General features: G+C 65.1%; 56 protein-coding genes and 1 tRNA gene (2 of these 57 only partly in view). 29 read left to right on the top strand and 28 right to left on the bottom strand.

Going from position 1 to position 55,220, the window contains the following annotated elements:
- On the top strand, positions 1–575 hold the 3' portion of the coding sequence (locus IVA79_RS21240; RefSeq protein ID WP_247556268.1) for a glutathione S-transferase. Its footprint begins 91 nt before the window's first position; 575 of the gene's 666 nt are visible here — the last part of the coding sequence; the start codon falls outside the window, past its left edge; its stop codon occupies positions 573–575.
- Between the two features lie 61 nt (positions 576–636).
- On the opposite strand, the gene ggt is transcribed toward IVA79_RS21240, so the two are convergent.
- Entirely contained in the window at positions 637–2,388 is a 1,752-nt protein-coding gene (gene ggt, locus IVA79_RS21235; RefSeq protein WP_247556266.1) for a gamma-glutamyltransferase, read from the bottom strand.
- Positions 2,389–2,488: 100 nt separating this feature from the next.
- On the opposite strand from ggt, the gene IVA79_RS21230 reads away from it, so the two are divergent.
- On the top strand, positions 2,489–3,874 hold the full coding sequence (locus IVA79_RS21230; RefSeq protein ID WP_247556263.1) for an MFS transporter: 1,386 nt from the start codon (positions 2,489–2,491) through the stop codon (positions 3,872–3,874).
- Positions 3,875–4,132: 258 nt separating this feature from the next.
- Here the strand turns inward: IVA79_RS21230 and gshB are convergent, their stop codons facing one another.
- Genes gshB through rsmI form a run of 3 tightly spaced genes read right to left on the bottom strand, consistent with a single transcriptional unit; the run spans position 4,133 to position 6,426 of the window.
- Positions 4,133–5,077, bottom strand: coding sequence for a glutathione synthase (gene gshB, locus IVA79_RS21225; protein WP_247556261.1), 945 nt, complete (start codon positions 5,075–5,077; stop codon positions 4,133–4,135).
- Between the two features lie 10 nt (positions 5,078–5,087).
- Positions 5,088–5,489 carry a YraN family protein gene (locus tag IVA79_RS21220; RefSeq protein WP_247556259.1) on the bottom strand — a complete coding sequence of 134 codons (402 nt, stop codon included), beginning with the start codon at positions 5,487–5,489 and terminating at the stop codon, positions 5,088–5,090.
- Complete coding sequence (gene rsmI / locus IVA79_RS21215) at positions 5,476–6,426, bottom strand: 16S rRNA (cytidine(1402)-2'-O)-methyltransferase (protein WP_247556257.1); 951 nt, start codon at positions 6,424–6,426, stop codon at positions 5,476–5,478. Before rsmI ends, IVA79_RS21220 begins: the two co-directional genes overlap by 14 nt.
- 339 nt (positions 6,427–6,765) lie before the next feature.
- Here rsmI and IVA79_RS21210 point away from each other — a divergent pair, with 339 nt between their 5' ends.
- Positions 6,766–7,998 carry a penicillin-binding protein activator gene (locus tag IVA79_RS21210; protein ID WP_247556255.1) on the top strand — a complete coding sequence of 411 codons (1,233 nt, stop codon included), beginning with the start codon at positions 6,766–6,768 and terminating at the stop codon, positions 7,996–7,998.
- A 152-nt stretch (positions 7,999–8,150) separates the two neighbouring features.
- On the opposite strand, the gene hemW is transcribed toward IVA79_RS21210, so the two are convergent.
- Genes hemW through rph form a run of 3 tightly spaced genes read right to left on the bottom strand, consistent with a single transcriptional unit; the run spans position 8,151 to position 10,712 of the window.
- The gene (hemW, locus tag IVA79_RS21205; RefSeq protein ID WP_247556548.1) at positions 8,151–9,335 is read right to left on the bottom strand and encodes a radical SAM family heme chaperone HemW; all 1,185 of its coding nucleotides are present in this window, start codon (positions 9,333–9,335) and stop codon (positions 8,151–8,153) included.
- A gap of 16 nt (positions 9,336–9,351) precedes the next feature.
- Positions 9,352–9,987: an RdgB/HAM1 family non-canonical purine NTP pyrophosphatase gene (gene rdgB, locus IVA79_RS21200; protein ID WP_247556253.1), complete on the bottom strand. Its 636-nt coding sequence runs from the start codon at positions 9,985–9,987 to the stop codon at positions 9,352–9,354.
- An 11-nt stretch (positions 9,988–9,998) separates the two neighbouring features.
- On the bottom strand, positions 9,999–10,712 hold the full coding sequence (rph, locus tag IVA79_RS21195; protein ID WP_247556250.1) for a ribonuclease PH: 714 nt from the start codon (positions 10,710–10,712) through the stop codon (positions 9,999–10,001).
- A gap of 170 nt (positions 10,713–10,882) precedes the next feature.
- Between rph and hrcA the strand changes: the two genes are divergently transcribed.
- Together hrcA and grpE are read left to right on the top strand one after the other, a co-directional pair.
- Positions 10,883–11,971: a heat-inducible transcriptional repressor HrcA gene (gene hrcA / locus IVA79_RS21190; RefSeq protein WP_247556247.1), complete on the top strand. Its 1,089-nt coding sequence runs from the start codon at positions 10,883–10,885 to the stop codon at positions 11,969–11,971.
- Between the two features lie 95 nt (positions 11,972–12,066).
- Positions 12,067–12,681 carry a nucleotide exchange factor GrpE gene (gene grpE, locus IVA79_RS21185; protein ID WP_247556245.1) on the top strand — a complete coding sequence of 205 codons (615 nt, stop codon included), beginning with the start codon at positions 12,067–12,069 and terminating at the stop codon, positions 12,679–12,681.
- Between the two features lie 7 nt (positions 12,682–12,688).
- On the opposite strand, the gene pncA is transcribed toward grpE, so the two are convergent.
- Positions 12,689–13,411 carry a bifunctional nicotinamidase/pyrazinamidase gene (gene pncA / locus IVA79_RS21180; RefSeq protein WP_247556243.1) on the bottom strand — a complete coding sequence of 241 codons (723 nt, stop codon included), beginning with the start codon at positions 13,409–13,411 and terminating at the stop codon, positions 12,689–12,691.
- A gap of 267 nt (positions 13,412–13,678) precedes the next feature.
- Positions 13,679–14,620, bottom strand: coding sequence for a hypothetical protein (locus IVA79_RS21175; protein WP_247556241.1), 942 nt, complete (start codon positions 14,618–14,620; stop codon positions 13,679–13,681).
- Between the two features lie 393 nt (positions 14,621–15,013).
- Between IVA79_RS21175 and dnaK the strand changes: the two genes are divergently transcribed.
- From dnaK to IVA79_RS21135, 8 genes are all read left to right on the top strand, one after another.
- Positions 15,014–16,915, top strand: a complete 1,902-nt coding sequence (gene dnaK / locus IVA79_RS21170; RefSeq protein WP_008539807.1) for a molecular chaperone DnaK — start codon at positions 15,014–15,016, stop codon at positions 16,913–16,915.
- Between the two features lie 245 nt (positions 16,916–17,160).
- The gene (gene dnaJ, locus IVA79_RS21165; RefSeq protein ID WP_247556239.1) at positions 17,161–18,291 is read left to right on the top strand and encodes a molecular chaperone DnaJ; all 1,131 of its coding nucleotides are present in this window, start codon (positions 17,161–17,163) and stop codon (positions 18,289–18,291) included.
- Positions 18,292–18,379: 88 nt separating this feature from the next.
- Positions 18,380–18,979, top strand: coding sequence for an rRNA adenine N-6-methyltransferase family protein (locus tag IVA79_RS21160; protein WP_247556237.1), 600 nt, complete (start codon positions 18,380–18,382; stop codon positions 18,977–18,979).
- A 57-nt stretch (positions 18,980–19,036) separates the two neighbouring features.
- Entirely contained in the window at positions 19,037–19,615 is a 579-nt protein-coding gene (locus IVA79_RS21155) for an NAD(P)H-dependent oxidoreductase (protein ID WP_247556235.1), read from the top strand.
- A 6-nt stretch (positions 19,616–19,621) separates the two neighbouring features.
- On the top strand, positions 19,622–20,332 hold the full coding sequence (pyrF, locus tag IVA79_RS21150; RefSeq protein ID WP_247556233.1) for an orotidine-5'-phosphate decarboxylase: 711 nt from the start codon (positions 19,622–19,624) through the stop codon (positions 20,330–20,332).
- A gap of 23 nt (positions 20,333–20,355) precedes the next feature.
- A complete protein-coding gene (locus IVA79_RS21145; protein WP_247556232.1) occupies positions 20,356–20,667 on the top strand; it encodes a DUF1330 domain-containing protein in 312 nt (103 codons plus the stop codon).
- Between the two features lie 210 nt (positions 20,668–20,877).
- The gene (dapB, locus tag IVA79_RS21140; protein WP_247556230.1) at positions 20,878–21,693 is read left to right on the top strand and encodes a 4-hydroxy-tetrahydrodipicolinate reductase; all 816 of its coding nucleotides are present in this window, start codon (positions 20,878–20,880) and stop codon (positions 21,691–21,693) included.
- A 19-nt stretch (positions 21,694–21,712) separates the two neighbouring features.
- A complete protein-coding gene (locus IVA79_RS21135; protein ID WP_247556229.1) occupies positions 21,713–22,336 on the top strand; it encodes a 2,3-bisphosphoglycerate-dependent phosphoglycerate mutase in 624 nt (207 codons plus the stop codon).
- Positions 22,337–22,589: 253 nt separating this feature from the next.
- Here IVA79_RS21135 and IVA79_RS21130 read toward each other — a convergent pair whose 3' ends face one another.
- Both IVA79_RS21130 and IVA79_RS21125 read right to left on the bottom strand, forming a co-directional pair.
- Positions 22,590–23,486, bottom strand: coding sequence for a bifunctional helix-turn-helix domain-containing protein/methylated-DNA--[protein]-cysteine S-methyltransferase (locus IVA79_RS21130; RefSeq protein WP_247556226.1), 897 nt, complete (start codon positions 23,484–23,486; stop codon positions 22,590–22,592).
- Between the two features lie 55 nt (positions 23,487–23,541).
- Entirely contained in the window at positions 23,542–24,075 is a 534-nt protein-coding gene (locus IVA79_RS21125) for a DUF2244 domain-containing protein (RefSeq protein WP_247556223.1), read from the bottom strand.
- 22 nt (positions 24,076–24,097) lie between these two features.
- On the opposite strand from IVA79_RS21125, the gene nth reads away from it, so the two are divergent.
- From nth to IVA79_RS21110, 3 genes are all read left to right on the top strand, one after another.
- Positions 24,098–24,850, top strand: a complete 753-nt coding sequence (gene nth / locus IVA79_RS21120) for an endonuclease III (RefSeq protein WP_247556221.1) — start codon at positions 24,098–24,100, stop codon at positions 24,848–24,850.
- A 64-nt stretch (positions 24,851–24,914) separates the two neighbouring features.
- The gene (locus IVA79_RS21115) at positions 24,915–26,054 is read left to right on the top strand and encodes an HlyD family secretion protein (protein WP_247556219.1); all 1,140 of its coding nucleotides are present in this window, start codon (positions 24,915–24,917) and stop codon (positions 26,052–26,054) included.
- Positions 26,041–27,669 (top strand): MFS transporter, encoded by a 1,629-nt coding sequence (locus tag IVA79_RS21110; protein WP_247556217.1) that lies wholly within the window; start codon positions 26,041–26,043, stop codon positions 27,667–27,669. The genes IVA79_RS21115 and IVA79_RS21110 overlap by 14 nt, the downstream gene beginning before the upstream one ends.
- 6 nt (positions 27,670–27,675) lie before the next feature.
- On the opposite strand, the gene IVA79_RS21105 is transcribed toward IVA79_RS21110, so the two are convergent.
- The 3 genes from IVA79_RS21105 to IVA79_RS21095 all read right to left on the bottom strand — a co-directional run bounded on the left by IVA79_RS21105 (position 27,676) and on the right by IVA79_RS21095 (position 31,555).
- A complete protein-coding gene (locus tag IVA79_RS21105) occupies positions 27,676–28,416 on the bottom strand; it encodes a sulfate transporter family protein (protein WP_247556214.1) in 741 nt (246 codons plus the stop codon).
- An 86-nt stretch (positions 28,417–28,502) separates the two neighbouring features.
- Positions 28,503–28,949, bottom strand: a complete 447-nt coding sequence (nikR, locus tag IVA79_RS21100; protein ID WP_247556212.1) for a nickel-responsive transcriptional regulator NikR — start codon at positions 28,947–28,949, stop codon at positions 28,503–28,505.
- A gap of 131 nt (positions 28,950–29,080) precedes the next feature.
- Positions 29,081–31,555, bottom strand: coding sequence for a heavy metal translocating P-type ATPase (locus IVA79_RS21095; protein WP_247556210.1), 2,475 nt, complete (start codon positions 31,553–31,555; stop codon positions 29,081–29,083).
- Between the two features lie 62 nt (positions 31,556–31,617).
- On the opposite strand from IVA79_RS21095, the gene IVA79_RS21090 reads away from it, so the two are divergent.
- Positions 31,618–31,893, top strand: a complete 276-nt coding sequence (locus IVA79_RS21090) for a metal-sensitive transcriptional regulator (protein WP_007598521.1) — start codon at positions 31,618–31,620, stop codon at positions 31,891–31,893.
- A 4-nt stretch (positions 31,894–31,897) separates the two neighbouring features.
- Here the strand turns inward: IVA79_RS21090 and IVA79_RS21085 are convergent, their stop codons facing one another.
- A complete protein-coding gene (locus tag IVA79_RS21085; protein ID WP_247556209.1) occupies positions 31,898–32,947 on the bottom strand; it encodes a YiiX/YebB-like N1pC/P60 family cysteine hydrolase in 1,050 nt (349 codons plus the stop codon).
- A gap of 192 nt (positions 32,948–33,139) precedes the next feature.
- Between IVA79_RS21085 and IVA79_RS21080 the strand changes: the two genes are divergently transcribed.
- Complete coding sequence (locus tag IVA79_RS21080) at positions 33,140–34,528, top strand: NAD(P)/FAD-dependent oxidoreductase (protein ID WP_247556207.1); 1,389 nt, start codon at positions 33,140–33,142, stop codon at positions 34,526–34,528.
- Positions 34,529–34,533: 5 nt separating this feature from the next.
- On the opposite strand, the gene IVA79_RS21075 is transcribed toward IVA79_RS21080, so the two are convergent.
- From IVA79_RS21075 to rpmI, 6 genes are all read right to left on the bottom strand, one after another.
- Entirely contained in the window at positions 34,534–35,304 is a 771-nt protein-coding gene (locus IVA79_RS21075) for a sulfite exporter TauE/SafE family protein (RefSeq protein WP_247556206.1), read from the bottom strand.
- A complete protein-coding gene (gene pheT / locus IVA79_RS21070) occupies positions 35,301–37,709 on the bottom strand; it encodes a phenylalanine--tRNA ligase subunit beta (protein ID WP_247556204.1) in 2,409 nt (802 codons plus the stop codon). Before pheT ends, IVA79_RS21075 begins: the two co-directional genes overlap by 4 nt.
- Entirely contained in the window at positions 37,706–38,152 is a 447-nt protein-coding gene (locus IVA79_RS21065; RefSeq protein WP_247556202.1) for an endonuclease domain-containing protein, read from the bottom strand. Before IVA79_RS21065 ends, pheT begins: the two co-directional genes overlap by 4 nt.
- A gap of 215 nt (positions 38,153–38,367) precedes the next feature.
- Positions 38,368–39,450: a phenylalanine--tRNA ligase subunit alpha gene (gene pheS / locus IVA79_RS21060; RefSeq protein ID WP_247556200.1), complete on the bottom strand. Its 1,083-nt coding sequence runs from the start codon at positions 39,448–39,450 to the stop codon at positions 38,368–38,370.
- A gap of 216 nt (positions 39,451–39,666) precedes the next feature.
- Entirely contained in the window at positions 39,667–40,026 is a 360-nt protein-coding gene (rplT, locus tag IVA79_RS21055) for a 50S ribosomal protein L20 (RefSeq protein WP_247556199.1), read from the bottom strand.
- 81 nt (positions 40,027–40,107) lie between these two features.
- Positions 40,108–40,308 carry a 50S ribosomal protein L35 gene (gene rpmI / locus IVA79_RS21050; RefSeq protein ID WP_008539890.1) on the bottom strand — a complete coding sequence of 67 codons (201 nt, stop codon included), beginning with the start codon at positions 40,306–40,308 and terminating at the stop codon, positions 40,108–40,110.
- A 272-nt stretch (positions 40,309–40,580) separates the two neighbouring features.
- Between rpmI and IVA79_RS21045 the strand changes: the two genes are divergently transcribed.
- A complete protein-coding gene (locus IVA79_RS21045) occupies positions 40,581–40,985 on the top strand; it encodes a hypothetical protein (protein WP_247556198.1) in 405 nt (134 codons plus the stop codon).
- Between the two features lie 65 nt (positions 40,986–41,050).
- Here IVA79_RS21045 and infC read toward each other — a convergent pair whose 3' ends face one another.
- On the bottom strand, positions 41,051–41,590 hold the full coding sequence (gene infC, locus IVA79_RS21040) for a translation initiation factor IF-3 (RefSeq protein ID WP_145630623.1): 540 nt from the start codon (positions 41,588–41,590) through the stop codon (positions 41,051–41,053).
- A gap of 249 nt (positions 41,591–41,839) precedes the next feature.
- Here infC and IVA79_RS21035 point away from each other — a divergent pair, with 249 nt between their 5' ends.
- Positions 41,840–42,652: an alpha/beta hydrolase gene (locus tag IVA79_RS21035; RefSeq protein ID WP_247556197.1), complete on the top strand. Its 813-nt coding sequence runs from the start codon at positions 41,840–41,842 to the stop codon at positions 42,650–42,652.
- A 69-nt stretch (positions 42,653–42,721) separates the two neighbouring features.
- On the top strand, positions 42,722–43,189 hold the full coding sequence (locus tag IVA79_RS21030) for a nuclear transport factor 2 family protein (protein WP_247556196.1): 468 nt from the start codon (positions 42,722–42,724) through the stop codon (positions 43,187–43,189).
- Between the two features lie 8 nt (positions 43,190–43,197).
- Here the strand turns inward: IVA79_RS21030 and IVA79_RS21025 are convergent, their stop codons facing one another.
- From IVA79_RS21025 to IVA79_RS21015, 3 genes are read right to left on the bottom strand one after another with little or no spacing between them, the layout of a single operon-like run.
- Entirely contained in the window at positions 43,198–43,995 is a 798-nt protein-coding gene (locus IVA79_RS21025; protein WP_247556195.1) for an acyl-CoA thioesterase domain-containing protein, read from the bottom strand.
- 47 nt (positions 43,996–44,042) lie between these two features.
- The gene (queG, locus tag IVA79_RS21020; protein ID WP_247556194.1) at positions 44,043–45,218 is read right to left on the bottom strand and encodes a tRNA epoxyqueuosine(34) reductase QueG; all 1,176 of its coding nucleotides are present in this window, start codon (positions 45,216–45,218) and stop codon (positions 44,043–44,045) included.
- Entirely contained in the window at positions 45,167–45,859 is a 693-nt protein-coding gene (locus IVA79_RS21015; protein WP_247556193.1) for a glutathione S-transferase family protein, read from the bottom strand. The genes queG and IVA79_RS21015 overlap by 52 nt, the downstream gene beginning before the upstream one ends.
- Before the next feature lie 169 nt (positions 45,860–46,028).
- On the opposite strand from IVA79_RS21015, the gene IVA79_RS21010 reads away from it, so the two are divergent.
- The 3 genes from IVA79_RS21010 to IVA79_RS21000 all read left to right on the top strand — a co-directional run bounded on the left by IVA79_RS21010 (position 46,029) and on the right by IVA79_RS21000 (position 49,053).
- Positions 46,029–46,835 (top strand): undecaprenyl-diphosphate phosphatase, encoded by an 807-nt coding sequence (locus tag IVA79_RS21010; protein WP_247556192.1) that lies wholly within the window; start codon positions 46,029–46,031, stop codon positions 46,833–46,835.
- A 148-nt stretch (positions 46,836–46,983) separates the two neighbouring features.
- Entirely contained in the window at positions 46,984–48,309 is a 1,326-nt protein-coding gene (locus IVA79_RS21005) for an FAD-binding oxidoreductase (RefSeq protein WP_247556191.1), read from the top strand.
- 3 nt (positions 48,310–48,312) lie between these two features.
- On the top strand, positions 48,313–49,053 hold the full coding sequence (locus IVA79_RS21000; protein ID WP_247556190.1) for an SDR family oxidoreductase: 741 nt from the start codon (positions 48,313–48,315) through the stop codon (positions 49,051–49,053).
- A 156-nt stretch (positions 49,054–49,209) separates the two neighbouring features.
- Here the strand turns inward: IVA79_RS21000 and IVA79_RS20995 are convergent, their stop codons facing one another.
- The gene (locus IVA79_RS20995) at positions 49,210–50,175 is read right to left on the bottom strand and encodes a complex I NDUFA9 subunit family protein (RefSeq protein ID WP_247556189.1); all 966 of its coding nucleotides are present in this window, start codon (positions 50,173–50,175) and stop codon (positions 49,210–49,212) included.
- 151 nt (positions 50,176–50,326) lie between these two features.
- Between IVA79_RS20995 and IVA79_RS20990 the strand changes: the two genes are divergently transcribed.
- Positions 50,327–50,413, top strand: a tRNA-Leu gene (locus IVA79_RS20990).
- A gap of 38 nt (positions 50,414–50,451) precedes the next feature.
- On the opposite strand, the gene IVA79_RS20985 is transcribed toward IVA79_RS20990, so the two are convergent.
- Both IVA79_RS20985 and IVA79_RS20980 read right to left on the bottom strand, forming a co-directional pair.
- On the bottom strand, positions 50,452–50,658 hold the full coding sequence (locus IVA79_RS20985; RefSeq protein WP_247556574.1) for a hypothetical protein: 207 nt from the start codon (positions 50,656–50,658) through the stop codon (positions 50,452–50,454).
- Between the two features lie 25 nt (positions 50,659–50,683).
- Complete coding sequence (locus tag IVA79_RS20980) at positions 50,684–51,955, bottom strand: MFS transporter (RefSeq protein WP_247556187.1); 1,272 nt, start codon at positions 51,953–51,955, stop codon at positions 50,684–50,686.
- A gap of 284 nt (positions 51,956–52,239) precedes the next feature.
- Here IVA79_RS20980 and IVA79_RS20975 point away from each other — a divergent pair, with 284 nt between their 5' ends.
- The 4 genes from IVA79_RS20975 to IVA79_RS20960 all read left to right on the top strand — a co-directional run.
- Positions 52,240–53,562 carry a UbiA family prenyltransferase gene (locus IVA79_RS20975; protein WP_247556185.1) on the top strand — a complete coding sequence of 441 codons (1,323 nt, stop codon included), beginning with the start codon at positions 52,240–52,242 and terminating at the stop codon, positions 53,560–53,562.
- Between the two features lie 105 nt (positions 53,563–53,667).
- Complete coding sequence (locus IVA79_RS20970; protein WP_247556184.1) at positions 53,668–54,282, top strand: ribonuclease D; 615 nt, start codon at positions 53,668–53,670, stop codon at positions 54,280–54,282.
- 144 nt (positions 54,283–54,426) lie between these two features.
- The gene (gene lptC / locus IVA79_RS20965) at positions 54,427–55,158 is read left to right on the top strand and encodes an LPS export ABC transporter periplasmic protein LptC (RefSeq protein ID WP_247556183.1); all 732 of its coding nucleotides are present in this window, start codon (positions 54,427–54,429) and stop codon (positions 55,156–55,158) included.
- Between the two features lie 5 nt (positions 55,159–55,163).
- Positions 55,164–55,220 carry the 5' end (the start) of an LptA/OstA family protein gene (locus IVA79_RS20960; RefSeq protein ID WP_247556182.1) on the top strand. The gene runs 654 nt beyond the window's last position, so only the first 57 of its 711 coding nucleotides appear in the window; it begins with the start codon at positions 55,164–55,166; its stop codon lies beyond the right edge, outside the window.

Below are 55,220 nucleotides of genomic sequence, written 5' to 3'. Positions count from 1 at the left end.
ATCAGCGCCAGCCGGACATGCGCGCGCCGAAGGAGCTGCGCGCCATTCATCCGCTCGGCAAGTCGCCCGTCATCACCGATAACGGCAATACCATCGCCGAGTCAGGCGCGATCATCGAATACATCATCGCAACCTACGGCAACGGCCGCCTGATCCCACCGCCGAACACGCCGGAGCGGCTGCGCTTCACCTATTGGCTGCATTACGCCGAAGGATCCGCGATGCAGCCCTTGCTGCTGAAGCTCCTGTTCACGCTGATGCCGAAGCGCGCGCCCGCATTGCTTCGTCCGCTGGTGCGCAAGGTCTCGAACACGGCGCTGACCACGCTGGTCAACCCGCAGCTCAAGCAGCACATGGATTACTGGGAGGGCGAGCTCGGCAAGAGCGAGTGGTTCGCCGGCACCGAGTTTACCGCGGCGGACATCCAGATGAGTTTTCCAGTGGAAGCGGCGCAAGCGCGCGGCGGGCTCGAGCAGGGCCATCCCAAGGCGATGGCATTCCTCGAGCGCATCCATGCGCGGCCGGCCTATGCGCGTGCGCTGGAAAAGGGCGGGCCGTATCAGGTGGGGCGGTAAGCCACTCTCCCGTCATTCCGGGGGCACGCGAAGCGTGAACCCGGAATCTCGTGCCATAATTTTACTGCCCCGCGGCCTCCGCGCCGCGCGTGCGCAGATCGGGCGCGCCAAGCGGCCCGTTCGGAGTCACGAGGATCGAATTGGCCGATGTCTGCCCCATCGGCTCCACGACGAGATGGCCCATTGCCTTCAGGCCGACCAGCACGTCGTCGGGAAGGCCGCGCTCGATGCGCACCTCGTCCGGCAGCCATTGATGATGCAGCCGCGGCGTCGCAACGGCGGCGGCGACGTCCATCTTGTAGTCGAGGACGTTCACGATCACCTGGAGCACCGTCGAGATGATGCGGCTGCCGCCGGGCGAGCCCGTCACCAGCACCGGCTTGCCGTCCCTCAGGACGATGGTCGGTGACATCGAGGACAACGGCCGCTTGCCGGGTCCGGGCAGATTGGCCTCGAAGCCGACGAGGCCGTAGGCATTGGAAGCGCCGACCGCTGCGGTGAAGTCGTCGAGTTCGTTGTTGAGCAGCACGCCGGTGCCGTCGGCGACAAGGCCGACGCCATAGCTGAAGTTCAACGTATAGGTGTTGCTGACGGCGTTGCCGCGGCCGTCGACGACGGAGAAATGCGTGGTGTTGCTGCCCTCGCGCGGCGAGGGGCCCGCGGAAGCCAGGTCCTTCGACGGCGTGGCGCGATCGGCGGAGATGCTCGCGCGCAGCTTGGCGGCGTAGTCCTTGGCGGTCAGCTTCTCGATCGGTGCGTTGACGAAGGCGGGATCGCCGAGATGGCGCGCGCGGTCCGCATAGGCGCGCTTCATGGCTTCGATCAGCAGATGTAGCGACGCCGGCGAGCCCTGCTTCAAATCGGCGAGCTGAAAGCCTTCGAGGATGTTGAGGGTCTCCACCAGCACGACGCCGCCGGACGAGGGCAGCGGCATCGATACGATGTCGTAGCCGCGATAGGTGCCGTGCACCGGGGCGCGGATCACCGCCTGATAGGATTTCAGGTCGGCCGGCGTCATGATGCCGCCGGCGTCAGTCACGGCCTTGGCGAGCTTTTCCGCAACCGGCCCCTCATAGAAGCCGCGCGGCCCCTGTGCAGCGACGGCTGACAGCGTTTCAGCGAGATCGCCCTGCACCAGCTTGTCGCCTTCACTGATCGGCGTGCCATCCGGCCGCGAGAAGATTTTTGCCGAAGATGGCCAGCGTACCAGCCGCCGGTGCCAGCCCGGCAGCGTGTCGGCCATGTCGTCGCTGACGACGAAGCCATCGCGGGCGAGCGCAATCGCAGGCTCGATCAATTGCGCCAGCGTGAACTGGCCCGAGCCGTATTTCTCCAAAGCCAGTGCGAGACCTGCGACAGTGCCGGGCACGCCGATGCCAAGCGCGGAATCCCGTGATTTCGCTACGTCCGGCTTGCCGTCGGGTCCGAGGAAAATTTGTGGCGTGGTCGCAGCTGGCGCGGTCTCGCGATAATCGATCGTGATGTCTTCATTGCGGTCAGCGGAATGGATCACCATAAAACCGCCGCCGCCGATATTGCCGGCGCGCGGATAGGTCACGGCCATCGCAAAGCCGGTCGCGACCGCTGCATCGACGGCATTGCCGCCGTGCCGCAGGATCTCGGCTCCGATTTGCGCCGATATCTTCTCCTGCGCGACCACCATGCCGTGTTCGGCGGCGATGGCGCGCACCGCGTCGCGCGCGGGCGGGACATAGCCCGGCCGCGCATCCTGTGCCGCCGCGGGCGCAAGGCCGAGCGCCAGCGTGGCGATGACGGCCAAGAAGGCCCGCCGTGTCGAATATGACGACATCATCAAATTTCCGTCGCACGCTCGGGCCAGTTCACACCCGTCGCGGCAATGCTATACGGTTTGCCTCAAGACAGGCAAAACTGTTCGTGATGAGGACTGCGTGATGACGACGATCGCCCCAGACGCGCGCATGGCCGGCGTGCTGCGAACCTACCCGCCGCGCGCCGCTGTCGTCAGCTGGATCTTCTTCGATTGGGCCGCGCAGCCATATTTCACGCTGATCACGACCTTCGTGTTCGCGCCCTATTTCGCCACCAGCGTCGCGCCAAATCCCGCCGCCGGCCAATCGCTGTGGGGCTTTGCGATGGCAGCCGCGGGTCTCGCCATCGCGCTGCTGTCGCCGGTGCTCGGGGCCATCGCGGATGCTTCGGGCCGCAGGAAGCCATGGATTGCGGGATTCGGCGCGGTGCTCGTGCTGGCATCCTGCACGCTGTGGATCGGCAAGCCTGGCGATCACGCCATCATTCCGCCGCTGCTCACCGCGGTCGCGCTCGCCAGCGTCGGGGCGGAATTCGCCACGCTGTTCAACAATGCCATGATGCCGACGTTGGTGCCGCCGGAACGTATTGGACGGCTTTCCGGCACCGGCTGGGCGACCGGCTATGTCGGTGGCATCGTCAGTCTGATCATCGTGCTCGGTCTCCTCGCCGCCAATCCCGAGACCGGCCGGACATTGCTGGGCCTTTCGCCATTGTTCGGGCTCGATCCGGTCAGCCGTCAGGGCGATCGCATTGTCGGGCCGCTGACCGGGCTGTGGTTCGTGATCTTCGTGACGCCGCTATTCCTATTCACGCCCGACTATCCGGCGAAGCGCCCGCTGCGCGAGGCCTTGCGCGAAGGACTGTCGGAGCTGAAGCAATCGATCAGAAGCCTGCCGCAGCAGCAGTCGCTCGCGGCCTTCCTGCTCGCCAACATGATCTACACCGACGGTCTGGTGTCGCTGTTCGCCTTTGGCGGCATCTATGCCGCGGGCACCTTCGGCTGGCACACGATCCAGATCGGCACCTTCGGCATCATGCTCGCGATCGCCGGCGCGTTTGGTGCATGGTTCGGCGGCAAACTCGATGATCGTCTCGGGCCGAAGCGTGTCATTGCCGGCAGCATGCTGGTGCTGCTGCTGTCGGTGGCCGCAATCCTTCTGGTCGACAAGGACAGTGTGTTGTTCGTCAAGGTCGCGCCGCCGCTGTCGGGCGCGGGCTTGTTCTCGAGCGCTGCGGAGCGCGCCTATCTCCTGCTGGGCTGCCTCATCGGCGCGGCCGGTGGCCCACTCCAGGCGGCGTCACGGACGCTGCTGATCCGCCTCGCACCGAAGGACCGCATCGCCCAGTATTTCGGCCTGTTCGCGCTGACCGGAAAGGTGACGTCCTTCATCGGACCGCTGCTGATCGGCATAATCACGGCCGTGACCGCAAGCCAGAAGGCCGGCATGGCCGTGCTGGTCGTGTTCTTCGTCACGGGATTGGCGCTGTTGATGCGGGTGCGGGAGTAACAAAACTCCGGTGGCGTTCCTGCGAACCGCAGGGATCCAAACCGCGTGATCTCTCGGTTGGGAAAGGTGTAAGTATCAACGAGGAGTCTTCGCCAAACCACGCCCTGTCGCTATCGCGACGAGCGCAAGCGCTCGTACGTGCGGAGGTCCCGGATCGGCGCTCCGCCGGGGACAACGCTACGCGTTGCCAAGAGCTGCGCTTGTGCGGGACGAGGGCGGGGAGAGATTGCGGGCTCCGGACGCAATCATTACCGGCGTCTACTTCTCCCGCTTCTGCTCGATCACGTCCCAGATCTTCGCCGCAACATCAGGACCGCCTAGCTTTGCAATGGCGCGGATGCCGGTCGGTGAGGTCACGTTGATCTCGGTGAGGCTTCCGTTGATAACGTCGATGCCCACGAACAACAGGCCGCGCTCGCGCAGGGCCGGGCCGACGGTGGCGCAGATCTCGCGCTCGCGCGGGGTGAGCTCGGTCTCCTGCGCCGCGCCGCCGCGCACCATGTTGGAGCGGAGGTCGTCGGTGGCCGGTACGCGGTTCACCGCGCCGGCGAACTCGCCGTTGACCAGAATGATGCGCTTGTCGCCGTGCTTCACCTCGGGGATGAACTGCTGGATCACCCAGGGCTCCCTGAAGGTGACCGAGAACATGTCGAACAGCGAGCCGAAATTCATGTCCTGCGGCATCACGCGGAACACCGCCGCGCCGCCATGGCCGTGCAGCGGCTTCATCACCACGGCGCCATGCTTGTCGCGAAACGCGTTGATCTCGTCGAGGTCGCGCGAGATCAGCGTCGGCGGCATCAGCTGGGGAAAATTCATCACGAACAGCTTTTCCGGCGCGTTGCGCACCGAGGCCGGGTCGTTGACCACCAGCGTCTTGGGATGGATGCGCTCCAGGAAGTGCGTCGAGGTGATGTAGGCGAGGTCGAACGGCGGATCCTGGCGCAGCAGCACCACGTCAAAACCGTTGAGCGCCTCGCGCCTGGGCTCGCCGAGCGTGAAGTGGTTGCCGGGTTCGTCGCGCACGGTCAGGAGCTGAACCGGAGCGACGATCTCCTCCCCGACCATCGAGAGCTTGTCGGGCGTGTAATAGGACAGGCCATGGCCGCGCTTCTGCGCCTCCAGAAGCAGCGCGAAGGTGGAATCGCCCTTGATGTTGATGCGGGCGATGGGGTCCATCTGGACGGCGACGTTCAATTTCATGGTCTGCCTTTCAGGTCGAGGCGTCGAATGCCGCCAACACATGGCGCGGAAGTGAGCGCGGCGCAATCAGCATGGCATCGAATCGCAATTCGAATTCGGCATGCTCGGGATGCGCTACGAGCCAGCCTTGCGCGGCGTCGATGATGCGCTGCTGCTGGCGCGGCGTCACCGCGAAAGCGGCGTCGTCCAGTGTCGTCCGCGCCTTGACCTCGACGAACGCGATCAGATTGCGGCGGCGCGCCACGATGTCGATCTCGCCATGGGGGGTGCGATAGCGCTTGGCGAGGATGCGATAGCCCTTCGCCATGAGGTAGGCGGCGGCACGGCTCTCGGCCGAGATGCCGGTGCGGAATGCGGCGATGCGCTCGGGCGAGGCAACCTTTGGTTCCCTCGGGATCTCAATCTTCGCCATCGCCGCCCCGAAAATCTTTTGCAAGCTCGAGCGCGCGGGCATAGACCTCGCGGCGCGGCCGGCCCGAGAGCGCGACGGCATGCGCGACAGCGTCCTTCACGCTGTGCGTGGCAAGCTGTTCGCGCAAGAGATCGTCCAGCGCATCCGGTGTCAGCACCTCGGCGTCATCAGCTGGCGGAGCGATCACCAGCACGAATTCGCCGCGCGTTTCCAACGCATCAGCATCGCGCGCGAGATCGGCCAGCTTCGCGCGCGAAATTTCCTCATGCAGCTTCGTCAGTTCGCGGCAGATGGCGGCCTCGCGCGTGCCCATGATCTCGGCGAGTTCAGTGAGCGTATCCTGCACACGGTTGCCGGATTCGAACATCACCAGCGTCGCATCGATGCGGGCGAGCTCGGTGAGGCGCGCGCGGCGCGCGGCGGATTTCGCCGGCAAAAAACCCTCGAAGAAGAAGCGGTCGGTCGGCAGCGCCGCGACCGACAAGGCGGCGAGCACCGAGGACGGGCCCGGCAGAGCATACACCGCATGGCCGGCGGCACAGACCTCGCGCACCAGTTTGAAGCCGGGATCGGAGACCAGCGGCGTGCCGGCGTCGGAGACCAGCGCAATCGAGCCGCCCTGTCCCAGCGCCTCCAGGATCTTTGGGCGCGCGGCTTCCGCATTGTGTTCGTGATATTGCTTGAGCGTTGCCGTGATGGCGTAGCGCTCGGTCAGGCGCCGTGTGATGCGGGTGTCTTCGCAGGCGATGACATCGACGCCGGCGAGAGTCTGGAGCGCACGCAGCGTGATGTCGCCGAGATTGCCGATCGGGGTCGCGACCAGATGCAGGCCCGGAGCCGCCTTCGGCGCCGCCAGCCGGTGGGCATCGATAGAGAAACCGCGCGAGGCGGCGTCTTGAGCTTCAAGCGTATTTATCGGGGCCGGCTTTGCGCGCATAATGGGGTCAACTTAGGCACGATCCGCGGGGCTGGGAACCGGCTCGCCGAAAAAGATCGTGCCGAGGTGAGGGGCGAGGAACGGACGGGAATGTGATCAATCGGGATCACGTCGAGAGTGAGGGAGGGGGCTCGCGCCATATTCGCGACGGAAACGCCGCCTTGATGCTGCGTAAGTGACGGCGAACAGCTGACGGGACGGGGAGGTGGCTGCGTTAAGCGGCTATTATCCTTTTGTTTTGGTTAACTATTTGCCGACAATATGCCTGAATCCGCGGCTTGTGTCGTGGAAAGAGTGTCGTGACCGGCCGGCGAGAGGCGGGTCAGAAGAGAAGCTGCCATGGTGGGCCCGCGTTATCCAAAGTCTCCCGTTCCGGGGTCCCTGATGTCAGGGGCGACCCGAAGGAGCGCGCTCGGCCTGTTGCTCGGGGCGCCCCTGCTGTCGGCCTGTGCCGGCGTGCAGCAGAGTCTCAGCCAGTTCTCCAACCCGTTCTCGAGCTCCGCACCGCCGGCCCAACCAGCTGGCCCGCCGCAGCAGGCCACGACCGCCGGCACCGGCGGCGTCAAGGTCGCCGTGATCCTGCCGCTCTCGGCCGCCGGCAATGCCGGCCTGGCCGCGCAGTCCATGCGCAACGCCGCCGAGATGGCGCTGGCCGAGTTCCAGAACCCGAACATCCAGCTCTTGATCAAGGACGACAATGGCAGCCCGCAAGGCGCGCAGGCCAGCGCGCAGCAGGCGGTCGACGAGGGCGCCGAGATCATCTTGGGGCCGCTGTTCGCACAATCGGTGCCGGCCGTGGCGCAGGTCGCGCGGACGCGCGGCATCTCGGTGATCGCCTTCTCGACCGATTCCAGCATCGCCGGCCGCGGCGTCTATCTGCTCAGCTTCCTGCCGGAGTCCGACGTCAATCGCATCGTCGATTATTCCGCCAGCATCGGAAAGCGCTCCGTCGCCGTGCTCGTGCCCGACAACGCCTATGGCAATGTCGTCGAAGCCGCCGTGAAGGCGGCGGTGCCGCGGCGTGGCGGGCGCATCGTCGCCTTCGAGAAATACGGCGCCGATCGCGCCACGCCGGCGCGCACGGTGGCGCAGCAGCTCGGCAGCGCGGATGCGTTGTTCATGGCCGATGATGGCGACGCCGTCGTGTCGGTGGCGGACGCCATGACCGCCGCGGGCGCGAATTTGCGCAACATCCAGCTGCTCGGCACCGGCCTGTGGGACAGTCCGCGCGTCTATGCCAGCGCCGCCTTGCAAGGCGGTCTCTATGCCGCGCCGGACCCGGCCGGTTTCCGCGCATTCTCCGGCCGCTATCGCACCAAATACGGCGCCGAGCCGATCCGCACCGCGACGCTCGCCTATGACGCGGTCGCCCTCGTCGCCGCGCTCGCGCGCACGCAAGGTACGACGCGCTTCTCGCCCGATGTGCTCACCAACCCCTCGGGCTTTGCCGGCATCGACGGCCTGTTCCGCTTCCGCGCCGACGGCACCAATGAGCGTGGCCTCGCGGTGATGAAGGTGGCGCAGGGCGGCGGCGTTGCGGTCGCGGGCTCGCCGAAGAGTTTTGGGGCATAGCTTCGGGCGACGGCGCCGTAGTAGGGTGGGCAAAGGCGCGACCGCGCCGTGCCCACCATCTCTCTCGATCGCGAAAAATGCGTGGGCACGCTTCCGCCTTCGCTCTTTGAGCTACGGAGGACAAGTCGCTTTGCCCACCCTACGGCATCTCGCTACGCCGCCAAATCCGCGACCACCGCATCGAGCACGGGGAATCCGCTGCTGGTCACGCGCAAGCGGCCCGTCGCATCGACCGTGATCGCGCCTTCCTCGCGCAGCAGAGCGATGCGTTTGGGATCGAGCGTCCGGCCGGAGAGGGCTTTGTATCGTTCGGGGTCGATGCCCTCGGCGAGACGCAATCCCATCAGCAAAAATTCGTCGGCGCGCTCCTCGCTGTTGAGGAGGTCGTCGGTGACGATTCCATGGCCGTTGGTCTCCACCCGCAGCAGCCAGGCCTCGGGACGCTTCTCGGTGGCGGTGGCGTGTCTCACGCCATCGATGTCGAGCCGGCCGTGGGCGCCAGGGCCGATGCCGGCATATTCCTCGCCGCGCCAATAGACCAGATTGTGCCGGCACTCCGCGCCACGCCGCGCGTGGTTGGAGATCTCGTAGGCGGGCAGTCCGAGCTTGTCGCAGGTTTCCTGCGTGACGTCGTAGAGCGCGCGCGCCACCGCCTCGTCCGGGGTCTTCAATTTGCCGGCCTGATGGAGGCCGAAGAACGGCGTGCCTTCCTCGATCGTCAATTGATAGAGCGACAGATGCTCGGCGGCTTCATCGATCGCGAGACGCAGCTCGTCAGCCCACATCGCCGGCGTCTGGTCGGGGCGGGCGTAGATCAGGTCGAACGAGTAGCGGTCGAACGAGCGGCGCGCGATGGCGACGGCATCGAGTGCCTCGCGCGCGCTGTGCATGCGGCCCAGCGCCTTCAGGGAGGCATCGTCGAGCGCCTGCACGCCGAGCGAGACGCGATTGACGCCGGCGGTGCGATAGCCGGCGAAACGCGTGGCCTCGACGCTGGTCGGGTTTGCCTCCAGCGTGACTTCGACGTCACCTGCGACGGTCCAGTGCTTGCCGATCGCATCGAGCACCGCGCCGACGGTTGCAGGCTGCATCAGGGACGGCGTGCCGCCGCCGAGGAAGATCGAGGTGACCTCGCGGCCCGGCGCGCGCTGCGCGGTGGTTGCGATCTCACGTGCGAAGGCGGAGGCGAAGCGCGCCTCGTCGATTGCGGCGTGGCGGACATGGCTGTTGAAGTCGCAATAGGGACATTTCGACAGGCAGAACGGCCAGTGCACGTAAACGCCGAAGGCTTCGGATTCTCGTTTTGACGCGTTTTCCTGGCGCGAACCGGTATCCACTTCGCTCGAAAACGCTCTATCGCGGCTCAAGGCAGATCTCCGCCAGTTTCACGAAGGCGCGGGCGCGGTGCGACAGGCCAAGCCCAAGCGGCGGCAGGCCATGCTTCTCGATGCTCTCCATCTCGCCGAAAGTGCGGTCGTGACCGTCGGGCAGGAACATCGGATCGTAGCCAAAACCGGCGGTGCCGCGCGGCGGCCAGACCAGCGTGCCGTCGACGCGCGCCTCGACTTCTTCGAGATGATCGTCGGGCCAGGCGACGCAGAGCGCGGAGACGAAGTGCGCGGTGCGCTTGTCGGGCGTAGTGGCGCCGCGCTCCTGCAACAGCCGCTCGATCTGCGCCATCGCGGCATTGAAGTCTTTGCTCGGGCCGGCCCAGCGCGCGCTGTAGATGCCGGGCGCGCCGTCGAGCGCGTCGACGACGATGCCGGAATCATCGGCGAAGGAGGGAAGCTTGGTTGCCTGCGCTGCGGCAATCGCCTTGATCGCGGCGTTGCTGCGGAAATCGTTCCCGGTCTCGTCCGGCTCGCCCAGGCCGAGCTCACCGGCCGACACCGCCGCGATGCCGTACGGCGCAAGCAGCTCCCGCATCTCGGCGAGCTTGCCGGGATTGTGGGTCGCGATGACCAGCTTGTCCGTGATTCGGCGGTGCATGGGCCTATTGACTACGCCACAGCCAGTTTCTGCAAGTCCACCAGACGCGCGATGCCCTTCTGGGCCAGGGCGATCAGCTTCAGGAACTCGTCCTGCGTAAAGGGCTGGCGTTCCGCGGTGCCCTGCACCTCGATGATGCGGCCGTCGCCGGTCATGACGAAATTGGCGTCGGTCTCGGCTTCTGAATCCTCGGCATAGTCGAGATCGAGCACCGGCGTGCCATTGTAGATGCCGCAGGAGATCGCAGCGACGTTGTCGCGCATCACATTGGCCTTGATCATGTTGCGCGCCTTCATCCAGTTGATGCAATCGGCGAGCGCGACCCAGGCGCCGGTGATCGAGGCCGTGCGGGTGCCGCCGTCGGCCTGAAGCACGTCGCAATCGACCGTGATCTGGCGCTCACCGAGCGCTTCGAGGTCGACGATGGTGCGAAGCGAGCGGCCGATCAGGCGCTGGATCTCGACGGTGCGGCCGCTCTGCTTGCCGGCGGAGGCCTCGCGGCGGGTGCGTTCGGAGGTTGCGCGCGGCAGCATGCCGTATTCGGCGGTGACCCAGCCGCGGCCCTGGCCCTTGAGCCACGGCGGCAGGCGGTCTTCCAGCGTGGCAGTGACCAGCACATGGGTGTCGCCGAACTTCACGAGGCACGAGCCTTCCGCATATTTGACCACGCCGCGCTCCAGCGTCACGGGGCGCAATTCGTCGGGCGCACGGCGGCTTGGCCGCATGGGAAATCCTCCAAAACTCGCGGGGTGCAGGGCTGTTCGCGGTGCTTGTAGGTGGGGTGAGGGTGGGCGGCAAGGTTTTTTCACCCCCTGATTTCGCGCCTGCAAACGCCGCGCTTGTCAGAAGCCTCCCGGATGGACAAATTATGAGGATCTGAGAGGAGTTACCGTCTGTGGCCCATCACGATCCGATCCAGCTGATCGCGCCGCGCGCAGGCCTTGCCCAGCTCAACGAGCGTTCCCGCGACATCTTTCGTCAAATTGTCGAAAGCTACCTCGCGACCGGCGATCCCGTGGGTTCGCGCAACATCTCGCGCCTGATCGCGATGCCGCTGTCGCCGGCCTCGGTCCGCAACGTCATGGCCGATCTGGAACAGCTCGGCCTGATCTATGCGCCCCACACCTCCGCCGGCCGGCTGCCGACGGAACTGGGCCTACGCTTTTTCGTCGATGCCCTGATGCAGGTCGGCGACCTCACGGAAACCGAGCGTGCGGCGATCCAGAGCCAGCTTGCCACCGTAGGCCAGGCGCAATCGGTCGAGGCGGCGCTGGACCAGGCCTTGATGCGGCTGTCGGGCCTGACCCGCGCCGCCGCGGTGGTGCTGACGCCGAAATCCAATGCGCGGCTGAAGCACATCGAATTCGTGCGCCTGGAACCGGAAAAGGCGCTGGTGATCCTGGTCGGCGAGGACGGCCAGGTCGAAAACCGTGTGCTCACGCTGCCGCCCGGAGTTCCCTCCTCGGCGCTCACCGAGGCCGGCAATTTCCTCAATGCGCGGATCCGCGGCCGCACCCTGGCCGAGGCGCGGCTCGAGCTCGAGACCGCACTCGGGCAAGCCCGCGCCGAACTCGATCAGCTGACGCAGAAGGTGATCTCGGCCGGAATCGCAAGCTGGTCCGGTGGCGAGAACGAGGACCGGCAGCTCATCGTGCGCGGCCACGCCAATCTGCTGGAGGATCTGCACGCGCTCGAAGATTTGGAACGGGTGCGCCTTTTGTTCGACGATCTCGAGACCAAGCGCGGCGTCATCGATCTCCTGGGCCGAGCCGAGACCGCGGAAGGCGTGCGCATCTTCATCGGCAGCGAGAACAAGCTATTTTCCTTGTCGGGCTCCTCCACCATCATCTCGCCCTATCGGGATGCCGCCGGCCACATCGTCGGCGTCCTCGGCGTGATCGGGCCGACGCGGCTGAATTATGCCCGCGTGATCCCGACGGTGGACTACGCCGCCCGGATCGTCAGCCGCCTTTTGGGAGGCTGACCGGCGTTTCCGCCGATCACGGGCGCTTGATTTTCGCACGCTTAGGCACGATATCCGGGCCAACAATCCCTGAAACGAGTTCGAGATTAGAGCCGATGACCGATCGAGACCGGCAACCCGAAGACACGACCGCGCCGACGCCCGAGCCCGTGGTGTCAAAGCCCTACATCATGCCCGACGATCCCGAGCCCGGCTCGGTCGAAACCTTGGAGAAGGAAGCCACCGAGGCGCGCGACCGCATGCTGCGGACGCTGGCCGAGATGGAGAATCTGCGCAAGCGCACCGCCAAGGAAGTCGCCGACGCCCGCCTCTATGGCATTACCGGCTTTGCCCGTGACGTGCTCGACATTGCCGACAATCTCCAACGCGCGCTCGATGCCGTTCCCGCCGAGGCCCGCGCCACGGCCGATCCCGGCCTGGTCTCGCTGATCGAGGGCGTCGAGCTCACCGAGCGGTCGCTGCTCAACGCGCTGGAAAAGCATGGCGTGAAGAAGCTCGATCCGCAGGGCCAGAAGTTCGACCCGAACTTCCATCAGGCGATGTACGAAGTGCCCGATCCGTCGGTGCCCTCAGGCACCGTGGTCCAGATCATGCAGGCCGGCTACACCATCGGCGAGCGCGTGCTGCGCCCGGCTTTGGTCGGCGTCGCCAAGGGCGGCGCAAAGCCCGTGCCCGCCGCCAACAACAACGAGCCGGACAGCGCGGCCTAAGCCGCGTTTACGCGCTCACCGCGATATCCGCAGACTGAATCCGCTTCACGCCGGCCTTGGCCATATCGGCCCAGGCCTTTGCCAGCGAGCCCTGCGTGTCGATGCCGCGGCAGGCGTCTTCCACCACATAGACCTCGAAGCCTGCCTTGCGCGCGTCGAGCGCGGTCCAGGCGACGCAGAAATCTGTCGCGAGGCCAGCAACGAAGACGCGCTTGATCTTGCGCCCCTTGAGGTATCCGGCAAGGCCCGTCGAGGTCTTGCCGTCGGCTTCGAGAAAGGCCGAATAGCTGTCGACGTCCTTGTGAAAGCCCTTGCGGATGATGAGCTCGGCATGCGGGATCGCCAGGTCCTTCGACAGCGCCGCGCCGTCGGTGCCTTGCACGCAATGGTCCGGCCACAGCACCTGCTTGCCGTAGGGGAGATCGACGGTCTCGAACGGCTTCTTGCCGGAGTGCACCGACGCGAACGAGATGTGGCCCGGCGTATGCCAGTCCTGCGTCATCACCACGTTCGCAAACGCTTTCGAGATCTTGTTGATGACCGGCACCACCTGCTCGCCTTCCTTCACGGCGAGGCTGCCGCCGGGCAGGAAGCAGTTCTGCACGTCGATCACGAGCAGCGCGGAGGTCTCGTCCGGCTTGATCGATGCTGCTGCAAACAGCGCGGTTGGCGTGAGGGCCACAAGAGCGCTTGTCCCAAGCGCCGCGAGGATTTGTCGTCGATCAAGCATCGTTCGCCTCCCTCCAGGATGATCCAATAAGGGGAAGCCTAGTTCCGTTCGTATACGAACAGAAGCCCGAAAATGCAGCCGGTTCTGGTGAGGGGTTGGGCTCTCAGCCCCAACATGTCCCGGACAAGCGCGCCCTCAAGGCGCGCGCCGATCCGGGACCCATACTCCCAGGGAAATGTTTGGCGAAGATTCTTCGTGGGTACTGCAACCGCGAGATCACGCGGTATGGGTTTCCGGCGTTCGCCGGGACGACACCGCGTATGCCGCCTACCCCTTCGGCTGGATGCCGTCGCGCACGGCGCGGAAGCGGGTGAAGGCGGCTTGCCACTGGTCGCGCGGGGCGCTGGCGATGATGCGCAGCGAGGCGCCGCCGCTCGAGAAGCGGATCCACTGCACCACGGTGACCGGGGTCTTGTCCTTGCCGCTGACGCCGTCGATCCGGGTCTCGAAGCCTTGCTGGCCGTTGATGCGGATCGGCTCGGACATGGTGACGCGCGATTCGCGCACGCCGGGGATCTGCAGCGCGGCCTCCTGGGCGAAGCGGGCGCGGTCGTCGGCGGCTTGCGGGGTGGCGCCGATCAGGCCGAGGATCATGAACGGCTTCGACTCATAGCCTGCACTCTCATTGCCGTCGGCCAGGATGATGCTGCTACCCGGCGCCAGGGTGCGGATGTCCTTGAAGTCGGCAAGATCAGTGATCTTGAACGGCATCAGTGCGATCTGCTCCTCGGCCGAGACCTGCCTGCGCGTGGTGGCGCTGGCAAACATCTGCCGCACCGCCTCGTCGGTGTAGATCTTGGTTGCATTCTCCGGGATCTGCACTGCGACATAGCCGGAGAAGCCGGCGCCCGGCACGATCATCGAATAGCGCTTCACCGGAGTGTCACCGGCCTTGCCGCTTTCGGTGGTGAAATAGGCAAGACCCGCGGGTGTCTCGACCTTGTCCTGCTTGACGCCATTCGCGCCGGCCGGATTGGAATTGAAGGCGCTCACCACCTCGCCATAGGCCGCCGGCGGCAGTTCGGTGATCAGCACCTTGACGCTGCCGTCCTCGCTCTCGAAGCCCGGAAAGGTTTTTGCGGTGTTGAGGCCGACCAGCGGCACCATGCCGAGGCGCAAGCCGGGCGGAAACACGGCGTCGGCAGCGAGGGCCGGAAGCGCGGAGCTAACGAGAAGGGCGAGCGCGGCGAGGGAACGGGTCAGCTTCATGGGCACTCTGATTGGTTCACATTGAGGCCGTTCGATGGTCGGCCACCGGGCCGCTTTGTCGCGCGGAGCAGCCGTGACGGCGGCCCGGCCGGTCCGCCTTTTACCGGGTTTGGGCTTGCGGCAACAGGGCGAGCTGGCTTGCGGTAGCGGGGGCTTGCCGAGGCCTGAACCTGTTAATAATTCCTCACCCGCAAGGCGGTGAAGCCCGGATATGATCCTCCAAAACCCAATGTTTTCGCGGCAGAAACCTGGCTTCGGTCCTTGCGGGCCCCTCCCCCCCTCCTATATGAGCCTCAATCATCGCAATATCGCGGATGTTTGATCTTAGGGGGTTTCGGTTTGGGTGCCTCTTGGGCCCAGCCAACCTGCCGCAAAAAGAAGGATATCAGGACCATGGGAAAGGTCATTGGGATCGACCTCGGCACCACGAATTCGTGCGTCGCCGTGATGGATGGCAAGAACGCCAAAGTCATCGAGAATTCCGAAGGCATGCGCACGACGCCTTCGATCGTCGCCGTCACGGACGACGGTGAGCGCCTCGTCGGCCAGCCCGCCAAGCGCCAGGCCGTCACCAATCCCGAGCGCACCTTCTTCGCAGTGAAGCGCCTCATCGGCCGCCGCTACGACGACCCGATGGTCGAGAAGGACAAGAAGCTCGTTCCCTACAAGATCGTGAAGGCTTCCAACGGCGATGCCTGGGTCGAGGCCGACGGCCAGACCTATTCGCCCTCGCAGGTCTCGGCGTTCATCTTGCAGAAGATGAAGGAGACCGCGGAAGCCCATCTCGGCCAGAAGGTCGACCAGGCCGTCATCACCGTTCCCGCCTACTTCAACGACGCCCAGCGCCAGGCGACCAAGGACGCCGGCAAGATCGCGGGCCTCGAAGTGCTGCGCATCATCAACGAGCCGACCGCGGCCGCGCTGGCCTACGGCCTCGACAAGACCAAGGCCGGCACCATCGCGGTGTACGATCTCGGCGGCGGCACCTTCGATATCTCCATTCTCGAAATCGGCGACGGCGTGTTCGAGGTGAAGTCGACCAACGGCGACACCTTCCTCGGCGGCGAAGATTTCGACATGCGCCTGGTCGGCTATCTCGCCGACGAATTCCAGAAGGAGCAGGGCATCAACCTGCGCAACGATAAGCTCGCGTTGCAGCGCCTGAAGGAAGCCGCTGAAAAGGCCAAGATCGAACTCTCGTCGACGACGCAGACCGAGATCAACCTGCCCTTCATCACCGCGGACCAGACCGGCCCGAAGCATCTGACGATGAAGCTCACCCGCGCCAAGTTCGAGGCGCTGGTCGACGACCTCGTTCAGAAGACCGTCGAGCCCTGCCGCAAGGCGCTGAAGGATGCCGGCGTCACCGCCGGAGAGATCGGCGAAGTGGTTCTGGTCGGCGGCATGTCGCGCATGCCGAAGGTCCAGGAAGTCGTCAAGCAGCTGTTCGGCAAGGAGCCGCACAAGGGCGTCAACCCGGATGAAGTCGTGGCGATCGGCGCCGCCATCCAGGCCGGCGTGCTCCAGGGCGACGTCAAGGACGTGCTGCTGCTCGACGTGACCCCGTTGTCGCTGGGCATCGAGACGCTGGGCGGCGTGTTCACCCGCATCATCGACCGCAACACCACGATCCCGACCAAGAAGAGCCAGGTGTTCTCGACGGCTGAAGACAATCAGAATGCCGTCACCATCCGCGTCTTCCAGGGCGAGCGTGAAATGGCGGCCGACAACAAGATGCTCGGCCAGTTCGACCTGATGGGCATTCCGCCGGCCCCGCGCGGCATGCCGCAGATCGAGGTGACCTTCGACATCGACGCCAACGGCATCGTCAACGTCTCGGCCAAGGACAAGGCCACCGGCAAGGAGCAGCAGATCCGCATCCAGGCCTCCGGCGGTCTGTCGGAAGCCGACATCGAGAAGATGGTCAAGGACGCCGAGGCCAATGCCGAGGCGGACAAGAAGCGCCGCGAGGCCGTCACCGCCAAGAACGAGGCGGATGGCCTAGTGCATTCGACCGAGAAGGCTTTGGCCGAGCACGGCTCGAAGGTCGCCGAGAGCGAGCGCCGCGCCATCGAGGATGCCGTCAGCGACCTCAAGGAAGCGCTGAAGGGCGACGATGCCGAGGCGATCAAGGCCAAGACCCAGACGCTGGCCCAGGCTTCGATGAAGCTCGGCGAAGCCATGTACAAGCAGCAGGCCGAGGCCGACGCCAAGAAGGACGCGGCCAAGGACGACGTCGTCGACGCGGAATTCACCGAGGTCGACGACGACAAGAACAACAAGAAGTCCGCTTAAACCCTAAGAGGGTGACGATGCGGACGGCTTGGACCCCACACGCGCTACCGGCCTCCTCCCTTACGGGGGAGGCCGTCGCGTCGGGCTCGACGGGACGGGTGCCCGTTACGATCAATCAATTCCCAGCCATTATGCTGAACGCTGCCATGCAGCCCTCTGCCGCCAGGCGGAAGGCCGCCTATATCGTCGCGTGGCGACGTTGTTTCGCTCCGACTTGAATCGCGATTGGATAGACCGAGTCCGACATGTCCACGTCCACCAAGCGCTGCTACTACGAGACCCTCGAGGTCGAACGCGACGCCGACGAAGGCAAGCTGAAGTCGTCGTTCCGCAAGCTCGCGATGAAATTCCATCCCGACCGCAATCCGGGGGATGAGACCAGCGAAGTCAAATTCAAGGAACTCAACGAGGCCTACGAGGTCCTCAAGGACAAGGACAAGCGCGCCGCCTATGACCGTTACGGCCATGCCGCTTTCGAGCAGGGCGGCGGTGGTGGTGCCGGCTTCGGCGCGGGCTTCGCCTCCTCCTTCTCCGACATTTTCGAAGATTTGTTCGGCATGGCCGGGCAACGCGGCCGCGGCGGTCGCGAGCGCGGCGCCGACCTGCGCTACAACATGGAAATCACGCTCGAGGAAGCCTTTGGCGGCAAGACCGCGCAGATCGAGATTCCGGTCTCGGTCACCTGCGAGGCCTGCTCGGGCATCGGCGCCAAGGCCGGAACCAAGCCGAAGACCTGCTCGACCTGCGGCGGCGCCGGCCGCGTGCGGCAGTCGCAGGGCTTCTTCACGCTGGAGCGAACCTGTCCGGGCTGCCAAGGCCGCGGCCAGATGATCGAGGATGCCTGCCCGTCCTGCTCGGGCCAGGGCCGCGTCATCCGCGAGCGGAATCTGTCGGTCAACATTCCCCCGGGTGTCGAGGACGGCACACGGATCAGGCTCGCCGGCGAGGGTGAGGCGGGGGTCCGCGGCGGTCCGCCCGGCGACCTCTACATCTTCCTGTCGCTGGCCCAGCACCAGTTCTTCCAGCGCGACGGCGCCGATCTGCATTGCCGTGTGCCGATCTCGATGGTGACGGCCGCCCTCGGCGGCGAATTCGAGGTGCCGACCATCGAGAAGAGTAAGGCCAAGGTGAAGGTGCCGGCCGGGACTCAGTCCAACCGCCGATTCCGCATTGCATCAAAAGGCATGCCGGTGCTGCGGTCGCGCCAGATGGGCGACATGTATGTTCAGGTCGTGGTCGAGACGCCGCAGAACCTCACCAAGAAGCAGCAGGAACTGCTGGCCGAGTTCGAAAAGCTGTCAAGCGGCAACACCCAGCCGGAATCCGAGGGCTTCTTCGCCAAGGTCAAGGATTTCTTCGGTAATCGGGCGAGTTGACTCGGCTTGACCGTATCGCCTTCGGCCTATACGTCTTTATGACCATTTTCTGACACGCCGCGGTCCTGCGGTCCCGTCCGGTCCAGACATGCCATTGCCATCGTCCGCGCGTGCGTTGAAGAAGCCTCGTCTCGACGACGAGGTGCGCTTTCTCAGATCATGGATCGAAAAGCCCCTGCACATGGGCGCCGTGATGCCGTCGGGCAAGCTGCTGGCCCGGACCATGGCCCATTACGTCGATATCGATTCGGACGCGCCTGTGGTCGAGCTCGGGCCCGGGACCGGTGCCATCACATCGGCCCTGGTCGAGCGCGGTGTCGATCAGAAGCGTCTCGTCCTCGTCGAATACAATCCCGGATTCTGCGCGCTGCTGCGCGACCGCTATCCGCAGGCCAAGGTGGTGCAGGGCGATGCCTATCGCCTGCGTGACACGCTCTGGAACGTGCTGAGCGCGCCGGCCTCCGCGGTCGTCTCCGGCCTGCCGCTCGTGACCAAACCGATGCTGACGCGGCTGCGGCTGATCCGCGACGCCTTCACGGCGCTCGCGCCCGGGGCGCCCTTCATCCAGTTCACCTATGCTGTGGTGCCGCCGATCCCGAAATCGCTGCCCGGCGTGTCCACAGAGGCTTCGGAACGGATCTGGATGAACCTTCCGCCGGCCCGCGTCTGGGTGTATCGCAAGGACTAATTCCGCCGGCTTGCTTCGATGCGCGGCGGGCTCGTTTCGCCGAACGTATGGAAGCGGATGTCCGCACCCAAAATCCTGGTCATTCCCGGCTCGCTGCGCACCGGTTCGCACAATGCGAAGCTGGCGGCGGTCATAGCCTATGAATTCGCCCGGGCCGGCGTCGACGTCACCCGGATTTCGCTCGCCGATTTTCCGCTGCCGATCTACGACGGCGATCTCCAGGCCAAATCCGGCATCCCGAAGCACGCCATCAATCTCAAGCGCATGATCGGGGCGCATCATGGCGTGCTGATCGTCTCACCCGAATACAACGCCTCGGTGCCGCCGCTGCTCAAGAACGCGATCGACTGGGTCAGCCGCGTGCACGAGCTGCATGAGGCGCGCGGCGACGTCTTCCGCAACCGCGCCTTCGCGCTCGCCGGCGCTTCGCAGAGCCGGCTGGGAGCTGCCCGCGCGCTGCAGGCGTTGCGGCTGATCCTGACCTCCTGCCACGCCAATGTGATTGCCAGCCAGCTCACGCTCGCCTTCGCCGACCAAGCCTATGACGATATGGACAGGCTCAAGAACGAGGGCGACATCGCCGCGTTGAAGGAGCTGGTCGCGCAATTGATCGACATTTCCCAACGCATGATGTGAGGTGACATGACGCCAGCCGAGATCGCTCCCAAGGACCGCCTGATCGTCGCTCTCGATCTGCCCAGCGTCGATGTCGCGGAGGCGACGATCAACCGTCTCGGCGACAGCGTCACCTTCTACAAGATCGGTTACCGGCTCGCTTATGCCGGCGGATTGCCGCTGGTCGGCAAGCTCGCCGACAAGGGCAAGAAAGTCTTTCTCGATCTCAAGCTGCATGACATCGGCAACACCGTGACGCAAGGCGTCGAGAGCATCACCAGGCTTGGCGCCACCTTCCTCACCGTGCACGCCTACCCACAGACCATGAAGGGTGCGGTCGAAGGCCGCGGCAATTCGAGCCTGAGGATTCTCGCGGTCACGGTGCTGACCTCCTATAACGACGACGATCTGCATGCGGCCGGCTATCGGCTCGGCGTCTCCGAGCTGGTCGAGGCGCGCGCGCAGCAGGCGCAGGTGCTTGGCATCGATGGCCTCGTGTCCTCACCCGAGGAGGTCGGCGCCTTGCGCAAGATCGTCGGCCACCAGATGAGCCTCGTCACACCGGGCATCCGGCCGGCGGGCGCGGCGAGCGGCGATCAGAAGCGCATCATGACGCCGGGCCGCGCGATCAGCGCGGGCGCCGACTATCTCGTCGTCGGTCGGCCGGTGGTGGAAGCAGCGGACCCAAAGGCGGTTGCTGAAGCTATCCAGGCCGAGATCGCCGAGGCGCTCGGCTAACCAACAACACAGGGAGAAGAACAATGGCAAAAGGTTACTGGATCGGGCGTGTCGACGTGAGCAGTGACGAGGGCTACAAGCCCTATGCCGTCGCCAACGGTCCGATTTTCAAGAAATGGGGCGGCCGCTTCATCGTTCGGGCCGGCAAGTTCACCACCGTCGAAGGCGCCAGCCGCACCCGCAACGTCGTCATCGAATTCCCGGACTACGAAACCGCGTTGGCCTGCTACAACTCACCGGAATACCAGGCCAACATCAAGGTGCGCCTACCGCACTCGGTCGCCGACCTCATCATCATCGAGGGCTATGACGGCCCGCAGCCGCAGGACGGCTGAGGCGCGACCTCAGCCTGCATGGTTCGAGACGCCAGCATGCGCGGGCTCCTCACCATGAGGGTCTGACATCTCGCCGCGAAACGTGGCCTCGTCCTGAGGGCCCGCCGTAGGCGGGCGTCTCGAAGAATGGCTGCAGGCGAGCCTGCCCGATCTCTCTCGGTTGCCGGAACTGCGTCCCCCCGCTACAACGGCTCCGAAGAGGATCACACCATGTCCGACATGCGCTTGATTGTTGCTGGGGCCGGCGGCCGGATGGGCCGGGCGCTGACGCGGGCGATTGCCGAGAGCAAAGGCGCGGTGCTGGCGGGCGCGCTGGAGGCACCGGGCTCGGAGTTGCTCGGCAAGGATGCCGGCGTGCTCGCAGGTCTGCCCGCCAACGGCATCACGCTCTCCGCCGATCTGTGGGCGATGTCGAAGGATGCCGACGGCATCCTCGATTTCACCGTGCCGGCGGCGACCATCGCCAATGTCGCGATCGCCGCCCAACGTGGCCTCGTCCACGTCGTCGGCACGACCGGCTTGTCGGGCTCCGACAACGCCGTGATCAAGAGCGTCACCAACCGAGCGGTCGTGGTGCAATCAGGCAATATGAGCCTGGGCGTCAATCTGCTCGCCGCCGTGGTCAAGCGCGTCGCCAAGGCGCTCGACGAGAGCTTCGACATCGAGATCGTCGAAACCCATCACCGCATGAAAATCGACGCGCCCTCGGGCACGGCGTTGATGCTGGGCCAGGCGGCAGCAAGCGGCCGCGGCATCGCGCTCGACGAGCATGCAGCGCGCGGCCGTGACGGCATCACCGGCGCGCGCCGGCCCGGCGACATCGGTTTTGCGTCGCTGCGCGGCGGCACCGCGGCCGGCGATCACAGCGTGAGCTTCCTCGGTCCGTTCGAGCGCCTGACTCTGTCGCATCACGCCGAGGACCGCATGCTGTTCGCCCATGGTGCGCTGAAGGCGGCGCTGTGGGCGCATGGCAAGCCGCCGGGGCTCTATTCGATGGCCGACGTGCTCGGCCTATCCGACATCTGAACAAAACGGAAAGCAGTTGATGAGCGAACGTCTTCTCGTGCTCGTGCGGCACGGCCAGAGCGAATGGAATCTGAAGAACCTGTTCACGGGCTGGAAGGACCCTGACCTCACCGAGCTCGGTGTGAAGGAAGCCAGGGAAGCCGGCCGCAAGCTGAAGGCGCAGGGACTCGTGTTCGACGTCGCCTACACCTCGGTCTTGACCCGCGCGCAGCACACGCTCGATCTCATCCTCGGCGAGCTCGACCAGAAAGGCTTGCCGACCTCGAAGAACCTCGCGCTGAACGAGCGTGACTATGGCGACCTCTCCGGCCTCAACAAGGACGACGCCCGCAAGAAATGGGGCGAGGACCAGGTGTTGATCTGGCGCCGCTCCTACGACGTGCCGCCGCCCGGTGGCGAAAGCCTGAAGGACACGCTGGCGCGCGCACTGCCCTATTACGTGCAGGAGATCCTGCCAGCCGTCCTCAACGGCAAGCGCACGCTCGTCGCCGCCCACGGCAACTCGTTGCGCGCGCTGATCATGGTGCTGGAAAAGCTCTCGCCGGAGGGCATCCTGAAGCGCGAGCTCGCCACCGGTGCGCCGATCATTTACCGCCTCAATGCGGATTCGACGGTGGCCTCGAAGCTGGATCTGGCGGGTTAAGCGAGATCTCGTAGGGTGGGCAAAGCGAAGCGTGCCCACGTTCTGTCGGCGATTTCAGAGAGATCGTGGGCACGGCGCAAGAGCGCCTTTGCCCACCCTACAAGACTGAGTTTCGCCACACACGCAGAACCGTAGGGTGGGTTAGACGGCGATTGTGCGAAGCACAGTCGGCGGCGTAACCCACCACGTCTGTCACCGCGGAAACCAAAGAGGTGGGTTACGCCTTCGGCTAACCCACCCTACAGCATCTCGCCTACTGCATCCCCAACTGCCCGGCTTCCCAGCCCAGCATCGCCTGCTTGCGGGTAATGCCCCAGTGATAGCCGGTGAGCGTGCCGCTCTTGCCGAGCGCGCGGTGACAGGGCACAACGAACGAGACCGGATTCTTGCCGACCGCGGCGCCGACGGCGCGTGAGGCCTTCGGGCTGTTGATGTTGCAGGCGATGTCGGAATAGCACACCGCGCGGCCCATCGGGATTTTCAGCAGCGTCTCCCAAACCCGCACCTCGAAGTCGGTGCCGATCATCACCACGCGCAGCGGCTGGTCCGGCCGCCAGAGCCGGGTGTCGAAGATGCGCGCGGCGAGCGGGGCTGTGCCCTCGTGATCCTCGACGTAGGTTGCGTTCGGCCAGCGCCGCGTCATGTCAGCAAGGGCGACCTTCTCCTCGCCGTGGTCGGCGAAGGCAAGGCCTGACAGGCCGCGATCGGTGGCGATCACGATCGCCGTGCCGAACGGCGAGGGGTGAAAACCGTAGCGCAAAGTGAGGCCGGCGCCGCCGTTCTTCCATTCGCCCGGCGACATCGCTTCATGAGTGACGAAGAGATCGTGCAGCCGGCCCGGGCCCGACAGGCCAGAGTCGAGCGCGGCGTCGAGAATGCTCGCGGAATCCCGCAGCAAGCCCTTGGCATGATCGAGCGTCAGCGCTTGCATGAAGGCCTTTGGCGTGATCGAGGCCCAGCGGCGGAACAGATGGTGCAGCTCATCCGGCGTAACGCCGGCCGCATCCGCCATCGCCTCGATGGTCGGCTGCGCGCGCCAGTTCTCCGAGATGAAGGCGATCGCCCGGCGCACCGAATCATAGTCACGCAACGCGGCGTGCTGGGGGCCCGGCTTGGTCAGGCGCTGGTCATGTATGGCGAGTGTCATCATGACCGGAAATGTAGGAGAGGGACGGCTTGGAAACCACCCGATTTCCGACGTCAGATCAGCGAAGCGGGTTGTAGATCGGGCCGCGCTTGGCGGCGTTGAGGGCCTCAACCAAACCCTTGTAAAAACTTGCTTTTTCCTCCGGCCCGAGGAACCTTGCGATCTGGATCTGGCGGCCGCGCGAGATCAGATAGAGATGCTCGATGCCAAAGTCCTCGTCGACCTCCATGTCGAGCCGGACCCAGAGCGGATTGAACGTCCATTCGGCGACCTGGCCGCGATGACTGATCCGCCGCACGCGCAATTCGGAGGTCGTGACCGTGATCTCCTCGCGTGCCCGCGCGGTGCGGAAATTGGCCCGGAACGCCCACCAGATCACCAGCACGTCGAGGCCGAAGAAACCAAGCACCGGCCAGGCGCCCTTCAACAGGAAGGCGAGACCGGTGGCAAAGCTCACCACGCTCAGGAACAGCATCACGGCGAGGAAGCCGGTGCGGTTCAACGAGCGGTGTGGTGTCAGCAGCGCCGAGAAGATCCGAGGCTCGTCCTCGCTTTCAGATCGCTCGCGCTCAATTTCGTTGCCTGTGCTCATCGTCCCTCAGTATATCCCGATCATGGCGAAAATCACCCGCAAGCCGGCTCCGCGCAAAGCGCCGGTGCCGAAGAAAAAGGCAAAGCCGGCCATCGCGAAGCCGAAAGACCCTGCCAGGAAATCGCTCAAGGCGACAAAGCCCTGGACGCCCGCCGAGGTCCACGAAGCCTTCAGCCGTTTCCGCAAAGCCAACCCGCAACCGAAGGGCGAGCTCGAGCACGTCAATCCGTTCACGCTGCTGGTGGCCGTGGTGCTGTCGGCGCAGGCCACCGATGCTGGCGTCAACAAGGCGACGCGTGCGTTGTTCGAAGTCGCCGACACGCCGCAGAAGATGCTCGACCTGGGCGAGGAGCGCCTGCGCGAGTACATCAAGACCATCGGCCTCTACCGCACCAAGGCCAGGAACGTCATCGCGCTGTCGGCCAAGGTGCTGAGCGAGTTCGGCGGCGAGGTGCCGCGCACGCGCGCCGGGATCGAGTCGTTGCCCGGCGCCGGCCGCAAGACCGCGAATGTCGTGCTCAACATGGCCTTCGGCGAGCACACCATGGCGGTCGACACCCATGTGTTTCGTGTCGGCAACCGCACGGGGCTTGCACCCGGCAAGACGCCGCTCGAGGTCGAGCTCGGTCTCGAAAAGGTGATCCCGGCAGAGTTCATGCTGCACGCCCATCATTGGCTGATCCTGCATGGCCGCTATACTTGCCTCGCACGCACGCCGCGCTGCGAAGTCTGCCTGATCAACGATCTCTGCCGATGGCCGGAAAAGACGGTCTGAGCGACGGCCTGGTCTTCCGGGTTCGAATGACGTCGGCGAGAATGACGCAGTTTGGGGTGATGTCGTGAGCCAGCAAGATCAGATCATGCCGTCATCGCCTGCGGCGGCAACACCTGCTCCTCCGTCGAAGCCGACGCAACGGCCCGCCGCCTCGCTCTGGAGCCGGCTCGCGATCCCGCTGTTCGCCGTGATCACAGCGCTCGCCTTTGTCGCGCTGGCGACGCTGCGCTTCGACGAATGGGTCGGCAATGCGGTGATCCAGACCACCAATGATGCTTATGTACGCGCTGACCTGACGCGGCTGTCGAGCCGCGTCTCGGGCGAGGTGCTGACCGTCGCGGTGAGCGACTTCCAGCGCGTCAACGCCGGTGATCTCCTGGTCCAGATCGATCCCGCCGATTACGAGGCTCAGGTCGCGCAGGCCGAAGCAACGGTCGCAGCCGCGCAGGCCGCGCTCGACAATCTGGCCAACCAGATCGAGCTGCAATATGCGACGATTGCGCAGGCGCAGGCCGCGCGGCTCTCGGTCGAGGCCGTGGAGGTCGAGGCGCGGCAGGAGCAGGAGCGCCAGCAATCGCTGTCGCAGACCGAATCCGGTACGCGGCAGCGGTTCGAGCAGGCCGTCGCCGCTTACGCCAAGGCGCAGGCCGACGTACGCGCGAGTCGCGCCGTGATCGCCGCGCAGCAGCACCAGCTCGAGGTCCTGCAAGGCACCAGGAAGCAGCGCGCCGCCGATGTCGATGCGGCCAAGGCAACGCTGGCGGGCGCCAGGCTCAAGCTCGGCTACACGAAGATCACAGCGCCGTTCGACGGCGTCACCGGCGAGCGTCAGGTGCAGCCCGGCGACTACGTCAATATCGGCACCAACCTCATCAACGTGGTGCCGCTGCCGAAGGTCTATGTGATCGCGAACTACAAGGAGACCCAGCTCACCCACGTCGCACCGGGGCAGCCGGTCGAGATCACCGTCGACAGTTTCCCGCGCGAGACGCTGCGCGGCAAGGTCGAGCGCATTGCGCCGGTGACCGGCGCGCAGGTCGCGCTGTTGCCGCCGGATAACGCGACCGGCAACTTCACCAAGGTGGTGCAGCGCATTCCCGTGCGGATTCAGCTCGACGGCGGCCAGCTGCTGCTGGCGCGCCTTGTGCCGGGCATGTCGGTCGTCACCCGCATCGATACCAGAGCCGCGAATGGCGGAAAATGACGACGCAGGTCGCGGGCCACTTTCGCGCGGCGGCGTCGCGCCGCAGCCGGTGTTTGCCGTGGCGGCGGTGCTGCTCGGCTCGTTCCTCGCCAATTTCGACAGCCGCCTGACCACGGTCGGCCTGCCGGACCTGCGCGGCGCGTTCTCGCTCTCCTTCGACGAAGGCGCCTGGCTCTCCACCGCCGGCATCGGCTCGCAGATCTTCATCGCGCCCGCAGTGGCCTGGCTTGCCACCGTGTTCGGCCTGCGCCGCGTGCTCGGCATTCCAAGCCTCGCTTATGCCGCGGTGTCGCTGATCATCCCGTTCGTGCACGATTATACCACGCTGCTCGTGCTCAGCGTCGTGCATGGCCTCCTGCTCGGCACCTTTGTGCCGGCGACGCTGATGATCGTGTTCCGCAATCTGCCGATCCGCTGGTGGCTGCCGGCGATCTCGATCTATGCGATCCGCGTCGGCTTCGCGTTGGATAGCTCGACCTCGCTGGTCGGCTTCTATGTCGACCATCTCGGCTGGCAATGGCTGTACTGGCAGGGCGTGGTGATCGCGCCGCTGATGAGCCTGATGGTGTATCTAGGCACGCCGAGCGAACCGGTGAACCGCGCGCTGCTGCGCGAGGCTGATTGGGGCGGCATGCTGCTGCTCGGCGCCTCCGTCGCGATGATCTATGCCGGGCTCGACCAGGGCAACCGGCTGGACTGGCTCGGCTCGGGAACGGTGATTGCGCTGCTCGCCGCCGGCGCGGTGCTTTTCACAGCCTTCCTCGTCAACGAGTCGCTGGTGCGGCAGCCCTGGGCGCATGTCAATGTGCTGTTCTCGCGCAATATCGGCTTGGGGCTGGTGCTGATCCTGCTCTACACACTGACCAGCCTCTCCAACGCCTCGCTGGTGCCGAACTTCCTCGGCGCCATCGCCCTGCTGAGGCCGGAGCAGAGCGGCATGCTGCTGCTCACCTATGGCGCGTTGCCGATGTTCGTCCTGGTGCCGGTCTCGATCTGGCTGCTCAGGCATTTCGATACGCGGTCGGTGCTGGTGATCGGATTTGCCTGCTTCGCCGCCGCCAATCTCGCGGGCACGCAGCTCACCCACGTCTGGGCGCGTGAGGATTTCGCCGGCATCGTGCTGCTGCAGGCGATCGGGCAGTCGCTGACCCTGCTGCCCCTCATCATCACGCTGCTGTCCAACTCCGATCCGAGCCGCGCCACCTCTTTTGCCGCCTATATCCAGATCATGCGGTTCGGCGGGGCCGAGATCGGCGTCGCGCTGATGGGGACGTGGCTGCGCGTGCGCGAGCAGGTCCATTCCTTCTATCTCGGTCAGAACCTTGAGGTCGGCGATGCCGATGTGATGCAGAGATTAAAGCAGCTCGCCGACCATTTCGCGGCCCATGGCACGGGATCGGCGCAGCCGCGCGCGGTCGGGACACTCGCGAGCATCGTGCAGCGCGAGGCCAATGTGCTCGCCTATATCGACGGCTTCTGGCTGTGCTTCTGGCTCGCGGTGGCCGCACTCGGCGTCGTCGCTTTGGTCACCCGCGCGCCGCCGGGCCCGTTTACCCCGGCACCGTTCGGCTTTGCGAAGACGGTGCTGCGCAAGTGCGGGGTGACGGTGACGTAAGCGCCGTCACCGCATCTGCCGTGCCGGCTCGATCAGCTCGGGCCGCGGGCCTGATAGCCGCTTGTGCAGGTGGACCATGAAGGCCATGCCGAAAATCGGCGTCGCCAGATTGACGATCGGGATCGAGACGAAAGCGGCGATGAACAGGCCGGCGGTGAAGATGGTGGCGGCGTTGTCGCGCCGCATCGCCTTGGCCTCTTGCGGCGAGCGGAAACGCATTGCCGCAAGCTCGAAATATTCGCGGCCAAGCAGCCAGGCGGCGGCGAGAAAGAAGACCAGGAAGCCGGCGCCGGCGAACAGCACCAGCGGCAGTGCGATCAGATAGACCAGGATCGTCAGCAGCGCGGTCTTGATACCCTCGAAGATCGCCTGGTTGAACGGCAGCGCGACGCCCGGCCGCTCGGCAGGGTAATGCTCACGCTCGACGATGTCGGCGACATCGTCGACGAACAGACTGGCCACGACCGAAGTGATCGCCGGCATCAGGAAGACGCCGCCGAACACGACGCCGAGGCCGGCCGCGATCGAGACGATCCAGGACAGGATTTCGAGTGATGTATGCCAGCCCGGCCCGAGCAGGCCCTCCAGCCAGACCTCGCCAGAGGTCGCAAACCAGCTCAAGAGCCGCTGCAAACCGACCGCCAGCGCGGTGATCAGCACGAGTGCAAGCCCGATCGACCGCCACAGGATCGAGCGCATCGGCGGCGAAATCATTTGCGACAGCGCCTTGATGGCGGCATCCAGCATGGGGGGCCCTTTCAGGAAATCACCCGCGAGAGGTAGAGATGCACGGCGGTTTCGGCAAGGGAGGCTGGTTGCCTAGGGCACGCAAGCTACCCGTGCCGGTGCCCGTGTTTCCGCGTCTTCACCTGCTTGCCTTCCCCGGTCGGGATCATCACCACCCGGCCGTAGCGCACGCCGCGTTCGGCGATGATGTGGTCGGCAAAATGCCGGACCTCGGCGGCGTCGCCGCGCAGCGCCGTCATCTCCATGCAATTGTTATCGTCGAGATGGACATGCAGCGTCGCCAGCGCGAGGTCGTGATGGCCGTGGAATTCCTGCACCAGTCGTTTCGACAGATCGCGGGCGGCGTGGTCGTAGACATAGACAAGACCGGCGACGCAGGGGCCGGTCTGCGCGGTGTCCTCGGTGCTCTGCTGCAAACCGGCGCGGGCGAGGTCGCGGATGATCTCCGAGCGATTCTGATAACCGCGCGCTTCCGCCGCGGCGTCGATCTCCGCCAAGAGGTCGTCCTCGATCGTGATCGTAATTCGCTGCATCAGATGCCCCTGCGTCCCGTCTGTGCCCTGTGAATCGTAGCCTGGATGAAGCGAAGCGCAATCCGGGACAGTCTCGATTTGTTAGCAGAACCCGGATTTCGCTTGCGCTCCATCCGGGCTACGCAGTTCCGTCACAGCCGCGTCGCACGCAGCCGCAGGGCATTGCCGACCACGCTCACCGAGGACAGCGCCATCGCCGCCGCGGCGATGATTGGCGACAGCAGCACGCCGAACGCCGGATAGAGGATCCCGGCAGCGATCGGAATGCCGGCGGCGTTGTAGATGAAGGCGAAGAACAGGTTCTGGCGGATGTTGCTCATGGTCGCCTGCGACAGTTTTCGCGCCCGCGCGATGCCGATGAGGTCGCCCTTGAGCAGCGTCACGCCGGCGCTCTCCATTGCCACATCCGTTCCGGTGCCCATGGCGATGCCGACTTCGGCGGCGGCCAGCGCTGGCGCGTCGTTGACGCCGTCACCGGCCATCGCGACGATGCGGCCGGCCTTTTGCAGCTTGGTCACCACCGCGCTCTTCTGATCCGGCAGCACCTCGGCCTCGACCTCGGCGATGCCGAGCCGGCGTGCCACCGCTTCCGCCGTGGTGCGGTTGTCGCCGGTCAGCATGATCACCTTGATGCCTTCGGTAGCTAGCGCTTTCAGCGCCTCCGGAGTCGAGGCCTTGACTGGATCGGCGATCGCGAACAGGCCGGCAAGCCGGCCATCGACGGCCATGTTGATCACGGTGGCTCCGTCCTGGCGCAGCCGTTCGGCTTCAGTGTCGAGCGCCCTCGTATCGATCCCGATCGCGGCGAGATATCTGGCGTTGCCGAGCACGATGGTCTTGCCGTCCACCTTGCCAGTAGCGCCCTTGCCGGTCGGCGAGTCGAACTGCTCGACCTGGCCGAGGACAAGCTGCTTCTCCTTGGCTGCGCGCACGATCGCGTCAGCCAAAGGATGTTCACTGGCGCGCTCGACGCTGGCCGCAAGCCGGAGGATGTCATCTTCCGCAAGGCCGGCGGCCGGGACGATTGACACCACCTTGGGCTTGCCCTCGGTCAGCGTGCCTGTTTTGTCGACCACCAGCGTGTCGATCTTCTCCATCCGCTCCAGCGCCTCGGCGTTCTTGATCAGCACGCCGCCTTGCGCACCGCGGCCGACGCCGACCATGATCGACATGGGAGTGGCGAGGCCGAGCGCGCAGGGGCAGGCGATGATCAGCACGCTGACGGCGGCGACGAGACCGAAGGCGAGCCGCGGCTCCGGCCCGAACCACGACCAGGCCGCAAAGGCGGCGATAGCGACGGCAATGACGGCCGGCACGAACCAGCCCGCGACCTGATCGGCCAGCCGCTGGATCGGTGCGCGCGAGCGCTGCGCGTCCGCGACCATCTGCACGATCTGCGACAGCAGCGTCTCGCGTCCGACCTTGTCGGCACGCATGATGAAGCTGCCCGACTGGTTCAGCGTGCCCGCGATGACTTTCGCGCCGGTTTCCTTGGTGACTGGCATGGACTCGCCCGTGACCAGGGATTCGTCGAGCGAGGAGCGCCCCTCCAGGATGACGCCATCGACCGGCACCTTCTCGCCGGGACGAACGCGCAGGCGGTTGCCGGCATGAAGCGTATCGATCTCGACCTCATGCTCGCTGCCATCGGCATCGACGCGACGCGCGGTCTTCGGCGCCAGTTGAAGCAGCGCCTTGATCGCGCCCGAGGTCGCATCGCGGGCGCGCAGCTCCAGCACCTGACCGAGCAGCACCAGCACGGTGATGACCGCAGCCGCCTCGAAATAGACGGCGACCGCGCCTTCATGGCCGCGGAAGGTGGCAGGAAAAATCTGCGGCGCGACGGTGCCGATGATGCTGTAGACATATGCAACACCGGTGCCCATCGCGATCAGCGTGAACATGTTGAGGTTGCGCGTCAGCAGTGATTGCCAACCGCGAACGAAGAACGGCCAGCCGGCCCACAGCACCACGGGCGTGGCGAAGACGAGCTGGATCCAGTTCGAGAGCGTCGCATCGATCCAGCTGTGTGGACCTGCGAGATGGCCGCCCATCTCCAGCACCACCGCCGGCAGCGCCAGCGCGCCGCCGATCCAGAACCGCCGGGTCATGTCGGCGAGCTCCGGATTGGGGCCGGTCTCGAGACTGGCGACCTCCGGCTCCAGTGCCATGCCGCAGATCGGACAGCTGCCGGGTCCGACCTGGCGGATCTCCGGATGCATCGGACAGGTGTAGATCGTGCCCGCCGGCATCTCCGGCGCGGGCGCCTTCTGCGCTGCGTTTTTCTCGGCAAGATATTTGGCGGGATCGGCGGCGAACTTGGTGCGGCAGCCGGCCGAGCAGAAATGGAAGGTCTCGCCGTGATGTGTGAGGTGGTGCTTCGCGGTCGCGGGGTCGACCGTCATGCCGCAGACGGGGTCCTTGACCTCAGTCAAGGCGTCTCTGTGGTCATGGGTGTGATGATGAGCATGGCCGGAATGATCGCCGTGGCCGCCGCAGCATGAGGAGCCCGCGGGCTTCGCCGCCGGCGGTGCAGCTTTCAAGGAACCGCCGCATCCAGAATGCGTTTCCGCGTCGTGACGATGCTCGTGTTCGTTGTTGTTCATTCCCATGCTCCGGCCGTGTGCCTGGTCTTGTAACCCATACCCGGTAGGGGTATATAGGCTCCATGCGCAAAGACATCAAGGCATCTGTCGGAAAACGTCTCGGCCGGATCGAGGGCCAGGTTCGCGGCCTCTCGAAAATGGTAGAGGAAGACCGCTACTGCATCGACATCGTGACGCAGATCTCAGCGGTACGCGCGGCGCTGCGCCGGGTCGAGGAGGAGGTCCTGAAGGACCACGTCGCCCATTGCGTCGAGCACGCCATCGCGAGCGGCGACAAGGCCGATCAGCGCGAGAAGATCGCGGAGCTCATGGCGGTGATCGGACGGGCGGAGCGGTAGGTCTTTATTCCGTCATTGCTTCGTCGCTACGCCTCGCAATGACGGTTGTTGAGGCGAGAGCGCGCTCCACCGCAGGGACGACAGTGGTTATGCCGCTCTCTCTCGCGAGCGACCACGCCGACGCGGGCGATACATCGCCAGCTTCTTCAGCAGCGGGACATGCTCCGAAGCAGCGACGGGAGCGCTCATCACTTTCTTCAGCCGGAACCTCAACCGACGCCTCTTGGTCAATCGCCTCAGGAACGAGCGGCGGCGCACGGAGCGTTTCTGGAAACACACTGAATGTGCCCGCTACCTCCTCGAGCGGCTTCTGCTTGTCGGCCCAGTGCAAGGTGGTGTAGTCGAACCCGTGCACGATGGTGGGTTTGACGACTTCGAAATAGGGCGAGATGTCGAAGTCGCGGGGCATGTAGAGCGAGGAATCGCGGATGTGCAGGATCTCGCGGCGGGCAGCGCGGCTGCCGGCCTTGGTGATCTTGGGCAGGATCGGGTAACGCACGGCATCGAATGCCTGCGCGATCAACGCCGAGCAGATGATCTTGGTCGGATCGCCCGATCCCAGCGCGATCATGCGCCGCCGCCAGCGCTGCGGGATTGGCAGCGGGAACAGGAACCGCATGAGGTCGACGATGTTCTTGGTGTCATAGCCGAAGCCGATGCGGTTGATCGCATAGCGGCAGACCGTGGTGCGATCCTCGTGGGACAGTCCAACCGGGCGGCAGAGGCGGGTGTGATAAGGGAAATATTTCGACAGCGGTGCCGAGGTGACGCCTTCGCCGATATTGGCTTCGATCAGCACATGAGGCTCGCCGTCCGCCTCTTCCGCGCCCTCGATCGGGCCGACATAGAGTGCCGCATGCGACCAGGTCGACTGCGTCAGATATTTGATGATGCCGGAGATGCGGTTGTTGCCCTCGACCAGCAGCACGTCGCCGGGCTCGACGACGCCGCGCAGGTGCTCCGGGTCGCTCGGCGTGAACGGCTCGTAGCCGCGCACCTCCTTGGAGAGGTACGCGGCGATCAGCTTGCCGACTGAATCTAGGACCGTTCCCATATCGACTCCCCCCAAGGCCTTTTCCGGCCGTTCTTTTTCCCTTTTCTATCATGGTCGAAACGTGTTGCAATTCGGTTCATCACTCCGTGACACCAAGCACGATTGATTCACCATGATGGTTGCCGTGCAACATGAGATGCGGCAAGGTTCGCTGCCTGTTCCTGTTCGCTGCAAGTCCCCGGAAACCATGACATGACAATCACGCGCCGCGGTTTCCTTGTCGCGCCGGCGGTTCTTGCCGCGATGCCGGCCCCGCGCGCAACCGCCGCGCCGCTCCCGCGCGAGGCTGACATCGTCGTGATCGGCGCCGGGGCTGCCGGCATCGCTGCGGCGCGGCGCATCATGGCGACGGGCCGCAAGGTCATCGTGGTGGAAGCGGCGTCCCAGATCGGTGGCCGCTGTATCACCGACAGTACCACCTTCGACACGCCGTTCGACCGCGGCGCGCGCTGGATGCACAATCCCGACACCAATCCGATGATCCGGCTGGCGCGCGGCGCGGGGCTCGACGTGCTGCCGGCACCCTCGGGCCAGAAGATGCGCATCGGCCGCCGCAACGCGCGTGCCGGCGAGACCGAGCAATTCCTGGCGGCGCTGGTGCGCGCCAACCGTGCCATCGACGAAGCCGCGCGCGGCAAGCTGGATAGTTCTTGCGCGTCCGTGCTGCCAAAGGATCTCGGCGACTGGGCGGGCGCAGCCGAGTTCATGTTGGGTGCGAGCTTCGCCGGCAAAGACCTGAAGGAGTTGTCCGCGATCGACAAGGGGCGGGCGCAGGACCGCAACGCGGCAATCGCCTGCCGGCAGGGCCTCGGCACGCTGATCACCAAACTCGGCGAGCAGGCGCCAGTGGCACTGTCGACGCCGGCGAGCCGAATCGCCTGGAGCAACCGCGACGTCAGCGTGGAGACGCAAGCCGGCAAGATCGTCGCGCGCGCCGCCATCGTCACGGTCTCGACCAATGTGCTGACATCAGGCGCGATCAAGTTCACGCCTGACATTCCCAAGCGCACCCTCGATGCGGCGTCAAAACTCGGCCTCGGCAGCTACGATCGCATCATGCTGCAACTGCCGGGCAATCCGCTCGGCCTGTCGCGCGACGATATCCTCATCGAGCAGAGCAATTCGACGCGCACGGCGCTGATGTTCGCTAATATCGGCGGCTCCTCGCTCTGCTCCATCGACGTCGGCGGCTCCTTCGGCCGCGATCTCTCCGAGCAGGGCGAGAAGGCGATGACGGCCTTTGCCAGGGAATGGATCACGAAATTGTTCGGCAGCGAGGCCGCGGTCGCCGTGCAGAAGACCAGCGCCACGCGCTGGAATGCGTCGCCTTTCGTGATGGGCGCGATGTCGGCGGCCTCTCCCGGTGGTCAGCTCTCGCGAAGGGTTTTGGCGGAGCCGATCGGCAATGTGTTTCTCGCGGGCGAGGCCACCCACGAGACGCTGTGGGGCACCGTCGACGGCGCCTGGGAAAGCGGCGAGCGCGCCGCGGACGCAGCCTTGCGCAAGATCGGTGCGCTCAAGGACGAGCCCGCCGACGTGCCGACGCAGTCGACGAAGAAGCGGCGGGCGCCGCGGCCATAGCGCAGCTAGCGAAGCACTCCATCCAGCGCTGGCAGCCCGGCAATCACCGCTATCGCGATCAGCGCGTAGCAGATGCCGCGAAACACCCGCTCGCTGGCACGGCCGAACAGCGAGGCCCCGAACGCGACGCCGAGTGCGTAGACCGGGCCGACGACGAGCGAGAGGACGAGCGACTCGTGCGAGATCAGGCCCGTGGTCGCGTAACTGATCATCGAGAAGAAATCGGACGCGCCGAAGAACAGCAGGATATTGGCACGGGCGACGACCGGCGCGATCGGGCGTCCGAGCCAATAGCCGACGATCGGCGGGCCGCCGGTCTGGGCAAGGCCGCTGCAGAAGCCGGAGAGGCCGCCAATGCCGACCGAGAGCCAGGCGTGGTCCTTGCCGCGATAGCGCCAGCCCGACAGCAGCAGCAGCAACAGCGCCGCGACGAAGCATGAGATGATCCAGCGTGTGGTGACGGGCTCGAGCACGCTGAGAAAATAAGTGCCGAGGGGCACGCCGACCAGCGCGCCCAGGACGATCACCGCAGTGGCCTTGCGATCGGCTTTTCGCCACGCGTCCGGCAGCATCGGCGCGGCGGCGACGAAATCGATCACGAGCAGCAGCGCTGCGACCAGCCGTGGCGCCGCGACGCTGCTCGCCAGCGGCATGAAGATCAGCGCCGAGCCGAAGCCAGAGAAGCCCCGCGCGGTGCCGGAAACGAAAGCGACGGCGCAGAGCGCCATCGCAACGGTGAGGCTGACATCCTTCGGAAGAAAGTCAGCGAGGGTCATCCCCGAAGAGTGCCGCCGGTCTTCTTCGTGACTTCGGCCACGATCTTGGCGCCGACGCCCTCGATCTCCTGATCGGTCAGCGTCTTCTCGCGCGGCTGGATCGTCACCGCGATCGCGATCGACTTTTTGCCGTCATCGATGCCCTTGCCCTCATAGACGTCGAAGACGTTCACGCCGGTAATCAGCTTCTTGTCGACACCTTGCGCGGCACGGACGATGTCGCCCGTCTTCACGGAGCGATCGACGATGAAGGCGAAGTCGCGCGTAACAGGCTGGAACGCCGACAGCTCGATCAGCGGCTTGGCGCGGGTCGGCTTCTTCTTCGCCTCCGGGATGCGGTCGAGGATCACCTCGAACACCAGCAGCGGGCCGTCGGCACCGAGGGCCTCGAGCGCGCGCGGGTGCACCTCGCCGAAATGACCGAGCACGTTCTGCGGTCCGATCTGGATCGTGCCGGAGCGGCCCGGATGCAGCCATGCCGGTCCACCGGACACGATCTGCAGCGCCTGCATCGGCGCGCCGCTTGCTGCCAGCACCGCCAGCGCATCCGCCTTGGCGTCGAACACATCGGCCTCGGCCGAGCCCGACCAGTGCCGCCCCAGGCCTTCCGACGACGCAAAGCCGCGGCGAATGCCGCTTGCCGCCATGAACTGATCCTGCGGGCGATCGCCCTTGAAGACTTGGCCGACCTCGAACAGCGCGACATCGCCAAAGCCGCGATCGGCATTGGCCTGCGCGGCCGCGATCAGTCCCGCCAGCAGGGTCGGGCGCATGTCGGAGAGATCAGACGCGATCGGGTTGGCGACTTCGAGCTCGCGCTGTCCGCCACCGAACAATTGCGCCGCGGACTTCGTGATGAAGGACCACGTCACCGCTTCGATGATGCCGCGGCTCGCGAGCGCGCGCCTGGCGCGGCGGGTGCGCAGCTGAAGCGGCGTCAGCACCGGCTTGCGCGCGTCCTCGCCGCGTTCGAACGGCGTCATCGGCACCTTGTCGACGCCGAAGATGCGAACGATCTCCTCGACGATGTCGGCCTTGCCGTGCACGTCCGAGCGCCACGAGGGCACCGCGACCTTCACCACTGGACCCGGGCCCGCCATCATGAAGCCGAGATGGGTCAGGATGCGCTTCATCTCTGGCTGCGGCACCTCGATGCCGGAGAGACGCTTGACCTCGGTGATCGGGAAATCGATCAGACGGTCGTCGCCGAAGGATTTGCCGACCACGACAGTCTCGGACGGCGTACCGCCGCACGTCTCCATCACCAGCTTGGTCGCGAGCTCCAGCCCGGGCACCATGAAAGCCGGATCGACGCCGCGCTCGAAGCGGTAGCGGGCATCCGAATTGATGCCGAGCTTGCGGCCGGTCTGGGCGATGATGATCTCGTTCCACAGCGCCGATTCGATCAGCACGTCGGTCGTGGTCTCGTCGCAGCCCGAGGCCTCGCCGCCCATGATGCCGGCGAGCGATTCGACGCCGTGCTCGTCCGCGATGACGCCGATCGCAGGATCGAGATTATAGGTGCGGCCGTCGAGCGCGAGCAGGCTCTCGCCGTCGCGGGCGCGGCGCACGACGAGGTTGCCCTTGACCTTCTTCGCGTCGAACACATGCAATGGCCGCGCGCGATCGAAGGTCATGAAATTGGTGATGTCGACCAGCGCGTTGATCGGGCGCAGCCCGATCGCGGTCAGCCGCTTCTGCAGCCATTCCGGCGACGGTCCGTTCTTGACGCCGCGCACGAGGCGCAGCGCGAAGCCCGGACACACCGTGGAGTCCTCGATCGTGACCTTCACCGGGCAGGGGAATTCGCCCTTGATCGGCTTGATGGTCGGATCCTTGAACTTGCCCATGTCGGCGGCGGCAAGGTCGCGTGCGATGCCGTGCACGCCGGTGCAATCCGGCCGGTTCGGCGTCAGGTTGATCTCGATCATGGGATCGCCGAGCGCGGCCCATTCGGCGTAAGCAGCGCCGAGCGGAGCGTCCGCCGGCAGCTCCATGATGCCGTCATGATCGTTGGAGATCTGCAGCTCGGCCGCCGAGCACAGCATGCCCCGGCTTTCGACGCCGCGGATGGTGCCGACACCGAGCGTGATGTCCTTGCCGGGAATGTAGGTGCCGGGGGCTGAGAACACGCTGACGAGACCCGCACGCGCATTCGGCGCGCCGCATACGACTTGCACCGGCGCGCCACCGTCGCCGGTGTCGACCATGCAGACCCGCAAGCGATCCGCATTCGGATGCTGCTCGGCCGAGATCACCTTCGCAATGGTGAAGGGTTTGAGCGCCTTCGCCTTGTCCTCGATGTTCTCGACCTCGAGCCCGATCATGGTGAGCTTCTCGGCGAGCTTGTCCAAGGGCTCGTCGGTCTCGAGATGATCCTTCAGCCAGGAGAGGGTGAATTTCATGGCTGCTTCTTCTCCACGGAGACGGTCTGCTCCCTCCCCCGCTTGCGGGGGAGGGTTGGGGAGAGGGTTCTCTCCGCAATGGCAGTGACTATTGTTTCGAGAATACCGGAACGGTTTGTCATCACGTCATGATTGTTAAACCGCAGAACCTTGAAGCCTTTCGCTTCGATCACGGCAGAGCGGCTCGCATCGGCGCGTTCGCCTTCATCCGAGAAGTGTTGGCCGCCATCGAGCTCGATGACGAGCTTGGCGGCGTGGCAGATGAAATCGGCGACGTAATGCCCGATCGGTACCTGGCGGCGAAACACCGCGCCATTTAACCGGCCGGCGCGCAGCTCCGACCACAGGATTCGCTCTGCATCGGTTGAGTTGCGCCTGAGTGCGCGCGCATTGGCGCGCAGCTTGGCCGGTATTTTCCAGTTCGGATGCTTGGGATCGACCATCGGCAGCCCCGTCGCGGAGAAACCCTCTCCCCAGCCCTCCCCCGCAGGCGGGGGAGGGAGTCCGACCTGTCGACCGGACAGAGAATACGTATCCATACGGCGAACGCCACGCGATCGCTCTATCCGTTCCCTCCCCCGCTTGCGGGGGACGGGCAGGGAGAGGGTTATCTCCGCAAAGGGAACGGAGAGAATCTTCGCAAGTCCAATCACCGCCCTCACGAGCTCAGCCCTCCGGCAAGCGTTGGCACTTCGAGCGGCTTGAAGCCGTAATGGGACAGCCAGCGGACGTCGCTGTCGAACAGCTGGCGCAGGTCGGCGATGCCGTATTTCAGCATGGCGATGCGGTCGATGCCCATGCCCCAGGCAAAGCCCTGGTACTCGTCGGGATCGATGCCGCAGGCGCGCAGCACGTTCGGATGCACCATGCCGCAGCCGAGAATCTCGAGCCAGTCCTCGCCCTCGCCGAAGCGGATCTCGCCCTTGTCGCGGCGGCACTGGATGTCGACTTCCAGCGACGGCTCGGTGAATGGGAAGAACGAGGGGCGGAAGCGCATGTTGATGTGGTCGACCTCGAAAAACGCCTTGCAGAACTCGTGCAGGATCCATTTGAGGTGGCCGAGATGCGAAGTCTTGTCGATGACGAGGCCCTCCACCTGGTGGAATTGCGGCGTGTGGGTCGCGTCCGAATCGATGCGATAGGTACGGCCCGGGCAGATCACGCGGATCGGCGGCTTCTGGCTCAGCATGGTGCGCACCTGCACCGGCGAGGTGTGGGTCCGCAGCAGCATGCGCGAGCCGTCCTCCTTCGGATGGAAGAAGAAGGTGTCGTGCATCTCGCGCGCGGGATGGCCTTCCGGGAAGTTCAGCTTGGTGAAGTTGTAGTCGTCGGTCTCGATGTCGGGACCTTCCGCGACCGAGAAGCCCATGTCGGCGAAGATCGTGGTCAGCTCGTCCCAGACCTGGCTGAGCGGATGGATGCGGCCGGCCTCCGCCGCCGCCTCGCGCAGCGGCAGGGTGACGTCGACGGTCTCGGACGCCAGCCGCGCATCGAGCGCCGCCGATTTCAAGACGTCGCGCTTGGCTGCGAGCGCCTGGGTGACCTCGTCCTTGGCTTGGTTGATCGCGGCTCCTTGCGTCTTGCGCTCGTCCGGCGACATCTTGCCGAGCGTTGCGAGCAAGGCTGAGATCGAGCCCTTCTTGCCGAGGGCAGCGACGCGCACGGCTTCTAACGCCGCCTCATCTGCGGCCGCGGCGATGTCGGCGGTGATCTGGGCTTGGAGCTGGGCAAGATCGGTCATGGCAATCCCTTATGGCCAGGATGCTGAGCCGATGATCCTAGCCCGTCACGCCGGGCCCAAAAGCGCGAAGCGCGTCTTCGCGTTAGATTGGCCGGGCTTCCACGTCGGAGAGATGTGTTTGCGCCAGAGATGACGGCCGGGGCAGTAAGGCGCAAAACGCGCCTCTGTCCGGGCCATCACAAGCGAAACGCTGCGCAGAGCGCAGTGGCGGACGGCTTAGGCCGCCAGCGCGGCCTTGGCCTTTTCAGCGATCGCCTGGAACGCGGCGGGCTCGTTGACTGCGAGATCCGACAGCACCTTGCGGTCGACGGTGATCCCGGACTTGGCCATGCCGTCGATAAATCGGCTGTAGGTCAGGCCGAACGGGCGGACGGCAGCGTTGATGCGTTGGATCCAGAGCGCGCGGAACGTCCGCTTCTTGCGCTTGCGGTCGCGGAAGGCATATTGCATCGCCTTCTCGACTGCCGGCTTGGCGGCGCGGATGGTGTTCTTGCGGCGGCCATAGAAGCCCTTGGCGGCCTTGTAGACTTTCTTGTGCTTGGCGTGGGCGGTCACACCGCGTTTGACGCGAGACATGACGAAATCCTTCAGAGATGACTTTGGTTATCGGATTGCCGCGGAAATGCGCGGCACGGATGGCAGTGATCGCGGACGCGATCAGGCGTTCGGCAAGAAGTACTTCTTGACGTTGTCGCCGTCGGTCTTGAACAGCACGCGGGTGCCGCGGAGCTGACGGATCTGCTTCTTCGTCCGCTTGATCATGCCGTGACGCTTGCCGCGCTGGGCGTGCATCACTTTGCCGGTGGCAGTCACCTTGAAGCGCTTTTTAGCGCCCGATTTGGTCTTCAGCTTGGGCATTTGGCTCTCCTAATGGCCACAGAGATCCGCCCGCGAAGGCGGCTGGCCGTCAAAATGCTCGTTAGAGCGTTGATTGTGCTCAGGTTTTACGAACAAGCGCGAAACCCGCACGAAACACCGCCACGGCAGCCCTTAATCAGCCGGGCGATGAAGGCTGGGCTTATGCCAGAGGACAAGCCCATTGGCAACGATGAACCACTGGAACTAGCTCGACGACTATTCGGTGTTGCCACCCCTCATCTCCCAGCCATGTTGCCCGGAGCAGGACCAAAATGGCCCATTTTTCCCAATTGCTTTCGTCTTTGACCGATTTCGTCCGCCCGCACCATCTGGCGCTGTTCGCCGTGCTGGCAACGGCAGCGCTGCCGTCGACTGCCGATGCCCGCGTCGGCAGCTATGACGGCGTCTGGAATGTCACCTTCGCCACCACACGGGGCAATTGCAGCTCCGGCTACAGCGTCCCGTTCGCCGTTGCCGGCAGCCGGGTCTCGTCCGCCGGCGGGGGCCGGGTCTCCGGCAGGGTCAATCGCGGCGGCGCTGTCGCGGTCCAGGTCTCGGTCGGCGCGTCCCATGCCAGCGGCGGCGGCCGGCTCGCTGGCGTGAATGGTGCCGGCTCGTGGAAGGGGCTCATTTCCGGAGACCAGTGCAGCGGCACCTGGCAGGCGACGCGGACCTGACATGCGAACGGCCCGCCGGAAATCCGGACGGGCCGTTGAACTCTCCAGTCCTGACGAGCTGCGCGTCAGCGCGGCGCCAGCACCATGACGACCTGGCGGCCCTCGAAACGTGCGTCCTGCTCGACCTTGGCGAGCTCGGCGACGTCGGTCTTGATCTTGTCCAGCAGCTTGGTGCCGATCTCCTGGTGCGCCATTTCGCGACCACGATAGCGCAGTGTGATCTTGACCTTGTCGCCCTCTTCGAAGAACCGCTGCATCGCGCGCATCTTCACGTCGTAATCGTGATCGTCGATCATCGGGCGGAGCTTGATCTCCTTGATCTCGACGGTCTTCTGCCGCTTGCGGGCTTCGGCGGCTTTCTTTTGTGCCGAATACTTGTACTTCCCGTAGTCCATAATCTTGCAGACGGGAGGGCTGACATTCGGCGAAATCTCGACCAGATCCATGCCAGCTTCCTGGGCCATCTTGATGGCGACCACGGTCTCGACCGTGCCCTTATTGTCACCGGTCTGATCGATCAGCTGGATCTGCGCATTGCGGATATCATCATTGATGCGCGGCCCGTCTTTGCTGGCAGCGGGCGGAGCTTTATTAGGACGGCGAATGGGTGGTTCTCCAAAGTTGTGAAAGAAGCGGCTATCTTGAAGGAAGATGCGTTGGCCGGCAAGCAAGTCGCTCGTACGGGACGCGAAAAACCCTCAAATGCGAGGCATTTTGGCCACGCCTGAGCACGCTGCACGACATAGACACCTTGCCTGCCTTCCGCAAGCGTCCCAAAGGGTCAATGCCGGGTTCGGACCACGCGACGGAGTGCGTCCGGACAGCTCAAACCCCACAGCCAGAGTAAACGTTCCATGACCGATGCAATTTCCGCTACCGTGCCCGACTTCATCGATGTGGGCGAGGGCCCGTTGGCACGCAGGATCGCGGTGCGCCGCCGCGCCGGACAGGGCCCAGGGTTGGTCTGGCTGGGCGGCTTCAAATCGGACATGCAGGGTGGCAAGGCCGTGGCGCTGGACGGCTGGGCCGGGGAGCACGGCCGTGCGATGGTCCGGTTCGACTATTCCGGCCACGGCGAATCCGGCGGCGATTTCGCCGATGGAACCATCGGGCGCTGGCTGCAGGAGAGCGTCGCGGTATTCGAGCGCTTCTGCGAGGGCCCGCAGGTCCTGATCGGCTCGTCCATGGGGGGCTGGATGGCGCTGCTGCTCGCGCGGGAGATCAAGAAGCGGCAAGAGAACCAACGAGAGAACCAACAAGCCAAGGCCTCGCTCGCCGGGCTCGTGCTGATCGCGCCGGCGCCGGATTTCACCGAAGAGCTGATGTGGAAGAATTTTTCGCCCGCAGTGAAGCGAGAGATCGAGACCAAGGGTGTCTCGATGAGGCCGTCGGACTATGGCGACGGCTCGCCCTATCCGATCACGCGGAACCTGATCGAGGAGGGGCGCAATCATCTCGTGCTCGGCAGCGCCATCGATCTCGGCTGTCCCGTCCGCATCCTGCAAGGTGCGCAGGACCCCGACGTGCCCTGGCAGCACGCTTTCGCGCTGACGCACCGTCTGCCGGCCGACGACGTCGTGCTGACCATGATCCAGGACGGTGATCACCGCCTCTCCCGTCCGCAGGACATCGCGCGCATTATTGCCGCGGTGGCGGAGATCGGGTGAAGTGTCGCTCAGCATTCGATTTCATCGTCCGACTAGGATCGGGCGATGAAGTGAAAGGGAGCAACGCCAATGACCACCACCGCGATGCTGCGCGCCTTCTGCGATGCGGTCGAGCAGCGCAACGGCCGCGCATTTGCCGAGCTGTTCACCGAGGACGGCGTCTATCACGACGTCTTCTACGGCACCTTCGCAGGCCGTGCGAAGATCGCCGAAATGATCGACGACTGGTTTTATCGCACGGCAACCGATTTCCGCTGGGACATGCATGACCCCGTCACCGACGGTACCACGCTCTATGCGCGCTACACCTTCAGCTACAAATCAACCCTGCCGGACGCGAACGGCGCGCGGGCGATGTTCGAGGGCGTCGCGATCATGACGCTGCGTGAGGGCCAGATCGCTGGCTATCACGAGGTCGCCAATACCGCGCCGGCGTTCGTCGACCTGAAGTTCGCACCGGAGAGAATTGCGAAGATCGTCGCCAAGCAGGGCGCCGAGCTGAAGGCGCGGCCGGAGATGCAGCGGCATCTGGCGTAGTCGGCAGATTACCGTTTCGACGGATTCGTCATCGGCTTGCGCTGCGCCAGCGCGGCGACCGTCGCTGTGCCGATCGGGCCCTGTTCGTCGTAGAGCCAGCATTCGCCGATCGCGACGCCGTCGGTGGCGTGATGGTTCACCACCTCGAAGCCGATCCAGCTCGTCACCGGCAAACGGTGCAGATAGATCGTCACGTCGCTGTTGATATAGCCGAGCCCCTTGTCGCCGGCATTCGCAAACGGGCTGGCGAAATCGGCGCCGGTGGCGACATGGACGAACGGCGTCATCGGCACGCCCGCAACGAGCTCGCGCACCTCGCTCATCCACAGCCGGCGCGGACCGAGCGAGCCCATCTGGCCGACAATGGGACGCGTCGTCCATTTGCCGTTCATGCCGAGCCTGGGATCGGCCGGCTTCGGAATGTCTGCTGGCTTCGGCGCATCCCAGTTCGGCGGCGACCAGACATTGCCTTCAGGGTTTTGCGTCCGCCGCAGCAATTGGCACGAGGCGCGCGCCATGCTGACGCCGCCGGAAAAGAACTCCGCTTCCACCACCCGAATGCGCAGACCGTCGCGCACCAAGCGCGTCGTCACTTCGATCGGCTTGTCGATGGTCGGCAGCCGAAACATGTCGACGGTGAGCCGCGCCGGCACCAATTCAGGCCCGGAATGGCGCTCCTCGATGGCAAAGCCGAGCAGGCCGATGATGACGCGCCCGTGCAGCGATGTCGGATCCCACGGGCCGTTGGCGACTTCCGTCGGATGGAATGTGTCGCCGTCGCGGGTGAAGAAAGGCATGTTTGTCATGACGCGCGAGATTGAAGAAACGCGCGGGGAAATCAAGTGTCGCCACATTAGGAAGCGGCGAGCCACTCCTCGCGCACGATGTTGTCGTGCTCGTTGGCAAGCGCGCTCGCGCCGAGCGCGTCAAACTCTTCCCGCGTCACCAACTGCCCGAGTGCCCACACCGCAGCTCCACGTACCAGCGGGCTCGGATCATCCAGCAACCGTCGCGCCTCCGACGCCAGCGCCGCATCGTCCGAATTGCCGATCGCAATCAGCACGTTCCGCAAGAAGCGGTCGCGGCCGATGCGCTTGACCGGGGACTTCGTGAACAGCGCGCGAAACGCGGCGTCGTCGAGCCGTGCCAGCTCCGCAAGTTCGGGCGCGCGCAATTGGTCGCGCGCCGCGAGCTTGGCCTCGCGTCCCTCCTGCGCAAACTTGTTCCAGGGACACGCCGCGAGGCAGTCGTCGCAGCCATAGATGCGGTTGCCGATGGCTTTGCGAAACTCGCGCGGGATCGGGCCCTTGTTCTCGATGGTGAGGTACGAGATGCAGCGCCGCGCATCGAGCTTGTAGGGCGCGGGGAATGCTGCGGTCGGGCAGATGTCGAGACAGGCCCGGCACGAGCCGCAATGATCGATCTCGGCATCGTCGCGCGGCAAGTCCAGCGTGGTGTAGATCGCGCCGAGAAACAGCCACGAGCCGAATTCGCGCGAGACGAGGTTGGTGTGCTTGCCCTGCCAGCCGAGATGCGCGGTTTGCGCCAAGGGCTTCTCCATCACTGCCGCGGTGTCGACGAACACCTTCACGTCCGACGGCGCAGTCGCAACCAGCCAGCGCGCCAGCGCCTTCAGCCGCTTCTTGATCAGGTCGTGATAGTCGTCGCCCTGGGCGTAGACCGAGATCGCCGCGCGTGTGCGCTGTTCGAGGATCGCGAGCGGGTCCTGGTCGGGACCGTAATTGACGCCGAGCATGATGACGCTGCGCACGTCGCTCCACAGGCCGCGCGGATCGACGCGGCGCTCCGGCTGCGCGGCGAGCCAATCCATGTCGCCATGCCCGCCCGAGGCGATGAATTCGAGGAAGTATTTTCCCGCGTTCTCGATCGTGCCGGGTGCGGTGATGCCGATGCAGTCGAAGCCGAGCGCACGCGCTTCGTGCGCAAGCGCCGTTTTCAGTTCAGCCGGATCGGAACTCAGAAATCCAGGTCCACGTAGGTGCGCGATGCCGGCACGCCGGCCAGCCATTCGCTCAGCAGCGGACGGAACGACGGGCGGGACTTCACCCGCGCGTACCACGCCTTTGCTGAATCGTCCTCGCTCCATGGCACGTCGCCCAGATAGTCGATCGCCGAGAGATGCGCCGCGGCGGCGAGATCCGCGTAAGTGAGCCGGTCGCCGGCGAGGAAATTACGCGTCTGCGCCAGCCAGCCGATATAGGCCAGATGATAGCGCACATTGGCCTTGGCGGCGCGCATCACGTCGGCCGAAGGTGGCCCGCCGCCGTTCTCCTCGCTCATGAAGCGCTTGTAGATGCGCTCGGTGACGAGGGGATGCGACACCTCCTCGAAGAATTTTTCGTTGAACCAGGCCATCAGCCGGCGCACCTCGACGCGCTCGAAGGTCGCATCCGGCATCAGGCGCTTGGGCCCCATTTCGGCGCCATAGGCCTCGTCGACATATTCGGCGATGATCGCCGCGCCCGGGATGGGGGGCCGCTCGTCGTCCACCATCACAGGTGTCGTGCCTGCCGCGTTGAGCAACAGAAACGCCTCGCGCCGTTCCCAGCTGCGCTCCTCGACCAGCTTCAGGTCGAGCCCGTATTCGCCCGCGATCAGGCGGATGAAGCGCGAATGCGGACAGAACGGATGATGAAACAGCGTAAACATGAAGCCTTTGACTATTTGATGGTGCTTAAGAATCCATCAATGTTTGTGCGGCGCCACACTAGTCCTTCAAAACCGCGAAGCAAGGGCGTGATTTCGCATTTTGCGATTGCGGCATGGGGGCGAATAGGCGAGAAGAGCCCCGCTTTTCCAGCCGAAATGGACCGTAAATATGTCAGATGTAATACGGGCAGTGATCCTCGGCATCATCGAGGGTGTGACCGAGTTCCTTCCCGTGTCCTCGACCGGCCACCTGCTTCTCGCGGAGCGCTTCTTCCATCTCGGCGAGGGCGCATTCTGGGATTCTTTTACGGTTCTGATCCAGCTCGGTGCGATCCTCGCGATCGTCGGGCTCTACTTCAGGAAGCTGTGGGACGTCGTCATCGGCCTCTTCACGGGCGATGCCTATGCGCGCCGCTTCGTGATCGGCGTGCTGGTCGCGTTCCTGCCCGCGGTGATCGTCGGCCTCGTTGCCGGCAAATACATCAAGAGCGTGCTGTTCAATCCTTGGGTCGTGTGCTTCACGCTGATCGTCGGCGGCGCCGTCCTGCTCTGGGTCGACAAGCTCGACCTCAAGCCGCGCGAGTATGACGCCACCAAGTTTCCGCTGCTTATGTATCTCTATATCGGCATCGCGCAGTGCGTGGCGATGATCCCGGGCGTGTCGCGTTCCGGCGCCAGCATCGTCGCCGCGATGTTCCTGGGCGCCGACAAGCGCGCAGCGGCGGAGTTCTCGTTCTTCCTCGCCATCCCCACCATGATCGGCGCGTTCGCCTACGACTTCTACAAGAACCGCTCCGAGATGACGATGGATCACATGAACATCGTCGCGATCGGCTTCGTGGTGTCGTTCATCACCGCGATCATCGTGGTCAAGACGTTCCTGGAATACGTCACCCGGCATGGCTTCGTGTTGTTCGCCTGGTGGCGCGTCATCGTCGGCACGCTCGGCCTGATCGCGCTGGCGCTGGGTCGGTAGGCTAGGTATTTCTCTCGGTTTCGACCTCTCCCCGTCGGGGAGAGGTATGCGTCGGGCTGCTCGGTTGGACCGGCGACTTCAACGTAAAATAAGCTTTTGACCGATAGGCAGTTTCCGGAGCGGGGTGGCCCGCAGCGGAGCCGAAACCATGACCCTCGTCAGCGGCTGGGGGCGCTTCCCGGTCGTCGATAGCGATGTGCTGCGTCCGCGCTCGTTCGCGGCGGTCGGCGAGGCCGTCTCGTCCGGCACCGTCGCGCGCGGCAATGGCCGCGCCTATGGCGATGCCGCGATCGGCGCCGTCAGGACCGTCGCGATGACTGGCTTCGACCGGATCAGGTGGTTCGATCCGGTGACGGGCCGCATCCGCCTGGAGGCCGGCGTTCTGCTGTCGGACCTGATCGACACTTTTGGCCCGCGCGGCTTCCTGCCGTTTGTCGTGCCCGGCACGCGCTTCGTCTCGATCGGCGGCGCTATCGCAGCCGACGTGCACGGCAAGAACCATCATTGCGAAGGTGGCTTCGGCCGCTATGTCGACAGCCTGTTGCTGCGCACCGGGCAGGGCGAGGTCATCGAGGCCTCGTGCGAACAGAACTCCGATGCCTTCTTCGCGACCATCGGCGGCATGGGCCTGACCGGCATCATCCTGGAAGCGACGATGCGGCTGCGGCGGGTCGAGACCGGATGGATCCGCGAGCGGGTGATCTCCGCGTCCGATCTCGATGCCGCGATGCGCGCGCTTGAGGCGAGCAATGCTGCGACCTATTCGGTGGCCTGGATCGACTGCGTGGCACGAGGGCGTGATCTCGGCCGTTCGTTGATCTATCTCGGCGAGCACGCGGGCAGAGACGAGCTGGCCGATGGCATTGATGCATTTCCCGTCGGCAAGCGTTCCACCCTCGGCGTGCCGATCGACCTGCCGTCGATGACGCTGAACCGCACCAGCGTCCGCGCCTTCAACGAGCTGTACTATCGCATGGGCGCGCGGCGCGCCGGCGGCAGCCATGTGGTCTCGCTCTATCCGTATTTCTTTCCGCTCGACAGCCTCAAGGAGTGGAATCGCATCTATGGCAAGCGCGGCTTCCTCCAGCACCAATGTGTAATCCCGGAAGCTGGCGCGCGCGCCGTGCTCGGCGAGATCCTCGATCGCGTTGCACGGCGCGGTGAGGCCTCCTTCCTCGCCGTGCTCAAGAAGCTCGGCCAGGGCGACGGTATCCTGTCGTTCCCGCTGCCGGGCTACACGCTGGCGCTGGATTTCCCCGTGAAGGGCGACATCCTGAATTTCCTCGACGAAATCGATCGTCTGGTCGTCGCCGCGGGCGGACGGCTGTATCTGGCGAAAGACGCACGCCAGTCGCGCGCGACCTTCGCGGCGGGTTATCCTGCCTTGCAGCGCTTCAACGCGATCCGCAAATCGCTCGATCCCGCCGGCAACATCAGATCGAAACTTTCACAGCGTCTGTTCGATGAGGTCTAGGCCGTGACGTCACGCAAAACCGCAATGGTGCTCGGTGGCTCCTCCGATATCGGCCGCGCCGCCGCGCGCGCCTTCGCCAAGTGCGGATACGATATCGTCCTCGCCGGCCGCGACGTCGCCGCGTTGGAGCCTGACGCGGCCGATCTGCGCGCGCGCTACAATGTCGAGGTCGGTCTGCACAGATTCGATGTGCTCGACACCGCGTCATTCCAAAGCTTTGTCGGCGGCCTTCCGGCATTGCCCGATGTCGTCGTCTCGATCATCGGGTTGCTCGGCGTGCAGGCGAATGCCGAGAGCGACCTTGCCCACGCCACCGCGATCATGCGCTCGAACTACGAAGGCCCCGCGCTGATCCTCGGCCTGTTCGCGGAAAGATTCCTGGCGCGCGGCAGCGGGACGCTGGTCGGCGTGTCGTCCGTCGCCGGCGATCGCGGCCGGGCCTCGAACTATGTCTACGGCTCGGCCAAGGCCGGCTTCTCCGCGTTCCTCTCCGGCTTACGCGCCCGTGCCAGCCGTGGCGGCGTACATGTCGTCACCGTCAAGCCCGGCTTCGTCCGCACCAAGATGACGGAGGGCATGAGGCTGATCGGCCCGCTCACGGTGGAGGCGCCGGTGGTCGGTGATGCGATCCTGAACGCCGTCGAGAACAAGACCGACGTCGTCTATGTCAGCGGCAAATGGCGTCTCGTGATGCTGATCATCAAGGCGCTGCCGGAAGCGGTGTTCAAGAAGCTGAAGTTTTGAGGCGTAGCCGCGTTGACGGTGCGCTCCGTCGCCCGCTTGCGGGAGAGGGCCGGGGAGAGGGTGCCTCCGCAGAAAGGCTCCCGACGAGGAGATAGCCCTCACCCGGATTGCTTCGCAATCCGACCTCTCCCGCAAGCGGGAGAGGTGAAACACGCCTCACACGCTCATGCGCTGGAACTGGCCGGCGGCGCGGAAGCGCCAGAGATATTGCGGGGCGATCGCCTCCAGCGAATCCGGCGTGATGCCGAGCCCTTCTAGCGTCAGGCCGGCGGCCTTCGCCGCGTCCGACACGACATTGTCGCGCTCGAGCATCGTGACCTGGTCCGGCGTCAGCTTGAACGCCCCCGGCGCGAATTGCAGGAAATTGGCCTGGAAGCGGGCGAGGCCGAACGGCAGCGGCACCAGCATCCGCTTGCGGTCGGTGATGGCAAGGATGGCCTCGATGATCTCGCGCATGGTCAGCACTTCCGGCCCGCCGAGTTCGTAGGTCGCCCCCGCCTTGGCCTTGCCGTCGACAGCCTCCGCGATCGCGGTGGCGACGTCGCCGACATAGACCGGCTGCATCTTCGTCTCGCCGCCGATCAGCGGCAGCACCGGCGACATCCGAGCCAGCGCGGCAAACCGGTTGGTGAACTGGTCCTCGGGGCCGAACATTATGGAGGGGCGGAAGATCGTGGCCGAGGGCACCGCAGCCGATACCGCCGCCTCGCCGGCCGCCTTGGCCCTGGCATAGCGCGAGGGCGATTCGGCGTAGGCGCCGATCGCGGAGACATGGACCAGGGCGCTACCTGCCGCGGCGGCCGCCTTGGCGACCGTTTCGGCGCCCTTGGCCTGGACGGCGTCAAAGGTCTGCGCGCCGGCTTCAGTGAGGACGCCCACGAGATTGATGACGACATGCGAATCACGCAGCGCCGCCTCGATCGAGGCCGGATAGCGCAGGTTCGCCTGCACGGTGTGGACTTGCCCGACCTTGCCGGAGGGCTGGAGGTATCCAGCCAGTTCCGGCCGCCGCACCGCAACCCGGATCCGATAATCGCGCTTGCACAGCGCGCGGACGACATTCCGGCCCAAAAACCCCGATCCGCCGAAAACCGTGACGAGCGTGTCCAGATTCGATGCCATGGGAGCCGTTCCTGCGGAAAAGGGTGTGTCTTGTCAGGCTTGTATCGGGCCGGTTTGCGATGCGCAATCGGCATCCCGAACCGGGCTTGAAGCATGAATTGACAACGGCGTCACCGAACCGTAGTAACCGCCTCCGTGCCCCAAACGGCATGCCCAGGTGGTGGAATTGGTAGACGCGCTGGCTTCAGGTGCCAGTGGCTTAACGGCCGTGAAGGTTCGAGTCCTTTCCTGGGCACCATTTGAGGTTTGTGTGGCTGCGCTTGGCAGCCCGCTCTTCTAGAGATCCTTCGGACTCTTTGATGACGATGGCAGACGCTCGGCCTCGCCCGCCAATCTCGCCTCCAGCCTGTCAAAAACTTCGGAACTCGGCTTCAGCCGCTTCGCCTCAGCATCGGCGAGGCCACGGGCAAGCGCGGCATCCAAGGCGGCCAGCCTTGAGGGATATTTTTCAGAGCGTTCTTCTGAATTTGTGGGCTCCGCCATACTGCTTCTCCTCCAACCCGCCCCCTCACACCACCCGCTTCCCCGTCCGCTCCGCCACCGCCTTCTGCACAAAATACATCATCACCAGCGTGACGATCGTCGTGGTGACGACGACGTAGCCGATCCGGTCGAAATGGATCAGACCGCCGTCAGGCGCTTGCGCGATGATCGCGCCGGCGAGCACCGAGCCCAGGCCGCCGGAGAGCTGCTGGAGCGAGGCGCTGACCGCGCTGAACGAGCCACGCTGGGTGGAATCGGGAATCGCCGACATCAGGGCCTGCGACGGGATCATGCGCGAAAAGATGCCGACGAACATCAGCACGTTGACGAAGATCGCGGTCATAAGCGAGACGTGGCCGAGATGGGTGTAGATCAGCACCATGATGACGGTCATCACGCAGCCGAACACGAAGGTCGGGTATTTGCCGAATGCGTCGCTGGCACGGCCGACCAGCGGCCCGGTGACGATGCTGAACAGGCCGGAGACGAGATAGATCGTCGGCAGGTGCGTGATGTCGATGCCGAGATTGTGCACGGTGAAGGCGCTGGAGAACGGCATCAGCATGTAGCCGCCGGTCGCCAGCAATGTCGTGACGGCAAAGGCCAGCGTGTAGCGCGGCTCACCGACTGTCGCGATCAGATGGTGGAACGGGTTTCTGTCCTGCTTCAGCTTCAGATGCGCATCGACCGGCTCCATGGCGAAGGCGATGATGGCGATCGCGGCGATCGACACCACGACGATTGCAATGAAGCAGACGTGCCAGTTCCAGTGATTGGCGAGAAACAGCCCGGCCGGAATGCCGAGCACCTGGCTCGCGGCGAACGCGGTCTGGATGAAGCCCATCACGCGGCCACGCAAATGCAGCGCAAATAAGTCGGTGACGATGGCGAGCACGACCGAGCCGATCACGCCGCCGAACAACCCGGTCACGATCCGGCCGAGCAGCAGCACGTGGTAATTTTGCGCGGCGGCGCAGAGCATGGTGCCGAGCGTGAAGCCGACATAGAAGAACAGCAGCAGGCGCTTGCGGTCGAAGCGATCGGCAAAGCCGGCGGCCAGCACCCCCGAAATGCCAGCGCTGAAGGCGTAGGCCGACACCGCGACGCCGAACTGCCCGGCCGTGATGTCGAGCGCGGGCATCAGGATGGCGCCGAGCGGTGACATGATGATGAAGTCGAGGATGATCGTGAACTGCGTGAACGCGAGCAGCGCAATGAGAAGCGCCTGATAGCGCGAGAAGCCGCGCGGGCGTTCCCTTTGGTCGTCGATCGGCGCTGCGAGCGTTTGTTCGGTCATGGACACCTGATTTATGGCGGTGGGGGCGAGGGAAACTGGCAGATGGGGTGGGTGGGGACGATTTCCACTGGGCGCATGGCGCAGATTGTGCCGGAATACCGGGGTTGCTCGAGGTTGTGGGATCCGTGCAACAGGCGGGGGACCGATTGGTCTGCCACCGGCTTACGCTGCTCCCCGTCCCGATTAAGCCGCCCTTAGCGAATGCCCCCTAGGCTCGCGGCCGTCCATTTCCCTGCTCCCCGGCTACATGCCGGTCATGTCGAGGTCACCAGAAGCGTATTCGGATGGAGCAGCCTGCCCGGCAGTACGAGTCTGGCGCATCGACCCCGTCGGCAGCCCCGGCAGCTGTGCGGACGCTCGTCATCGAGCTCGAAGGCGCCTTGCTGCGCTCGGAGCTGCTGATGGAAGCGCTCTTCAGCCGACCCGCCCTCATGCTCGCCCGCTTCGGTGCGGGCGGACGACCGGGCATGGCGGCGCTCACCGATATCCTGGCGCGGGCCGAGATCGACTACGCCCATCTGCCCTATGATTCCGACGTGCTGAACCAGGCGCTGGCGGCGCGAGCGCGGGGTGAGAAGATCTATCTCGTCGCGGATCGTTTCGCCGAGCATGCTGCTGGCATCGCGACGCATCTCGGCTTCGACGGCGTCGTCACCCCGGCCGACCTCGCCGCGGGCAACCTGCCGTTCGATCGTGCCTCCATCGAGCACATCAGCGCGCGCGGCAGCGGCCGTGCCAGCCTCAAGACCTGGGCGAAGGCGCTGCGGGTCTATCAATATGCCAAGAACACGCTGGTGTTCGTGCCCGTCATCACCGCGCATCAGCTCAATCTTGCCAGCTTCGGCGCCGCGCTGCTGGCATTCCTGGCGTTCTCGGCCTGTGCGTCGGGCGCCTATCTGATGAACGACCTGCTCGATCTTGCGGCCGACCGGCAGCATCCGACCAAGCGCCATCGCGCGCTCGCGGCCGGCGACTTGCCGATCTCCTCCGCGCTGCTTGCGATCCCTGCGCTGTGGCTGTTCGCGGCCGCAGCCGGCCTCTTCATCTCGCCGCTGTTTCTCGGCGTGCTCGGCGCCTATCTCGCCACCACGATCGCCTATTCGCTCGTGCTCAAGCGCAAGATGCTGGTCGACATCGTCACGCTCGCCGGTCTCTACACGCTTCGCATCGTCGCCGGCGCGGTCGGCGTCGGCGTGGTGCTGTCGGAATGGCTGTTGATCTTCTCGCTGTTCGTGTTCACCTCGCTGGCGTTGATCAAGCGCTTCAGCGAGCTCAGCATGCGCGAGAGCGCAGGGCTAGCCGATCCCTCCAACCGCGACTATCGCGTCACCGATCTGCATGTCATTGCCGCGATGGCGGCGGCGAGTGCGATGAACGCGGTGACCGTGTTCTCGCTCTACGTCTCCTCGAGCGCGGTGACGCCGCTGTACAGCCGCCCCTGGATGCTGTGGCTGCTCAACCCGCTGCTGCTCTACTGGTTCGGCCGCGCCCTGATGATGGCGCATCGCCGCGAGATGCCGGATGATCCGATCCTGTACGCCTTTCGCGACGGTCCCAGCCGCACCGCGGTCGCGGCGATGATCTGCATCATGCTGGCGGCGATCTGACCGAACCCCGTGCTTGCGCGGCCCGCCGGCAATGGCTACATCGCGCCCAATCCGAATTCGCTATTGTACCGACGCAACCGATTCGACCCGAGGTTTTGAAACGCCATGACCGTACGCCTGCACCGCGGCGACCTGCCCGACCTCACCCGCTACACCGGAGCAGTGGCGATCGATACCGAAACCATGGGGCTGAACCCGCACCGTGACCGGCTCTGCGTGGTGCAGCTCTCGCCCGGCGACGGCAGCGCCGACGTGGTGCAGATCCCCAAGGGGCACACCGACGCGCCGAACCTGAAGGCGCTGCTGGCCAATCCTGAGATCACCAAGATCTTCCACTTTGCGCGGTTCGACGTCGCGGTGCTGTACCAGACCTTTGGCGTCATGACCGGGCCGATCTACTGCACCAAGATCGCCTCCCGTCTGACCCGCACCTATACCGACCGCCATGGCCTGAAAGACCTCGTGCGCGAGGTGCTCAATGTCGACCTCTCCAAGCAGCAGCAGTCCAGCGACTGGGGGTCCGACAGCCTGACCGAACCGCAGCTCGCCTATGCCGCCTCCGACGTGCTGCATCTGCATGGCTTGCGCGAACGGCTCGACGCCATGCTGGTCCGGGAGGGCCGCACAGCGCTCGCCAAGGCCTGTTTCGACTTCCTGCCGACCCGTGCCCTGCTCGACCTCCAGGGCTGGGACGAAGAGGACATTTTCGCGCATTCCTGAGCTCTCGACCGCCGGGTAGGCTCTGGTCTGCGCCCCGTTTCGGACACTTTCATGCGGCCTGTCGCGGGCTGCATATTGCGGCGGCGACGGGTACAATGGAACGCCCTGCAATCCGGCCTGGCGAGCGGCACCTCAGGAGCTCAGGTGAATTCGGCCCACAATCCCACCTACGACGCCGCGCTTGCGGCGAAGTTTGCCAGCGCGGCGCGCCACAGCCGCCTGGTGCGGATTCTGCGCATCGCGGTGCCCGGCGCGGTGCTGTTGTCCATGGCCGCCATCGTCGGCGTTTCGATCTTCAATCCGTTCCGCATGCTGATGCCGAAGCTGCCGCTCGATTCCGGAAACCTGGTGGTGTCGGGCACCAAGATCACGATGGAGTCGCCGCATCTGGCTGGCTTCACGCCGGACCAGCGGCCCTACGAGCTCTGGGCCAAGACCGCGACCCAGGACATCACCGACCCCGATCATGTCGATCTCAAAGACCTGCGCGCGAAAGTGCTGATGGAGGATCAGTCCACCCTCTTCCTCGATGCCCGCACCGGCCGCTTCGACAACAAGCAGCAGCAGCTCGATCTGCGCAAGGATATCTTCCTGCGCACCTCCACCGGCTATGAGGCGCGGCTGAACTCCGCCTTCGTCGACATGAACAAGGGCACGATCTCCTCGGACGAGCGTGTCGACGTCAAGCTGACCAACGGCACGCTGACCGCGGACCGCTTGCGCATCACCGAAGGCGGCGACGTCATCCGCTTCGAGGGCAATGTGGTGATGCATCTGGACAAGCTGGATGAACCGGCCGCGCAGCCTGCGCCGGTCGAGCCCGCACCGTCTGCGAAGACGCGTACGCCTCAGAACAAATCTGCCAATTCAAAGTGATTTTCATGATGAAGTTTTTTCCGCGTGACGCTGTCGTCGGCAAGGTTGCGCTCGTCGCCGGC

The sequence above is a fragment of the Bradyrhizobium sp. 138 genome (assembly GCF_023074075.1).
In the GTDB taxonomy this organism is placed as follows: domain Bacteria; phylum Pseudomonadota; class Alphaproteobacteria; order Rhizobiales; family Xanthobacteraceae; genus Bradyrhizobium.
The sequence above is the reverse complement of the archived record's forward strand: the minus strand, read 5'-3'. Positions and strand labels throughout refer to the sequence as shown.

Bases quoted from the DNA above. Each gene is read 5' to 3' on its own strand.
- ggt (WP_247556266.1), bottom strand. From the start codon at position 2,388: ATGATGTCGTCATATTCGACACGGCGGGCCTTCTTGGCCGTCATCGCC.
- IVA79_RS21230 (WP_247556263.1), top strand. From the start codon at position 2,489: ATGACGACGATCGCCCCAGACGCGCGCATGGCCGGCGTGCTGCGAACC.
- gshB (WP_247556261.1), bottom strand. From the start codon at position 5,077: ATGAAATTGAACGTCGCCGTCCAGATGGACCCCATCGCCCGCATCAAC.
- IVA79_RS21220 (WP_247556259.1), bottom strand. From the start codon at position 5,489: ATGGCGAAGATTGAGATCCCGAGGGAACCAAAGGTTGCCTCGCCCGAG.
- rsmI (WP_247556257.1), bottom strand. From the start codon at position 6,426: ATGCGCGCAAAGCCGGCCCCGATAAATACGCTTGAAGCTCAAGACGCC.
- IVA79_RS21210 (WP_247556255.1), top strand. From the start codon at position 6,766: ATGGTGGGCCCGCGTTATCCAAAGTCTCCCGTTCCGGGGTCCCTGATG.
- rdgB (WP_247556253.1), bottom strand. From the start codon at position 9,987: ATGCACCGCCGAATCACGGACAAGCTGGTCATCGCGACCCACAATCCC.
- rph (WP_247556250.1), bottom strand. From the start codon at position 10,712: ATGCGGCCAAGCCGCCGTGCGCCCGACGAATTGCGCCCCGTGACGCTG.
- grpE (WP_247556245.1), top strand. From the start codon at position 12,067: ATGACCGATCGAGACCGGCAACCCGAAGACACGACCGCGCCGACGCCC.
- pncA (WP_247556243.1), bottom strand. From the start codon at position 13,411: ATGCTTGATCGACGACAAATCCTCGCGGCGCTTGGGACAAGCGCTCTT.
- IVA79_RS21175 (WP_247556241.1), bottom strand. From the start codon at position 14,620: ATGAAGCTGACCCGTTCCCTCGCCGCGCTCGCCCTTCTCGTTAGCTCC.
- dnaK (WP_008539807.1), top strand. From the start codon at position 15,014: ATGGGAAAGGTCATTGGGATCGACCTCGGCACCACGAATTCGTGCGTC.
- dnaJ (WP_247556239.1), top strand. From the start codon at position 17,161: ATGTCCACGTCCACCAAGCGCTGCTACTACGAGACCCTCGAGGTCGAA.
- IVA79_RS21160 (WP_247556237.1), top strand. From the start codon at position 18,380: ATGCCATTGCCATCGTCCGCGCGTGCGTTGAAGAAGCCTCGTCTCGAC.
- IVA79_RS21155 (WP_247556235.1), top strand. From the start codon at position 19,037: ATGTCCGCACCCAAAATCCTGGTCATTCCCGGCTCGCTGCGCACCGGT.
- pyrF (WP_247556233.1), top strand. From the start codon at position 19,622: ATGACGCCAGCCGAGATCGCTCCCAAGGACCGCCTGATCGTCGCTCTC.
- IVA79_RS21145 (WP_247556232.1), top strand. From the start codon at position 20,356: ATGGCAAAAGGTTACTGGATCGGGCGTGTCGACGTGAGCAGTGACGAG.
- dapB (WP_247556230.1), top strand. From the start codon at position 20,878: ATGTCCGACATGCGCTTGATTGTTGCTGGGGCCGGCGGCCGGATGGGC.
- IVA79_RS21135 (WP_247556229.1), top strand. From the start codon at position 21,713: ATGAGCGAACGTCTTCTCGTGCTCGTGCGGCACGGCCAGAGCGAATGG.
- IVA79_RS21130 (WP_247556226.1), bottom strand. From the start codon at position 23,486: ATGATGACACTCGCCATACATGACCAGCGCCTGACCAAGCCGGGCCCC.
- IVA79_RS21125 (WP_247556223.1), bottom strand. From the start codon at position 24,075: ATGAGCACAGGCAACGAAATTGAGCGCGAGCGATCTGAAAGCGAGGAC.
- nth (WP_247556221.1), top strand. From the start codon at position 24,098: ATGGCGAAAATCACCCGCAAGCCGGCTCCGCGCAAAGCGCCGGTGCCG.
- IVA79_RS21110 (WP_247556217.1), top strand. From the start codon at position 26,041: ATGGCGGAAAATGACGACGCAGGTCGCGGGCCACTTTCGCGCGGCGGC.
- IVA79_RS21105 (WP_247556214.1), bottom strand. From the start codon at position 28,416: ATGCTGGATGCCGCCATCAAGGCGCTGTCGCAAATGATTTCGCCGCCG.
- nikR (WP_247556212.1), bottom strand. From the start codon at position 28,949: ATGCAGCGAATTACGATCACGATCGAGGACGACCTCTTGGCGGAGATC.
- IVA79_RS21095 (WP_247556210.1), bottom strand. From the start codon at position 31,555: ATGAACAACAACGAACACGAGCATCGTCACGACGCGGAAACGCATTCT.
- IVA79_RS21090 (WP_007598521.1), top strand. From the start codon at position 31,618: ATGCGCAAAGACATCAAGGCATCTGTCGGAAAACGTCTCGGCCGGATC.
- IVA79_RS21085 (WP_247556209.1), bottom strand. From the start codon at position 32,947: ATGGGAACGGTCCTAGATTCAGTCGGCAAGCTGATCGCCGCGTACCTC.
- IVA79_RS21080 (WP_247556207.1), top strand. From the start codon at position 33,140: ATGACAATCACGCGCCGCGGTTTCCTTGTCGCGCCGGCGGTTCTTGCC.
- IVA79_RS21075 (WP_247556206.1), bottom strand. From the start codon at position 35,304: ATGACCCTCGCTGACTTTCTTCCGAAGGATGTCAGCCTCACCGTTGCG.
- pheT (WP_247556204.1), bottom strand. From the start codon at position 37,709: ATGAAATTCACCCTCTCCTGGCTGAAGGATCATCTCGAGACCGACGAG.
- IVA79_RS21065 (WP_247556202.1), bottom strand. From the start codon at position 38,152: ATGGTCGATCCCAAGCATCCGAACTGGAAAATACCGGCCAAGCTGCGC.
- pheS (WP_247556200.1), bottom strand. From the start codon at position 39,450: ATGACCGATCTTGCCCAGCTCCAAGCCCAGATCACCGCCGACATCGCC.
- rplT (WP_247556199.1), bottom strand. From the start codon at position 40,026: ATGTCTCGCGTCAAACGCGGTGTGACCGCCCACGCCAAGCACAAGAAA.
- rpmI (WP_008539890.1), bottom strand. From the start codon at position 40,308: ATGCCCAAGCTGAAGACCAAATCGGGCGCTAAAAAGCGCTTCAAGGTG.
- IVA79_RS21045 (WP_247556198.1), top strand. From the start codon at position 40,581: ATGGCCCATTTTTCCCAATTGCTTTCGTCTTTGACCGATTTCGTCCGC.
- IVA79_RS21035 (WP_247556197.1), top strand. From the start codon at position 41,840: ATGACCGATGCAATTTCCGCTACCGTGCCCGACTTCATCGATGTGGGC.
- IVA79_RS21030 (WP_247556196.1), top strand. From the start codon at position 42,722: ATGACCACCACCGCGATGCTGCGCGCCTTCTGCGATGCGGTCGAGCAG.
- IVA79_RS21025 (WP_247556195.1), bottom strand. From the start codon at position 43,995: ATGACAAACATGCCTTTCTTCACCCGCGACGGCGACACATTCCATCCG.
- queG (WP_247556194.1), bottom strand. From the start codon at position 45,218: ATGGCTGGCCGGCGTGCCGGCATCGCGCACCTACGTGGACCTGGATTT.
- IVA79_RS21015 (WP_247556193.1), bottom strand. From the start codon at position 45,859: ATGTTTACGCTGTTTCATCATCCGTTCTGTCCGCATTCGCGCTTCATC.
- IVA79_RS21010 (WP_247556192.1), top strand. From the start codon at position 46,029: ATGTCAGATGTAATACGGGCAGTGATCCTCGGCATCATCGAGGGTGTG.
- IVA79_RS21005 (WP_247556191.1), top strand. From the start codon at position 46,984: ATGACCCTCGTCAGCGGCTGGGGGCGCTTCCCGGTCGTCGATAGCGAT.
- IVA79_RS20995 (WP_247556189.1), bottom strand. From the start codon at position 50,175: ATGGCATCGAATCTGGACACGCTCGTCACGGTTTTCGGCGGATCGGGG.
- IVA79_RS20985 (WP_247556574.1), bottom strand. From the start codon at position 50,658: ATGGCGGAGCCCACAAATTCAGAAGAACGCTCTGAAAAATATCCCTCA.
- IVA79_RS20980 (WP_247556187.1), bottom strand. From the start codon at position 51,955: ATGACCGAACAAACGCTCGCAGCGCCGATCGACGACCAAAGGGAACGC.
- IVA79_RS20975 (WP_247556185.1), top strand. From the start codon at position 52,240: ATGGAGCAGCCTGCCCGGCAGTACGAGTCTGGCGCATCGACCCCGTCG.
- IVA79_RS20970 (WP_247556184.1), top strand. From the start codon at position 53,668: ATGACCGTACGCCTGCACCGCGGCGACCTGCCCGACCTCACCCGCTAC.